This window comes from Gimesia maris, assembly GCF_008298035.1.
GTDB classification, from domain to species: Bacteria; Planctomycetota; Planctomycetia; order Planctomycetales; family Planctomycetaceae; genus Gimesia; species Gimesia maris.
Genome location: NZ_CP042910.1, coordinates 7,699,456 through 7,757,126, shown reverse-complemented (window position 1 = coordinate 7,757,126; position 57,671 = coordinate 7,699,456). Strand labels below are relative to the sequence as shown.

General features: G+C 52.1%; 50 protein-coding genes (2 of these 50 only partly in view). 27 read left to right on the top strand and 23 right to left on the bottom strand.

Annotated elements, in window-relative coordinates:
• Together GmarT_RS29035 and GmarT_RS29030 are read right to left on the bottom strand one after the other, a co-directional pair.
• Positions 1–181 carry the 5' portion of a TolC family protein gene (locus GmarT_RS29035; RefSeq protein WP_052301227.1) on the bottom strand. Its footprint begins 2,123 nt before the window's first position, so only the first 181 of its 2,304 coding nucleotides appear in the window; the start codon lies at positions 179–181; the stop codon falls past the left edge of the window.
• Positions 182–373: 192 nt separating this feature from the next.
• Positions 374–691 carry a DUF962 domain-containing protein gene (locus GmarT_RS29030; protein ID WP_002644994.1) on the bottom strand — a complete coding sequence of 106 codons (318 nt, stop codon included), beginning with the start codon at positions 689–691 and terminating at the stop codon, positions 374–376.
• Positions 692–909: 218 nt separating this feature from the next.
• Here GmarT_RS29030 and GmarT_RS29025 point away from each other — a divergent pair, with 218 nt between their 5' ends.
• Positions 910–2,082, top strand: coding sequence for an isocitrate/isopropylmalate dehydrogenase family protein (locus tag GmarT_RS29025; RefSeq protein WP_002644995.1), 1,173 nt, complete (start codon positions 910–912; stop codon positions 2,080–2,082).
• 210 nt (positions 2,083–2,292) lie between these two features.
• On the top strand, positions 2,293–3,657 hold the full coding sequence (locus tag GmarT_RS29020) for a hypothetical protein (protein WP_002644996.1): 1,365 nt from the start codon (positions 2,293–2,295) through the stop codon (positions 3,655–3,657).
• Here GmarT_RS29020 and GmarT_RS29675 read toward each other — a convergent pair.
• The gene (locus GmarT_RS29675) at positions 3,651–3,806 is read right to left on the bottom strand and encodes a hypothetical protein (RefSeq protein ID WP_155367971.1); all 156 of its coding nucleotides are present in this window, start codon (positions 3,804–3,806) and stop codon (positions 3,651–3,653) included. The two genes, GmarT_RS29020 and GmarT_RS29675, sit on opposite strands and share 7 nt — an antisense overlap.
• A 108-nt stretch (positions 3,807–3,914) precedes the next feature.
• Between GmarT_RS29675 and GmarT_RS29015 the strand changes: the two genes are divergently transcribed.
• Positions 3,915–5,126 (top strand): cofactor-independent phosphoglycerate mutase, encoded by a 1,212-nt coding sequence (locus GmarT_RS29015; protein ID WP_002644998.1) that lies wholly within the window; start codon positions 3,915–3,917, stop codon positions 5,124–5,126.
• A 69-nt stretch (positions 5,127–5,195) separates the two neighbouring features.
• Here GmarT_RS29015 and GmarT_RS29010 read toward each other — a convergent pair whose 3' ends face one another.
• Positions 5,196–5,621 carry a ferritin-like domain-containing protein gene (locus GmarT_RS29010; protein WP_002644999.1) on the bottom strand — a complete coding sequence of 142 codons (426 nt, stop codon included), beginning with the start codon at positions 5,619–5,621 and terminating at the stop codon, positions 5,196–5,198.
• Between the two features lie 437 nt (positions 5,622–6,058).
• Here GmarT_RS29010 and GmarT_RS29005 point away from each other — a divergent pair, with 437 nt between their 5' ends.
• Positions 6,059–6,418, top strand: coding sequence for a co-chaperone GroES (locus GmarT_RS29005; RefSeq protein ID WP_002645001.1), 360 nt, complete (start codon positions 6,059–6,061; stop codon positions 6,416–6,418).
• A gap of 28 nt (positions 6,419–6,446) precedes the next feature.
• On the opposite strand, the gene GmarT_RS29000 is transcribed toward GmarT_RS29005, so the two are convergent.
• Both GmarT_RS29000 and eboE read right to left on the bottom strand, forming a co-directional pair.
• A complete protein-coding gene (locus GmarT_RS29000) occupies positions 6,447–7,547 on the bottom strand; it encodes an XdhC family protein (protein ID WP_002645002.1) in 1,101 nt (366 codons plus the stop codon).
• Positions 7,548–7,563: 16 nt separating this feature from the next.
• Positions 7,564–8,730 (bottom strand): metabolite traffic protein EboE, encoded by a 1,167-nt coding sequence (gene eboE, locus GmarT_RS28995; RefSeq protein ID WP_002645003.1) that lies wholly within the window; start codon positions 8,728–8,730, stop codon positions 7,564–7,566.
• A gap of 330 nt (positions 8,731–9,060) precedes the next feature.
• Here eboE and GmarT_RS28990 point away from each other — a divergent pair, with 330 nt between their 5' ends.
• The 5 genes from GmarT_RS28990 (at position 9,061) to GmarT_RS28970 (ending at position 13,697) form a co-directional block, all read left to right on the top strand.
• Complete coding sequence (locus GmarT_RS28990; RefSeq protein ID WP_230682395.1) at positions 9,061–9,678, top strand: RNA polymerase sigma factor; 618 nt, start codon at positions 9,061–9,063, stop codon at positions 9,676–9,678.
• Positions 9,679–9,709: 31 nt separating this feature from the next.
• Positions 9,710–10,237, top strand: coding sequence for an anti-sigma factor family protein (locus GmarT_RS28985; RefSeq protein ID WP_149303553.1), 528 nt, complete (start codon positions 9,710–9,712; stop codon positions 10,235–10,237).
• Entirely contained in the window at positions 10,209–11,513 is a 1,305-nt protein-coding gene (locus tag GmarT_RS28980) for a hypothetical protein (protein WP_149303551.1), read from the top strand. Before GmarT_RS28985 ends, GmarT_RS28980 begins: the two co-directional genes overlap by 29 nt.
• A 220-nt stretch (positions 11,514–11,733) precedes the next feature.
• Entirely contained in the window at positions 11,734–12,468 is a 735-nt protein-coding gene (locus GmarT_RS28975) for a hypothetical protein (protein ID WP_002645008.1), read from the top strand.
• Positions 12,469–12,767: 299 nt separating this feature from the next.
• Positions 12,768–13,697 carry a leucine-rich repeat domain-containing protein gene (locus GmarT_RS28970; protein ID WP_002645009.1) on the top strand — a complete coding sequence of 310 codons (930 nt, stop codon included), beginning with the start codon at positions 12,768–12,770 and terminating at the stop codon, positions 13,695–13,697.
• Between the two features lie 15 nt (positions 13,698–13,712).
• Here the strand turns inward: GmarT_RS28970 and GmarT_RS28965 are convergent, their stop codons facing one another.
• Genes GmarT_RS28965 through GmarT_RS28955 form a run of 3 tightly spaced genes read right to left on the bottom strand, consistent with a single transcriptional unit; the run spans position 13,713 to position 16,759 of the window.
• Complete coding sequence (locus GmarT_RS28965; RefSeq protein ID WP_002645010.1) at positions 13,713–14,486, bottom strand: NAD-dependent epimerase/dehydratase family protein; 774 nt, start codon at positions 14,484–14,486, stop codon at positions 13,713–13,715.
• A gap of 40 nt (positions 14,487–14,526) precedes the next feature.
• Positions 14,527–15,864, bottom strand: coding sequence for a dipeptidase (locus GmarT_RS28960; protein ID WP_002645011.1), 1,338 nt, complete (start codon positions 15,862–15,864; stop codon positions 14,527–14,529).
• A 58-nt stretch (positions 15,865–15,922) separates the two neighbouring features.
• Complete coding sequence (locus GmarT_RS28955; RefSeq protein WP_002645012.1) at positions 15,923–16,759, bottom strand: Rieske 2Fe-2S domain-containing protein; 837 nt, start codon at positions 16,757–16,759, stop codon at positions 15,923–15,925.
• Between the two features lie 122 nt (positions 16,760–16,881).
• Here GmarT_RS28955 and GmarT_RS28950 point away from each other — a divergent pair, with 122 nt between their 5' ends.
• The 4 genes from GmarT_RS28950 (at position 16,882) to GmarT_RS28935 (ending at position 23,311) form a co-directional block, all read left to right on the top strand.
• The gene (locus GmarT_RS28950) at positions 16,882–17,424 is read left to right on the top strand and encodes a 5' nucleotidase, NT5C type (protein WP_002645013.1); all 543 of its coding nucleotides are present in this window, start codon (positions 16,882–16,884) and stop codon (positions 17,422–17,424) included.
• A 311-nt stretch (positions 17,425–17,735) separates the two neighbouring features.
• Entirely contained in the window at positions 17,736–20,192 is a 2,457-nt protein-coding gene (locus GmarT_RS28945) for a DUF1549 domain-containing protein (RefSeq protein WP_002645014.1), read from the top strand.
• A 56-nt stretch (positions 20,193–20,248) separates the two neighbouring features.
• The gene (locus tag GmarT_RS28940; protein ID WP_002645015.1) at positions 20,249–21,586 is read left to right on the top strand and encodes a DUF1501 domain-containing protein; all 1,338 of its coding nucleotides are present in this window, start codon (positions 20,249–20,251) and stop codon (positions 21,584–21,586) included.
• A gap of 33 nt (positions 21,587–21,619) precedes the next feature.
• On the top strand, positions 21,620–23,311 hold the full coding sequence (locus tag GmarT_RS28935) for a pre-peptidase C-terminal domain-containing protein (RefSeq protein WP_002645016.1): 1,692 nt from the start codon (positions 21,620–21,622) through the stop codon (positions 23,309–23,311).
• A 469-nt stretch (positions 23,312–23,780) separates the two neighbouring features.
• On the opposite strand, the gene GmarT_RS28930 is transcribed toward GmarT_RS28935, so the two are convergent.
• From GmarT_RS28930 to GmarT_RS28900, 7 genes are all read right to left on the bottom strand, one after another.
• Positions 23,781–24,218: a DUF1573 domain-containing protein gene (locus GmarT_RS28930; RefSeq protein ID WP_002645017.1), complete on the bottom strand. Its 438-nt coding sequence runs from the start codon at positions 24,216–24,218 to the stop codon at positions 23,781–23,783.
• Positions 24,215–25,270 (bottom strand): hypothetical protein, encoded by a 1,056-nt coding sequence (locus GmarT_RS28925; RefSeq protein ID WP_044236824.1) that lies wholly within the window; start codon positions 25,268–25,270, stop codon positions 24,215–24,217. Before GmarT_RS28925 ends, GmarT_RS28930 begins: the two co-directional genes overlap by 4 nt.
• Complete coding sequence (locus GmarT_RS28920; protein ID WP_002645019.1) at positions 25,260–26,333, bottom strand: hypothetical protein; 1,074 nt, start codon at positions 26,331–26,333, stop codon at positions 25,260–25,262. The genes GmarT_RS28925 and GmarT_RS28920 overlap by 11 nt, the downstream gene beginning before the upstream one ends.
• A gap of 14 nt (positions 26,334–26,347) precedes the next feature.
• Positions 26,348–27,391 (bottom strand): hypothetical protein, encoded by a 1,044-nt coding sequence (locus GmarT_RS28915; RefSeq protein ID WP_002645020.1) that lies wholly within the window; start codon positions 27,389–27,391, stop codon positions 26,348–26,350.
• 594 nt (positions 27,392–27,985) lie between these two features.
• A complete protein-coding gene (locus GmarT_RS28910; RefSeq protein ID WP_002645021.1) occupies positions 27,986–29,533 on the bottom strand; it encodes a hypothetical protein in 1,548 nt (515 codons plus the stop codon).
• Between the two features lie 172 nt (positions 29,534–29,705).
• Entirely contained in the window at positions 29,706–30,149 is a 444-nt protein-coding gene (locus GmarT_RS28905) for a carboxypeptidase-like regulatory domain-containing protein (RefSeq protein WP_149303549.1), read from the bottom strand.
• Positions 30,150–30,268: 119 nt separating this feature from the next.
• The gene (locus tag GmarT_RS28900) at positions 30,269–31,249 is read right to left on the bottom strand and encodes a DUF1559 domain-containing protein (RefSeq protein ID WP_002645023.1); all 981 of its coding nucleotides are present in this window, start codon (positions 31,247–31,249) and stop codon (positions 30,269–30,271) included.
• A gap of 564 nt (positions 31,250–31,813) precedes the next feature.
• On the opposite strand from GmarT_RS28900, the gene GmarT_RS28895 reads away from it, so the two are divergent.
• Complete coding sequence (locus GmarT_RS28895) at positions 31,814–32,773, top strand: AraC family transcriptional regulator (protein ID WP_044236829.1); 960 nt, start codon at positions 31,814–31,816, stop codon at positions 32,771–32,773.
• Positions 32,774–32,793: 20 nt separating this feature from the next.
• Here GmarT_RS28895 and GmarT_RS28890 read toward each other — a convergent pair whose 3' ends face one another.
• Complete coding sequence (locus GmarT_RS28890; protein WP_002645025.1) at positions 32,794–33,807, bottom strand: alpha/beta hydrolase; 1,014 nt, start codon at positions 33,805–33,807, stop codon at positions 32,794–32,796.
• 248 nt (positions 33,808–34,055) lie between these two features.
• On the opposite strand from GmarT_RS28890, the gene GmarT_RS28885 reads away from it, so the two are divergent.
• From GmarT_RS28885 to GmarT_RS28870, 4 genes are all read left to right on the top strand, one after another.
• Positions 34,056–34,781 (top strand): metallopeptidase, encoded by a 726-nt coding sequence (locus GmarT_RS28885; protein ID WP_198139398.1) that lies wholly within the window; start codon positions 34,056–34,058, stop codon positions 34,779–34,781.
• 155 nt (positions 34,782–34,936) lie between these two features.
• Complete coding sequence (locus tag GmarT_RS28880; RefSeq protein ID WP_002645027.1) at positions 34,937–36,598, top strand: HEAT repeat domain-containing protein; 1,662 nt, start codon at positions 34,937–34,939, stop codon at positions 36,596–36,598.
• A gap of 98 nt (positions 36,599–36,696) precedes the next feature.
• Complete coding sequence (locus GmarT_RS28875; protein ID WP_002645028.1) at positions 36,697–37,080, top strand: hypothetical protein; 384 nt, start codon at positions 36,697–36,699, stop codon at positions 37,078–37,080.
• Positions 37,081–37,126: 46 nt separating this feature from the next.
• Positions 37,127–37,378 carry a carbon storage regulator gene (locus GmarT_RS28870; RefSeq protein ID WP_230682583.1) on the top strand — a complete coding sequence of 84 codons (252 nt, stop codon included), beginning with the start codon at positions 37,127–37,129 and terminating at the stop codon, positions 37,376–37,378.
• 690 nt (positions 37,379–38,068) lie between these two features.
• Here the strand turns inward: GmarT_RS28870 and GmarT_RS28865 are convergent.
• Positions 38,069–38,539 carry a hypothetical protein gene (locus tag GmarT_RS28865; protein WP_002645031.1) on the bottom strand — a complete coding sequence of 157 codons (471 nt, stop codon included), beginning with the start codon at positions 38,537–38,539 and terminating at the stop codon, positions 38,069–38,071.
• Positions 38,540–39,165: 626 nt separating this feature from the next.
• Here GmarT_RS28865 and GmarT_RS28860 point away from each other — a divergent pair.
• On the top strand, positions 39,166–40,002 hold the full coding sequence (locus GmarT_RS28860) for an SGNH/GDSL hydrolase family protein (protein ID WP_149303547.1): 837 nt from the start codon (positions 39,166–39,168) through the stop codon (positions 40,000–40,002).
• A gap of 48 nt (positions 40,003–40,050) precedes the next feature.
• Positions 40,051–41,601: a neutral/alkaline non-lysosomal ceramidase N-terminal domain-containing protein gene (locus GmarT_RS28855; RefSeq protein ID WP_002645033.1), complete on the top strand. Its 1,551-nt coding sequence runs from the start codon at positions 40,051–40,053 to the stop codon at positions 41,599–41,601.
• Positions 41,602–41,914: 313 nt separating this feature from the next.
• Here GmarT_RS28855 and GmarT_RS28850 read toward each other — a convergent pair whose 3' ends face one another.
• The 3 genes from GmarT_RS28850 to GmarT_RS28840 all read right to left on the bottom strand — a co-directional run bounded on the left by GmarT_RS28850 (position 41,915) and on the right by GmarT_RS28840 (position 44,009).
• Positions 41,915–42,682 carry an HpcH/HpaI aldolase family protein gene (locus tag GmarT_RS28850; protein WP_002645034.1) on the bottom strand — a complete coding sequence of 256 codons (768 nt, stop codon included), beginning with the start codon at positions 42,680–42,682 and terminating at the stop codon, positions 41,915–41,917.
• A 143-nt stretch (positions 42,683–42,825) separates the two neighbouring features.
• Positions 42,826–43,440 (bottom strand): hypothetical protein, encoded by a 615-nt coding sequence (locus GmarT_RS28845; RefSeq protein WP_002645035.1) that lies wholly within the window; start codon positions 43,438–43,440, stop codon positions 42,826–42,828.
• 155 nt (positions 43,441–43,595) lie between these two features.
• A complete protein-coding gene (locus GmarT_RS28840) occupies positions 43,596–44,009 on the bottom strand; it encodes a hypothetical protein (RefSeq protein ID WP_002645036.1) in 414 nt (137 codons plus the stop codon).
• 334 nt (positions 44,010–44,343) lie between these two features.
• On the opposite strand from GmarT_RS28840, the gene GmarT_RS28835 reads away from it, so the two are divergent.
• From GmarT_RS28835 to GmarT_RS28820, 4 genes are all read left to right on the top strand, one after another.
• A complete protein-coding gene (locus tag GmarT_RS28835; protein ID WP_044236895.1) occupies positions 44,344–46,146 on the top strand; it encodes a PQQ-binding-like beta-propeller repeat protein in 1,803 nt (600 codons plus the stop codon).
• 256 nt (positions 46,147–46,402) lie between these two features.
• On the top strand, positions 46,403–46,768 hold the full coding sequence (locus GmarT_RS28830) for a hypothetical protein (RefSeq protein ID WP_002645038.1): 366 nt from the start codon (positions 46,403–46,405) through the stop codon (positions 46,766–46,768).
• A gap of 560 nt (positions 46,769–47,328) precedes the next feature.
• Entirely contained in the window at positions 47,329–48,588 is a 1,260-nt protein-coding gene (locus GmarT_RS28825; RefSeq protein WP_002645040.1) for a glycosyltransferase family 2 protein, read from the top strand.
• Between the two features lie 162 nt (positions 48,589–48,750).
• Positions 48,751–50,373 carry a glycoside hydrolase family protein gene (locus tag GmarT_RS28820; RefSeq protein ID WP_002645041.1) on the top strand — a complete coding sequence of 541 codons (1,623 nt, stop codon included), beginning with the start codon at positions 48,751–48,753 and terminating at the stop codon, positions 50,371–50,373.
• 30 nt (positions 50,374–50,403) lie between these two features.
• Here GmarT_RS28820 and GmarT_RS28815 read toward each other — a convergent pair whose 3' ends face one another.
• Together GmarT_RS28815 and GmarT_RS28810 are read right to left on the bottom strand one after the other, a co-directional pair.
• Positions 50,404–51,675: an Nramp family divalent metal transporter gene (locus GmarT_RS28815; RefSeq protein ID WP_002645042.1), complete on the bottom strand. Its 1,272-nt coding sequence runs from the start codon at positions 51,673–51,675 to the stop codon at positions 50,404–50,406.
• A gap of 89 nt (positions 51,676–51,764) precedes the next feature.
• The gene (locus tag GmarT_RS28810; protein WP_002645043.1) at positions 51,765–52,370 is read right to left on the bottom strand and encodes a nitroreductase family protein; all 606 of its coding nucleotides are present in this window, start codon (positions 52,368–52,370) and stop codon (positions 51,765–51,767) included.
• 295 nt (positions 52,371–52,665) lie between these two features.
• On the opposite strand from GmarT_RS28810, the gene GmarT_RS28805 reads away from it, so the two are divergent.
• The 3 genes from GmarT_RS28805 to GmarT_RS28795 all read left to right on the top strand — a co-directional run.
• A complete protein-coding gene (locus GmarT_RS28805) occupies positions 52,666–56,490 on the top strand; it encodes an AsmA family protein (protein ID WP_002645045.1) in 3,825 nt (1,274 codons plus the stop codon).
• 33 nt (positions 56,491–56,523) lie between these two features.
• Positions 56,524–57,030 (top strand): hypothetical protein, encoded by a 507-nt coding sequence (locus GmarT_RS28800; protein WP_002645046.1) that lies wholly within the window; start codon positions 56,524–56,526, stop codon positions 57,028–57,030.
• Positions 57,031–57,110: 80 nt separating this feature from the next.
• Positions 57,111–57,671: the 5' portion of a hypothetical protein gene (locus GmarT_RS28795; protein ID WP_002645047.1), read on the top strand. Its footprint extends 207 nt past the window's final position; 561 of the gene's 768 nt are visible here — the first part of the coding sequence; its start codon is at positions 57,111–57,113; the stop codon falls past the right edge of the window.

Genomic DNA, 57,671 nt, shown 5'->3' with positions numbered 1-57,671 from the left:
CCGGTGTCTCTTCATAGACCGCCGGGTATTCAATTTTAGTGGCGACATCCTCATAATACTGGAGCTCTTTGTCCCCGAGATAATGAAGATCGGTATCGGTACCCAGACCGTGACAGCCAACAAGCTGACTGGTAATCAGGCATCCACAGAAAAACTGGTGTAACTTCTGGCGAAGGTTCATGTTTTTATCCTTCAAGACATGAACGACGATTATGGGCATAAAGTGTATGTTCATAATCACTTAAGTTCATAATCGATAGTACTTTCAGGGAGAAATTACCAACTGCTGTAAGACAACCTTGTCGCAAAATAGTCGCAAGAGCGCAGGGCAGGGAGTCTAGTTGGTAGAATCACTACATTCGGTATCGGCGATTTAATCGTTACAACTTGACTTTTTTGACGAATGGTCAAAATTCTGTTGAATTTGAGTCTCAGGTCCGAATTCCGTGTAGGGTTTCCCAAGTAGTTTCTTGATCAAAATGAGTTCGCCCGCATCATTCCGCTCGATGGCGTGACCCAGAAACTGTAAGGCATATCCAGCAAAAAATGCCATTCCCGCATAAATCCAGTTTCCCGCGATGCCAAATCCGATCAGTCCCCCAAAAGTGAGCGGGACACCAATCAGGTGCAGGATCTGGTTGGCTCTGTTCTGGTGTCGGAGCAGGTAATTCCTGAAAATACGCTGGATCATGAGAATCCCTGATTGATGTGAAAAGTAGGCGCGGGCTATCGCGTATAGTTGAAAAGCGATTTCCGTTTTGATACGGTCACTGCTTGTCTGTGAGCTAAGTAATCAGTATCAACCAGTATGGCCTTTGGTTTCAAGAGTCAGCAGGCTCGTAGCGTGGTATTCATAACACTTGAGAACCTGGTCGCATTCCCTTTTTGTCAGAAGTATTAGAGGAAACGATGTATAAAGTCACACTAATTCCGGGTGATGGAGTTGGACCGGAAATCGCCGAGGCAACCAGAAAATGTGTTGATGCCACTGGCGTGAAAATCGACTGGGATGTTCAGGAATGTGGAATCGAAGTCATTGAAGCTGAAGGTGGCGTTCCAGATCGTGTGATGGATTCGATCCGGGCCAACAAAATCGCCTTGAAAGCACCGATCACCACACCCATCGGAAAAGGCTTCCGCAGTGTGAACGTGTTCCTGCGACAGGAACTGGGCCTGTATGCCTGCATCCGCCCCTGTAAAACCTACAAAGGTGTGCGGACCTACTTTGCCGACTCCAATGTCGATCTGGTCGTGGTACGAGAAAACACAGAAGACCTGTATGCCGGCGTTGAGTTTCAGGCGGGTCAGGAAAAAACAGCGGAATTGATCAAAAAGATCAACGAATTCGCGACGGGTAAAAAGATCAATACTCCCCTTGATGAGACCGGCGTCAGTATCAAGCCAATGTCTTACCAGGGTACTCGCGATATCTGTAACTACGCTTTCAAATATGCAGTCGACAACAAACGCCAGTCTGTGACTTCGATCTGCAAAGCAAACATCATGAAGTTCACTGATGGTCTGTGGTATGATGAAACACGGGCTGTCGCGAAAGCCTACGGCGCTAAATTTGAATGGGATGAACTGTCAGAAGGCGTCGAAGCCGATCCGAAGCTGGCAGGCATTGCGACCGACTGTGGTGGCAGCATCGAGTATAATGAGCGTCTGATTGACAACATGTGCATGCAGCTGGTGCAAAAACCGGAATTGTACGACGTGCTCGTGACCTCCAACCTGTACGGTGACATTCTGAGTGACCTGTGTGCCGGCCTGGTGGGTGGCCTGGGGGTTGCCCCTGGTTCGAACATCGGAACCGAAGCCGCGATCTTCGAAGCGACCCACGGTTCTGCTCCTAAATACAAAGGGCAGAATAAAGTGAATCCGGTTGCCCTGATCCTGTCCGGTAAGATGATGCTGGATTACCTCGGCGAACACGAAGCGGCTGCGAAGCTGGACAAGGCAGTTGCTGACGTGATTGAAGAAGGTAAAGACGTGACCTACGACCTGAAAGATGATCGTAACGATCCAACCGCCGTCGGAACTCAGGAGATGGCAGAAGCCATCTGTGCGAAAATGCGATAATTCCTGAGACACGAGAAGATTGATGATCTCACTGCGATGCGAAGCCTGTGCTTTGCATCGCAGTTTTTTTATTCCCGGTCCCTGAGGATGACTGGAAAAATCTAAGAGAAATAGTAGAGCTTCCGAAAAAAACTGGTGAAGAGATCAATATGATTTGATACGATGGAAACTGAGTCTCGCCTCAATTAGCCCACCACTGGAGTCAACCTCATGACGGATACCTTTTCTCACCAGTCCCTGTCCTCTCTTTCCCGGCGTGAAATGTTAAAGCTGAGTGCTGCCGCTTTTGCTGGTACTGCCGGCCTGAACTGGCAGCAACAGGCGTTGCATGCCGCCGAGGAAAACAAACGTCCGCAAGTCGCTGCCATCTACACACAGTGTTTTTATCTGTCGCATGCCTTTCATATTCTGCATCCGTTTTTAGGGCCGTACCTGTTTAACGGTAAGCTTCAGCAACCACAGTGCGATGTCGTCTCTTTCTACGGCGATCAGTTTACGGACCGGGATCTCTCCCGGGGGATTGCCAAAAAATATGAGATCCCCTTTTATAAGACAATCGGAGACGCGTTGACTCTCGGCGGTGATGAACTGGCGGTAGACGCAGTGCTTTCGATTGGTGAGCACGGCGATTATCCTGATACCAAATTCGGACAGACCAGGTACCCGCGCAAACGGTTCTTTGATGAAATCGTGGCGGTTATGGAGAAATCAAAACGCTTTGTCCCGGTCTTCAGTGACAAACATTTTTCTTATCGCTGGGACTGGGCCCGGGAAATGTATGACACTTCGCGGAAGTACGAATTCCCGATGATGGTCGGCAGTTCGGTTCCGCTGGCACAACGCACGATTCCGCTGGAAATTCCCTCTGGCACGGAACTGGAAGACGCGGTCTCGATTCATGGAGGACCGATTGAGAAATACGATATCCACGGACTTGAAGTCCTGCAGTCGATGGTCGAATTCCGTAAAGGAGGCGAAACGGGGATTTCAACGGTTCAGTTTCTGAAAGGCGATGATCTGATCAAAGCCGGCCGCCAGGGACGCTGGTCCATGCAGCTGGCAGAAGCAGCCATGCAGGCGGAACTGGGCAAGAAAAAGCGGGGTCTGTTCGATCCGATCGGCGCGGAAGGGGCAGCAGAACCGCATGGGATCCTGCTGGAATACAAGGATGGATTTCGCGCCACGATGCTGAAAATCGGTGCGAACGGCGTCCGCTGGAACTTTGCCTGCCAGGTCAAAGGTGAAGCGCAGCCGAAAGCGACCACGTTCTTCCCGGGGCCCTGGGGTAACCGAAACCTGTTCCGGGCATTTTCACATGCGATTCAACATCTGTTTGTGCACAAGGAAGAACCCTACCCCTGTGAGCGCACCCTGCTGATGACCGGCGCACTGGATGCCGCCATGCACTCCTATTTTGAAAAGGGACAGGCCTTGATGAAAACGCCTGAACTGGAATTTTCCTACACGCCGAAAAATTTCAATCAGTTTCGTGAAATGGGCGATTCATGGAAGGTCATCACTGCTGAAATGACGCCACCACAGGAATTTGTCGGAGAGGATCCTGCTCCTCAATAAGGGTCTTCATGTTCCTGGACGGTTTCCAGTTCCACTGCAGCGTCTCCAGGTCCGTCTGGACCGAGGATAACAGATCGCGAGACGCTGTGGTTAAATGTGATGCGTTCTCGATGTGCTGCACAGGCTGCGATCAAGGGTTGTCTCGACATTTCCTGACTCTGATTACTTGCAGGAAAGACGAAAATTCAGGATATTGAGGACAAAACAGTTCTCTTTTCCAGTTCTCCCAGATCCTGCCTGACAGTAAGTACCCTGATATGAAATATGTGCTCGTGATTCCCGATGGTTGTGCGGACGAACCGCAGGATGCACTGGGGGGTAAAACTCCTCTGCAGTCAGCCAATGTCCCCCACATGGATGCCGTGGTCGCAGAAGGAATTCTGGGACGTACAGATACGGTTCCCGCTTCCATGCCTTCCGGCAGTGATGTGGGGACGATGAGTCTGTTTGGATACGACCCGCTGGTGTATCACACGGGTCGCGCACCGCTGGAAGCGGCGGCACAGGGGATTGAACTGGGACCCCATGACTGGGCGATCCGTTGTAATTTCGTAACGATTGCTGATGGGAACATGGCCAGCTTTACCGCATCACAGCTCCCCAATGATGTCGGTGCAGAGCTGGTGGCCCTCCTGCAGGAAGCGACGGCGGAGGAACCCCAGTGGGAATTTCACCAGGGGGTCAGCTATCGGAACCTGCTCATTTACCGCGCGAAAGATGCCGATGATCGGCCATTCGATACAGGCACTTCGACAACGCCTCCCCATGATTTAACCGACCAGCCGATCGAACACGATCTGCCGTCCGGCAGAGGCAGTGAACTGCTGCTGGATCTGATGGAGCGGAGTAAAAAACTGTTTACGAAATCGGCAGAGAACCAGAAGCGAACTGACGGTCAGCCGCCGGCAACTCAGATCTGGCTCTGGGGTCAGGGAAGTCGACCGGCGTTGAAACCGTTTCTGGAGCAGTTTAACAAAACGGGGGCTGTGATCACCGCCGTCGATCTGCTGCGGGGGCTGGGACGCCTGCTGGGCTGGGATGTGATTGAAGTCGAAGGAGCTACCGGGTATATCGATACCGATTATGCTGCCAAAGGACGGGCTGCGATTGAGACATTGAAGAATACGGATTTTGTCGTCGTGCATGTCGAGGCGACCGACGAAGCATCCCATGAAGGGGAAGTGGAAGAAAAGGTCAAAGCCCTGGAGAATATCGACGAGCACATCGTGGGCCCGGTACATGGCTACCTGAAATCTCAGGGTGATTACCGGATCCTGGTCTGCCCCGATCATCCCACGTTTCTACGCACCAAAACTCACAGCCATGGATATGTGCCTTTCGCCATTTGTGGCAAGAATGTCCGCCCGGACCAGGCCGGCAGTTATGATGAAATCACGGCTGGCGCCAGTAATCTGCTGCTGCCGAAAGGCCATCAACTGATGCCCTTCTTCTTTGGGACATCCAGTTAAGACCCTAAACAGGTCAGTCAGAAAAAGAATCTGACTGACCTGTCTTGAGAGCCGTTAGACGGCTTATGCTTATAGTGGCCAGTCCCGGAGGATGCGTTCGACTTCTTCGGCGTGCCCGCTTTCATCGCGGACCATATCTTCCAGTTGAACGGCCAAACCTTTGTCGCCAAGTTCTTCGGCTTCTTTGGCGCGTTGGGTATACCCGGCGGTCGCTTCTTTTTCGGCTACCAGGATTGCTTCCAGCATCTCATGATTGGTGTGTGCTGCGGTCACTTTACCGGCAACCGTGACAGGTTCTCCGCCGAGGGCGACGATTTTATTCGCCAGAAATTGAGCATGTCCCAGTTCATCGGGGACTTCCGCCAGAAAGAACTGCGTCAGCTGCGGTCGATAGGGGCCGGTCGCTTTGGCAGCGTACGTGGTATATTGAATGATGGCAGCGAGTTCACTCGCCAGGTCCTCATTGAGGTTTGCGATCATTGTCTGCTTGTCCATGTCAGTCTCCTGTTGTCATTAAAAAACCTGGATCCAAATGGATCCGTTTGCCAGTTGATTACAAAATCTCTGCACTCTCTTTATAGATGTACAAGTTATTTTATCAACTATAGAAGAACCTGGCGCGTCTGAAAATGCACTGAAAAACGTCTGAATTATTCAAAGAATTCATATTGAGGGGAATTCCCGAACAGCATTTCCAGGCACTGCAGCGGCAAGGCCACCGGCAGTTTCTGCGTCAAATCGTACGTAAACGGAAAATCAGTCGGCATTTTCGGGGTTCTTTTCAGGGGAGTCATGGACTATGATTGTATTCCATAGAACAAACAGGTTATTTTAGCCTTTCCACAGACTGGACTGATGGCAGCCTGTCATATTGTCGGAACGGTAACGCGTTCATTGAACTGATTAGAACTGAATAAGCGGGGAGATTTTTAGTGTCAGACTGGGTTGAACCTCTGGGAATGCGAATTCTCATTCGTAAAGACGAAAGTCGCCAGACGACCAAGGGGGGGATTGTCCTTCCCGATAAGGCCGAGATTCCAAACATTACCGGACGCGTGGTGGAAATCAGCGTGCAGATTGCCCGGGATGATGATTTTCCGGTCAAGAAATACGACAAAGTGCTGTTCAACCCCAGCGATGCCATCCCCGTGGATTTTGAGCCCGACAATGTGCTGTTCGTGGTCCCGATTGAAGATGTGGTCGCCGTGTTCCGTCGCGGGGATGCCAAGACCAACGAAGTCCGCTCTGCCGAGGACCGGGAATACGAAGATCCCGAAGACTGGGAAGAGTAATCTTACCCCCCTGCTCTGCTGACGAAAGTTAACCGGCGGGATGCGGCGTTTTAATGTCGTCCATCAGGCTTGGTCTCTGGTAGCCTTCCGGCAGGGCATCCAGGTTACGGTAGGCAATCAGCTCGGCAACGATACTCATTGCGATCTCAGGTACCGTCTGTGAACCGATATCAAAGCCGAGTGGCGCGTGCACCTTCGCGAGTGCTTCCCGCGGCGTTCCCAGTCGCAGCAGGTCTTCAAAAATCAGCTTCACTTTGCGCTTACTGCCAATCATGCCGATGTAGCGTGCGTCTGTGACGGCGAGGTGCCCCAGGGCCTCTTCGTCGTGATTGTGCCCGCGGGTAACGATGATGATAAATGTGTCCGGAGTGACAGACAGTCTGGTGAGGGCCGTGTCAAACGAGCCGACAATCAGCTGCTTTGCCGTCGGGAAGCGATCGGCGTTGCAGTATTCTTCGCGATCATCGACGGCGATAATATCGAAATCGACATCGCTGGCCAGTTCGGCGACCTTCTGACCGATGTGACCACAGCCGACAATCACAAGCTGGCAGGTCTGATGAAAAGTCAGATAGGCAATGCCCTGGCTGACGTAAGGCCGTGGTCGGTTTTTTATGGGTTTTAATCCGTCAAACAGCTGTGCCGGGGGCTGTTGCGAGCCGCGGAATGCGATGATATTTGATTCAGCGTCAATCAGAAATCGATCGGGTTGACTCTCCGCTGCTGCAGATTCGGGGGGAATGATAATCGCTTCCGTGCAACCCTGGTCCGTTTCCAGCAGTTGTAACATGCTGCGATAATAGGGCAGGTCCTGTTCGGATCTGACGGGATCAACGAGCACCTTCATGCGGCCGCCACAGATCAGTCCGTCATCCCAGCCGTAGTCGTTATCGAGCTGAAACGTCATGATCTCCGGGGATTCCGCGTCAATCAGTCTTAACGCACGGTGTTTGACTTCCGCTTCCACACAGCCGCCTCCGAGTGTGCCAGCCTGCGAACCATCGCTGTAGATGAGCATGGCGGCGCCTGGTTTCTGGGGAGTTGAGCCGCGGGTTTCGACCAGGCAGGTATAACAGACAGGGCGCTGCTGCTGGACTGCTTTTTCCAGTTCGAGTAATAGTTCACGCATGGTTGAATCACATCACTTAAAGTGTATTCAAAAGAGTGTGGGCGGCCTGCAGTTCGCGCGTTAATCCTTCGACCAGCGTGGGCTTCTGATCTCCGGGCAGGACTTCCCAGGTATAGGTTTCGACTTCCAGATGCGGTGCATAATCCAGTTCTTTGACCGTGGCCAGCGCCTGACGCAACTCGCGGTATGTTGTTCCCAGCGGACCCAGTGATTGCGCATCGACGGGAACGTGAAAGTGGACCCGCAGCTTTTCGGTTTCTTTCAGACGGGGGTCCGGATCGAGCAGAAAGTCGCGACTGAGATCGACGATGCGATACAGGTCGCCATTCTGCAGGCTGCCGATTGTCTGATGCAGATAGCGGGGTTCGGCATACTGTGCCAGTAATTCCCGACCGGCTTCATTCTCGCCGGGGCGATCGAGTTCGATGGCGTTGGAAATATGAATTTTATTGATGCGGATTTCCGCATGCGTGATCTGTCTGATCGAACCGGGGATGTCTTCAAATTCCACCGCCTGATGACAGACATCGTAGCAGGCCCCCAGGTATTCCCGCACGGTTCCCAGCACCTGCTTTTCGGCGGCACGTTCGTAGAGTCGCTCGAAGAAGACAATCAGTTCGTGTGTAAATTCGATGACGCAGAACGGTTCGGGCTCGATCGCCAGGCGGATGGTGCGGCCGGTTTCTTCTTTCAGCTGTTTGAGAAAGGTCGCCAGTTCGATCAGTTGTTCAATACAGACTTTGCTGAAATCGGGCGCGTGTTCAAATTTTTTAAACCCGAGGGGCACCGTCGAGATGCTGCCTTCCACGCCTTCCGGCAGTAAGGCAGCCAGGACGCGGGCGCAGCCTTGGGTGTATTCCAGTCGTTCCGGCTGAGACCAGTCGGGGAGATAGACATTTTCTTTGACGCGCTCGCTGTGAAAGTTTCCATAAGGAAAAGCATTCAGCGTATAGCAGGTCAGGTCGCGTTTTTGAATTTCCTCGGCGAAGCGTTCGATTCCGTCAGCGGTTGAGAGAATTTCTTCGATCACTGGTTCCGCCAGCCACAAACCGGCGGCCAGGGGGGCACCTAACTGCTGTTGAATCGGCAGCGTGAATTCGTCGAGTTTGCGCAGGATTTCTGCGACCGTTAACCCGGGATGCACGTTGGTGCAATAACTCAAAGGCAGTGTGTTTAAAGTCATGAAAACTTCCTCAGAGGGCCCTTTTGTCAGCAGGAAGCAGGAAATTGAATCAGAAGGAGTATCAAGTCGACTGCTTCTATCATACCCGTGACAAATCTGCGGACTACCTGTTCAACGAAATTAACAGGAGCGAATGCGGTTCAGGAATGGATTTTCTATTGGCGGCTACTTGTGTTAACTTGTAAGTTTAGCGACGATAACGGTTACAATCCTGCTTGGAAACAGACAAAAAGCGGGTTTCTCCCAAACTCTGTGAGAAACTTTTTACGATGCCGCGTGTTTAGTACATGTGGGTCAATTACCCCGAGAGATGGGAGTCAGCAGTCAGTCGTGGTTACAACGGAAATCGTGAACTCACCCTACTTACGCGACCCTGACGTGCAGTTGATGTTGCGCGCCCGGGATGGGGATGAAGGTGCGTTCACCGAGTTGGTAGCCAACTACCAGGACCGGATTGTTGGTATTTTCTGTCATCTGCTGGGAAATCAGGAAGCAGCGGAAGACCTGGCCCAGGAAGTATTTTTGCGGATTTATCGGTCCCGCGCCAAGTATGAACCCAAGGCGAAGTTTTCCACATGGCTGTTTCGGATTGCCAATAATCTGGCCAGCAACTCGCGACGGAATAAAGGCCGACGCAAAGAAGTGACCCTCAGTCCTCAGGATTCCGGGCCCCTGGGAATCCGTCCCGAAGAGCAGTTACTGGTGGAAAAATCGGGAATGATGCCGACGCGTCAGGCAGGATTAAAAGAGACGCAGGCTGTAGTGCGTCAGGCTTTAGAGACCCTCAACGAACGGCAGCAGATGGCGGTTCTGTTACATAAATTTGAAGGCATGAGTTACGCCGACATCGGCGCTGCGATGAAGCTCTCGGAGGCGGCAGTCAAATCATTGTTATCGCGGGCGCGCGAAAATCTGCGTGTTCAACTGGAAAAACATATTAATGGGTAATTCAAACAGGTCTGCGTATTAGAGTCCTACGATGAAAAAAGAATTGAATAATCAGGAACTCGAAAAGCTGGTCGCTTATCTCGATGGTGAAGTGACCGAGCAGGAAGCGATCGAAGTCGAACAGTCGCTGTCGACAGACGAAGCAACACGCACACACGTTGACGGGCTGGAGCGGACCTGGGAACTTCTGGATAAACTGCCGATCGCAAAAGCCTCTCAGGAATTCACCGACAAAACGCTTTCCACGATCAAGACCGTGCAACTGGAAGCGCTGGCGGAAGCAGAACAGAATCGCTCTGGATTCCTGAGCAACAAATCAAAGCAGCAGTTGCGTCGAGCCGCGATCGCTGCAGCCTGGACAGCAGGACTGGCCTGCTCCGTGATGGTCGGTTACCTGCTCACCAACCAATGGGTTCCCGATGAAGCCGACCCGCTGCTGGAAGAGTTTTCGTTTATCGAAAATCTGGATACTTATTCAGAAGTACAAAGTCTGGAGTTTCTGGAAGAATTAAAAAAGTCAGGAACGTTCGATGAAATCGCACAACAGCAAAAACGCTGAGGGGAATTATTCACAGGTGTCAGGACGCAAGTCAGAGCTGTGGTCACTGCTGCTGCGCGCTGCTGGTCTGGCTTGCGGGCTGGTGGTCTGTGTGGTGGTACTGCTGGGAGCTGCCGATTCGGAAAATGAATCGGAACAGGAGAATCGCAAAAAGATCGAAGCGATGACTCCCGCCGAACGGGCGCAGTTAAAACGCAACTACGAAAAATTCCAGAAGCTGTCCCCTGAAGAACAGCAGCGTCTGCGCAAACTGCATGAAGCCACCCGCAGTCAGCCGGAACTCAATCGCGTGATGCACGCTTATGACGAGTGGGTCAAAACTCTCTCTCCCTGGGAACAGGAAGATTTGCGAAAAGCCGAAACGACGCAGGAGCGAATGGAGTTGATCCGTAAATACCGTTCGCGACAGGCATCCCCCGACCGCCGCAGAAGTGGCAGGAATTTATATGAGCTCGCCAAAATTATGGATCTGGATTTAAGAAGACCTCCATTGGCTTTCATCTTCTGGGGGCAGCATTCTGATCCTGAGAAATTCCAGGAAGTGATCGGCATCATCGAACGCAGTTTGCCGGTACCCGTAGAATATCCGCAATCAAAACAGAAACTTTCAGAATTTGCACGCTCATTGGCAGTATTACAGACTGCCGTCCGCTTTAAAAAACAGGATGAAGACAAAAATGGATCAGCCTGGCCTCCCCCGGAAACCGTTGATCAGATCTTTGAGCTGCTGGATGACAAAAAGAATCCGTTGCGGGAGAATGAAGATGCCCGTGGTTTCAGGGGCAAGCTACGCTCAGCTGATTCCGACCGGAAACGCATGATGGTCACATTCTTCTTAGCCAAGGGGCTGGTCCATCAGCTGATGATGTCTGTGAAGCAGGAGCTGGATGCCATTCAGCCGCCTGAAGATAAGTTACAGCAGTTTTTCGAGTCATTGGATAGCAAATCGAAAGATCACCTGATGCGTTATCCGCCTGATGAGATGCAGGAAAAGCTTAAATACAGATACCTGCAGACTCAGTTACCCGAAAAGGTCCGGCAGTCGATTCATCAGCGTTCTCGTGAGGTGCAGCAGCTGATTGGTGATTTCATCCCTGAAAGTGATCTGAAAAATCAGTTTGACGGCCCTCGCCGGGGAGGCGTAAAGGAACGTATGCAGGACATGAAAGAGCGTCGCTTTAATGGCCCCGGTGGCCGTCCGGGTAACCGGCCTCTGCGGGGGCGAAATGGTGAGCCCGGTCCGCGGCCTCCTGCCCAGGTTACCCCTGATGCTTGAAAAAAGATGGGCAATCCTGTCTGATAGGCTATGTCCAGTTTTATTATCGCGTCTCCAAGCCCATTTGGACCGGGTAAAATAGATCGGGAGATGCTACGGTTAAATTGTGATGCGCCCCAGGAACTGAAGTTTCATCGAAACGCAGTCCTTTTTCGCAGTGCATCTCTGGCAATACACAAAGTCCTGCGCCAGCGCTTATTTCAAGAACGGGAGCCAATCCATGTTACGTATTCTGACCATCGCCAGCCTGATTACGGGTCTGATGCTGATTTCTTCTGCCAGTCATCCTGCTCTGTCGGCGAAAGAACCTGCGCCGCTGAAAACGTATGAGCCGGACCAGGTTCCCCAGAAGATGCAGGGGTTGCCTCTGCTGTTTCATGAGAACTTTGAATCGGGCAAAGCCGACCACTGGGAGCCGACCGATGACAAAGCCTGGAAGATGATTCACCAGGGAGACAATCATGTCTTCAGCCTGACGAAAAAAAGAAGCAAATTCGAGCCCCCCGTGCGTTCGCCTTACAATCGCGCGTTGCTGAAAAACTTTGATGTCAGTGATTTTATTTTCGATGTCAAACTGCAGTCCACGATTCCCGATTATGGACATCGCGACTTGTGCCTGTTTTTCGGATACCAGGATGATGCCCATTTTTATTATGTGCACTTCGGCAAAAAAATGGACGATCATGCCAACCAGATTTTTATCGTCAACGACAAGCCCCGGACGAAGATCTCTACAAAAACCACAGCCGGTACGGACTGGGACGATGAATGGCATCATGCCCGCGTGGTACGGGATAAGAAATCCGGTTCGATCAAGATTTATTTTGATGATATGGATGAGCCCGTGATGACCGCCACGGACAAAACTTTCCTGACCGGACGTGTGGGTATTGGCTCATTCGATGATACCGGCAATTTTGATGAACTTCTGCTGTTTGGCAAGCAGGTCAAGTAGCAGGCGCAGGCAGACCGTCTCCAAAGCCGCCCGCATTTCACGGGAATCAAGGCGGTTCTACACCCGTTGTGATGCCTGTACACGTTCGATGTCGCCAGGTCGTGCTTTTCCGCGCACTATCAGACCAGTATTCCCGAAGAAAAATCGTCCGTTCACATGCGAAGTTTTGGGATTATGTGTATATTAGAATTGGCGAGTGTTAGAAACAAAATCGGGAAAAACTGCACTGATGAATAGTGGTTCAAAGTGAAAGTAGCCTGATTTGAGTCAGAAATACCAATTCGAAACAGGCGAACAATATGAGTAAAGCTGCCACCGGTTCAGAGGAAGAAGTTCCCCAGGAATCAACGCTGGAAACGGATATCAAGTCACTGAAAGAAATCAGTGCAAATTTGAAGATGGATTACAACGGCAACATTTCGCAGGTTTCGTTTTCCGGTTCCAAGCTGGTGGATGCAGGACTGGTTTATCTGGGACGCCTGTCCAAGTTGCGAAAACTGGACCTGTCCGGTTCCAAAGTGACTGATGACGGGATGGTGCATCTCAAGTCTTTAAAGAGTCTGCGTGAGATCACGCTGCATGGGATTCCCGTATCTGACTCCGGCCTGGCAGAATTCAAGAAGCTGTCAAATCTTGAAATCCTGAATCTGTCGCGGACTAAAGTGACAGACGCCGGCTTGAAGCATCTGAAAAGTCTGGACAGCCTGAAAGAACTGTTTCTGACAGGGCTCGAAATTACAGCAGACGGTCTGGCTCATCTATCCGGTTTAAAGAGTCTGGAAACGCTGGGGCTGTCTGAAACACAGATCACAGATGATGCACTGGCTCATCTGAAGACGCTGAAAAAACTGCGTGTCCTGCTCCTGCGCGATACTCAGATTACCGATGAAGGTCTCAAGCAGATTAAAGGCTTGACCCGCCTGCAGCGACTGTGGCTGCGAAATACGCAAATCACGGACGACGGGTTGAAGTATCTGATCAAAATGAAAGATATGGAGTGGCTGGAACTGAACGATACGCAGATCACCAATGCCGGTATTTCCGAGATCAAAGTCCTCGAAAATATCGTGGATATGAATCTGCGGAATACGGATGTCAGTGACAAGTGCATCACGTCTCTCAAGAAGATGAAAAATCTGGGCACGCTGTATATCGATGGTACTGAAATCACTGAAGAGGGAATTGCCAAGCTCGAGAAGAGCCTGCCCTACTGTCGCGTAGAACAATAACCAGAAGGTTCTGGTTCAGGCATAATGGTCTTCGGTCGGAATAGGCTGATCTTCGGTTCCCATGGCGTAGCCCAGTTCTTCCGGAATGAGGGTCGGTCGATAGCCCAGCAGTTTTTCTGCTTTGCTGAGATCCCAGCGGCGTTTTGAGCTTTCGCCGACAATGGTAATGACTTCGCAGCCCGAGATCTCGGCGGTCAGTGCTTTCTGGTACGCCTGCAGCAGGTCAGGAAAAGGCACCCATTGAGGGCGCAGCGGGTGCGTTTTCCAGAGAGGGTGTTCCAGGTCGATCGGCTTGGGGATCCGCAGGCAGATAATCGACATGTCATACGCGCGTGCATAATGCTGGCACATGACTTCACAGAGCTGTTTTGTGAGTGCATACGAACCCACGGGCAGAGGTGGTGCATCCGATTCCACCCATTGCGGTGCTGTGTATCCCAGTACCGTCATCACCGTACTGGTAAAGATAAAGCGTTTCACGCCGGCAGCACGGGCTGCTTCCAGCAGGTTAAACGTGCCTTTCACGTTCACGTCAAAACGTTTTCCGTTTAACTCATCTCCTTCCATCGGGCCTTCGTCAGCCTGTTTTGCCAGATGAATGACAGCATCGATGTTTTCCAGCGCCGCGCGGGTTTGTTTGGCGTCTGTGAGATCAAGAGTGATAAACCGTGGATCATCGGCAAGAGGATGAATGTCTGCCAGCACCAGTTCCAGGTCTTCCGTCGATTGCCAGTGCGCGGCGAAATAGCGACCGACATAACCGGCGGCACCTGTTATTAAAACTCGCATCGTGGTTGATCCGTTGCAGGGTGAAGCAGCAAAACAGGGTTCAAGTCAGAGACTCCTGACAGACACGTAAGACGTTACCGCCAATAATTTTCTGTATATCGGCATCAGAGTAGCCACGCTGGACGAGGCCAACCGTAAACAGAGGCCAGTTGGTCCAGGAGACGCTGGTTCGCATTTCGGGAGTCTCCACAAACGGATCGTCGGGCCACAGGCTGCGCCAGGCAGTCCGCGACCGCGGGGCGCGGGGCACTTTTTTACGCTCCAGCGAATTATTGCGCGAGGTATAAGACACGTCAGTTCCAATGGCGACATAGTCGATCCCGAAGTTCTTGACCACATAATCAACATGATCCAGCAGCGCACTGATATCCCCTTTACCGCCCAGGTAGCGGGGAATACAGCAGATGCCGATCAGACCATTCGTCTCGACAATGGCCTTGATGACTTCATCGGGTTTACTGCGGATATGTTTGTGGAGGGAGGCGCAGGTCGAATGACTGGCGACGACCGGTTTTTTCGAGACCTGTGCCGTTTCCAGGCTGGTCTGCCAGCCCGAGTGTGCGACATCGGGAATGATGCCCAGTCGATTCATTTCCGCCACGACGGTCCGACCGAAGTCACTCAGACCCGCGTTGGCCGGTTCCGCACAGCCGTCGCCCAGCATGTTGCGACGGTTGTAAGTCATGTGCATCATGCGAATGCCCAACTGGAAAAAGATCCGCATGTATTTCATTTCGTCGGTGGTGGTTTCCCACTGTTGCGTTAAAGGGACGCCGTTTCCTGTCAGGTACAGACAGTGGCGGCCTTCCAGTTTGGCCTGCACGATCTCTTCCGGTGTGACTGCTTTAAAAACAAAGTCGGAGAGCATGTCGGTGGTAAAAGTGAAGCGGGCCAGTCGCTTCATCAGCCGCATGGGGTCCTGCCCTTCTTCGCCCGCGTTTTGAAAAATACAGGTTACGCCGGAAGCATCGAAGGCTTCTTTGAATTCACGTTGCTCGGCGGGATCGGTTACACAGCGGGTCATCGACATGTCTTCCCGCAGGTCCTGGATCTCCGCGGTCGACGCATGGTTGTTAATGGCTTCCGCCAGGCGCTCCCCATCGACGGCAGCGCGGGGTGCAAAGCCGTACGAATCGAAGACGAGCGACTCTGCATGCAGTTCCAGGCCATGTTCCAGCTGTTTCTGACTGGGCTTGAGAATATCAAGTGCGACCTGGCGGGCGTGCAGAATGACTTCGTTCTGAATCGGCTTCGGTTTTGTTGAGGGTTTTGCTGATTCCTGATCGGCGGCGGTGACAGAGTCGGCAGCTGCCAGGCCCAGGCTGGTCGCTGCCAGTGAAGTACCCAGAAAAGAGCGGCGATTGATGGGGGTGCTCATGATGTCTTCCGTTTTCTGTGTTGGAACAAATTGCGGGGGGAGTTTTCAGGCAGGTAGTTTACTTATCATCACAGCCACAACCGCCACTGGAACAGCCGGAGGCAGCAGGCGCTTCATCAACCGGATGAAACACGATCCGCCACGCGTAGTTGGCATTGAGTTCCTGTGCCAGGATTTCCAGCGCCGGCATGCGGCTTCCCAGATAATACAGCACGACGGTCTGCTGATCAAACAGTTGTTCGCAGTCGATGATTTCGGTCGGCATGCCCCGTTCCTGAATCAGGGTCTGGCACTCCTGAAAGACGCGCGCTGTCACATCTTCCTGGCTGGATAATGTCGACTGGTCAGCGGGGGTGAATTCGCGGATAATGGTACCGGCGGCAGTCGGTGGTTTTTCCATCTGGCCTGCAGCCGAAAGTATCTCGCCGACTTCTTCTCCGCGACTGGTTTCAATCAGGACGGCAGTCCGGTGCGGATAGTCGTCTTCCGGCTCTGCAGAAAAGTGATCGACCCAGCCCATGGCACCGTAGCGAACCAGAAACAGATTCTGCGGTGGTCCCGGTTCACCAAAGGCATCACCATTTACCATTAACACGCCTGTCTCTACTTTGAGTTCAAAGCGGGTCAGGCTAAAGTCAGGAAAGTCGTGACACTCACCAGTCGCGACATCGAAGTTCCAGTCATGCAGGGGACAGGTCACTTCCGTGCCACAACCTTCGCCTTCAATCAGGGACGCGCCCTGATGCGGGCAGGAATTGTCGATGGCGTAAAAGGTGCCCGGCTGATCTCCCTCTGCAACATGGAACACGGCGATCTCGGTTCCTTGGACGGTATAGGCTTTACGCGAGCCGGGAGAAATTTCATATGCATTTCCCAGCGGAATCCAGTTGGTCATTCAGTTCACCAGTAATAAAAACGGTCAGTAAGACGATGGTTGTCAGTTTCAGTTTATTATATGCTCAAAGGGTAATCATACCGTTTTATCATCAAAGTTTCTTCCCGGAGTGAAAAATCAGCATGGCTGTACGACATATTTTACTGGACATGGATGGCGTGATTTCCGATTTCATGGGTGCCATTCTGGAGTTACATGATCAGGGGCATCTGCTGGAACAGTGGCCTCCCGGTGAACGCAACTACGCGGGCGTACTGGGAATGACAAAAGATGAATTCTGGAAACCCGTCGATTCTGTTGGCGGACGCTTCTGGTCGGAGTTTCCTCCCTACCCCTGGCTGGAGGAACTGCTGGCTCTGCTGAAACAGACGGCTCCCATTACGATCAGCACATCCCCCAGTCGCAGTGCCGCCTGTGCTTCTGCGAAAGTCGAATGGCTCAGACAGCATTTTCAGGAACCCCTGTTCATGGACTTTATGATCGGTACGCAGAAATATCTGCTGGCAAAACCAGATGTCGTGTTGATTGACGATCAGCATAAGAACGTCGACCTGTTCCGGGAGCATGGCGGGCAGGCGATTCTGTTCCCTCAGCCCTGGAATGAAAATTATGCCATCACCGACCGCATCGGTTACGTAAAATCAGAGCTGGAAAAGATGGTGTAAGCCGGATAATCGTCGATCTCAAGCCATGGATGCGTGTACAAGCGGTCCGTTTTCTGTGATATGGGGTAGTTTTTGCCACTCAGAGAAGGTATCCTAAGACGTGTTTCATAAATAAAGTTGTTAAATGATAGTTGACGATTAGGAAATATAAGAGACAATATATACTTGCAGGCACGAGGAAGCGCAACGATGAGTGCTCACGAGTTGCTTTTAAATGTGCCTGCAGCCCTGCCTATACTTTCCTCGTAGCACTGATTACCGCCAAAACCGCATTGCGTCTCCTACCTTTTGAATTGGGATAGAACAACGAGATGAAATCTCTTCTCTATCATTGTCTGGCTTGTCTGCTGCTGTGTTCCGCCGTTTCTGTGCGGGCCGCTGAGAATTCGCAGCAAAGTCTGAAGGTCTATCCTGAAAAAGTACAACTGACGGGTCAACGCGCACGACAGCAGTTACTGGTGACAGGCGTCAATAATAAACAAAGCATCGACCTGACACGCGAAGTGCAGTTTCAGTCAGATCAACCCGCTGTGATTCAGGTGAATGCCGCCGGCGTGATCGAACCCGTCTCGAACGGAACGGCGACAGTAACGGTCACCGATGGCGCTGTAAAAATCAAAGTGCCCGTCGAAGTCAAAGATTTCGATAAGCAGCCGTTGCTTGATTTTGAACGCGATGTGCATCCGCTGTTTTCCCGATTCAGTTGCAACAGTGGTGCGTGTCATGGAAAACAACGCGGTCAGGGTGGATTTCAATTGTCGATGTTCGCCTTCGATCCTGAATTTGATTACGGTGCATTAACGAAGGAATCACGGGGTCGCCGTGCTTCACCCCTGGCTCCCGATCAGAGCCTGGTGCTGCTCAAAGGAGCCGGCAAGATTCCGCACGGCGGTGGTAAAAAGCTGCCGGAAGACAGCAAATACTACAACATCATCGAACAGTGGATTGCGGAAGGTGCCACACGTTCTGTTGCTGAGGCACCGAAGCTTGTGAAGATCTCGGCGGAACCGACCGAGCGGATCATGCAGCCTGAAACAAAACAGCAGATGGTGGTGACCGCGTATTATAATGATGGGTCCACCCGCGATGTGACGGACCTCGCCGAATACATGTCGAGCGAAAGTGTGTATGTTTCCGTCGATGAGCACGGACTGGTGACCGCGGGTTCGCTGATGGGTGAAGCCTCGATCATGGCCCGCTACATGGGAAAATTCGCTTCCCTGAGCGTCACCATTCCTTCTGATAATACAGTCCCGGACAGCTTCTACGCCAGGCTGCCTCGCAATAATTTCATTGATGGTCTGGTCTGGGACAAATTGAAGAAATACGGACTGAAACCTTCTGAACCCATTGACGATGCCACTTATCTGCGTCGCGTTTCCATCGATGTCATCGGTCGAACCCCGACAGCGGAAGAAGCCCGGGCATTTCTGCAGGATCCTTCTCCCAACAAACGGGAACGGCTGGTCGATTATCTGCTGGAACAGCCCGAGTTCGGCGATCACTGGGCCAACAAGTGGGCTGATCTCCTGCGACCCAATCCGTATCATGTGGGGATCAAGACCGTCTTGAGTTATGATGCCTGGATTCGCCAGTCGTTTCACCAGAACAAACCCCTCGATCAGTTCACGCATGAATTGCTGACCGCCCAAGGTGGCACGTGGCACAACGGTGCGGTGACCATGTTCCGTGATCGTCGCAAACCCGAAGAGCTCACTACAATTGTCAGTCAGCTCTTTCTGGGAATTCGACTGAGCTGTGCCCAGTGTCATCACCACCCCAACGAAGTCTGGGGTCAGGAAGATTTCTACAGTTTCGCGGCCTACTTCGCCAAAATCGGCCGTAAAGGCCGCGGGATCTCGGCCCCGATTTCCGGTTCAGAAGAGCTGATTTTCACAGCGAATTCCGGCAGCGTGCGTCATCCGCTGACCAACGAAGTCCTGCCACCCCGCCCCCTGTTTGGAGAAGTGCCTGAGATTAAAGAAAATCAGGATCCACGCGAAATACTGGCAGACTGGATTATTTCACCCCAAAATCATTTCTTCGCCGAAGTGAATGCCAACCGCGTCTGGGCCGATCTGATGGGACGCGGTATTGTCGAACCGATTGACGACTTCCGAGAAAGCAATCCTCCGTCCAACAAGCCGCTGATCAAAGCGCTGGGCAAACATTTCCGGGAACAGAAATTCGATTTAAAGAAATACATCAAGACGATTGTGACATCTCATGTTTACGCACTGAGTGCCTTACCCAACGAAACCAACGTGAGTGATACGCGAAATTATTCGCGACATTATCGTCAGCGTCTGCGTGCAGAAGTTCTGCTGGACAGCGTCAGCGAAATGATCGGCGTGCCCGACTCATTTTCAGCCATGCCCGAGGATTCAACGGCTAAACAGATCTGGACGCATCGCGTGAGTTCGGTCTTCCTCGACTCCTTCGGCCGTCCCGATCCCAACCAGGATCCGCCCTGCGAACGCACGGCTGATACTACTGTCGTGCAGGTCCTGCATATGATGAATTCACGTGACCTGTATGCCCGGATTCAATCCGGTAAAGGTAACAGTGCCGCATGGGCCAAGAGTAAAATGACGCCCGATCAGATCGTAGAAGAGATTTATCTGACCGCTTATGCGAGATATCCGAGTCTGGAAGAAAAACGACTGGGGCGCTCCCTGTTTGAAAAGGAAGGGGCTGACCGACAGCAGGTTATTGAAGACCTGATGTGGGCACTGCTCAATACACCGGAATACCTTTTCAAAAACTAAAGCTCCCCTGCTCCACCAGGAATCATTATTTGACATCACTACCAACAGGATCAGAAATGATGAATGTTTCAAAGAATTGCAATGGAATCACACGACGAAATTGCCTGCAGCTAGGCCTCGGTGCCATGACCGGTCTGGGAATGGTAGACTTACTTCGCCTGCAGTCCCAGGCTAAAGGCACCGCTGCTCCGGGTCCGAAAGCCACCGCGAAGAGCGTAATCCTGATCTGGATGGACGGTGGTCCTTCGCACTATGAATCCTTCGATCCCAAACCGGAAGCACCGATTGAAGTTCGCGGCGAATTCAACCCGATTTCCACGAAGGTGCCCGGCGTCCAGTTTTCGCAGCATATGACGCGTCTGGCGTCGATCTTCGATAAATGCTCGGTCATCCGATCCATCCGCCATAACCAGGGGAACCACGGGGCTGGTAACCATTACATGATGACCGGTGCTCCACCGCGAATTCCAGTCGGCTGTGGCGCGTTTGTAAGCTTCCATCCCAGCATGGGCTCCGTGGTTGCACATCAGAAACCAACAACCAACAATCTGCCCGCCTATTTCTCCATGCCCCGCATGTCACGTTCCGGCGGACCGAACTTCCTGGGAGCCAAGTACGCCCCGTTTGTGATGTCGGACAATCCGAATTCATCCAACTTCCGCGTGCGGGACCTGTCTCTTCCCAGTGGTCTCACCGACACCCGCTATCAAACTCGCCGCGATCTGCGTCAGCAGGTCGATCAGCTGAAGCGCATCCGGGACGAAGTCGCCGGCGATCCGGTGCTCAGCCTGGATGAATACTATGAGCAGGGCTATAGCCTGGTCGCTTCCACCGAAGCACAGAAGGCCTTTGAAATTGATCGCGAGTCTGACGAGTTACGCGATAAATACGGTCGAAACTCATTCGGTCAACGTGCCCTGCTGGCTCGTCGTCTGACCGAAGCCGGCGTGCCATTCGTCACCTTGTACGAAGGGGGCTGGGACAATCACGGCAGTCTGTTCAAGACGTTCCGTGGTCGCATGCCTTCCTTTGAAAACACCATCGCGACTCTGATCGAAGACCTGGACGAACGCGGTCTGCTGGATACGACCATGGTACTGGCACTGGGTGAATTCGGTCGTACACCGAAAATCAATCCCGGCGGCGGTCGTGATCACTGGTCCAACGCGATGTCCGTCCTGATGGCCGGCGGCGGAACACCCGGCGGACTCGCTCTCGGAGCGACCGACAAAGCCGGTTACTCCGCTGTTGAACGCGTGCTTTCGCCGGAAAACTTTGTCTCGACCATCTATACAAAGATGGGCATCGACCCTGACAAAATGCTCTACACACCGGAAGGTCGTCCGTCGCATCTGGTCAGCGACCCGACACCGATTCCGGAACTGTTTGCATAAACTGCCACCTTCTGACTGAGAATGAGATTACCGATGTTGTCTACCGCTCGGATTCTGCCCGCTGTTGTTTCGATGGCATTGGTTCATGGTCTGTTTTCAGAAGTGAAGGCCGCGCCTCCCAGCGTGAATTATCTGAACCCCGCAGGCGGTCAGGTGGGACAGAAGGTCGAAGTCAGCGTTAATAAAACACTGGGCACTGCACCGGTTTCCGTCTGGACTTCGGCTCCCGGGTTGACGATTACGATCCCGGAGAAACCCGCTAATGGTAAGGAAAAACAATTCACCGTCCAGATCGATGCCGCTGCCAAGCCCGGTTTGTACTGGCTGCGTTTTCACAATGCGGAAGGGGCTTCTGAAATCCGACCGTTCCTGGTGGGTACTCTTCCCGAACAGGCCGAAACGGAGCCCAATGACGACCTGGAACATGCCCACAAATGCGAACTGCCAGGCGTGACCATCAATGGCGTGCTGGCCAAAAGTGGTGATGTTGACATCTACCAGGTAAAATTAAAAAGGGGTCAGACCCTGATTGCATCGCAGACTGCGAACGAACAGCTGGGTTCACCCATGGATGGCCTGCTGCAGATTCTCAATCATCGAGGCACCGTGCTGGAGCAGATGGAAGATACCCTCTGGTTTGATCCGCGGATTGTCTTTACCGCGCCGGAAGACGGAACCTATTACGTGCGCACGTTCGCATTTCCTGCGGATCCCAACAGCACGATTCGTTTTGCGGGCGCTGCTTCTTACATTTACCGTTTGACGCTGACGACAGGACCGTTCGTCGACCATAGTCTGCCACTCGCCTGGCATCCTGCTGCCGCGGCACCGGTGGCATTGGAAGGCTGGAATCTGCCTGATGATTTAAAAACGCTGTTACCCGCGATGACTGACTCGAAAACGCAGGCGCTGCTCAGCCACCCGCAACTGGGAAACTTGTTGACGATCCCGTTGAGTAAGACTCCGGTTATTCTTGAAACCAAAGAGAGTCAGGCTGAGAAGGGCCAACTGTTGACGTTACCGGCGACGGTTACCGGCAAAATCGCTGAGCGGAAAGAGATCGATTCCTACCGTTTCGCAGCGAAAAAAGGGGACAAGCTGACGTTCAAAGTCGACACATATATGCTGGGTTATCCCCTGGATGCTTACATCAAGCTGTTTGATGCGAAAGGCAAACTGCTGAAAGAAGTGGATGATGCCCGCCGGAATTATTATGACGCCCAACTCGATTATGGGATTCCTGCGGACGGAGAATATCGCCTGGAAGTGACCGATCGATTTCAATATGGCGGCTTTCGTTATGTGTACCTGTTGTCGATCCAGCCTACCGAAGCCGACTTCTCGTTGCAGACCACCGAAGAGCAATACACGCTGACCGCCGGCGACAAGCCGCTGGAAATCGAAGTCAAAGTTGATCGCCAGAGTCCGCGGTTCAACGATGACATTGAAATTAGCGTGGCTGGGTTACCCGCAGGGGTGACGTGTGAGCCTGTGGTTTCCAAGCTGAAAGAGAAGACCGAGAAATCGGTCAAGCTGAAGCTGGAAGCCAAGGCGGACGTGGTATTTCAAGGCCCGCTGGAAATCAAAGGCGTGAGCCTGAAAGACAAGACGCAGGTCCACGCGCCGACCGCTGTCATCAAAGGCATCAGCCCCAAACGCAAAACCGCCCGTCCCAAAGCGGATCTCGAACTGCCTTACCTGTGGTTGACAATTAAGAAGAAGTAGGCTTCGTCGTGATGGTTTTTTCTACCACGAAAAAACACGAAACCACACGAAAGTAACAAATGGGTGGACCCGAATATATTTCGGGTCGAGCGCAGCGAGCGGGAGGTTGCGGCTATCGTGTTGTATTCAGAGACAGGCTTCCAATACTTGCCCGGGCACGGCCGGACGAGCCGGACCGTGGCACACGGAAAGGTTCCCTGTATTTGTTGTGACTCCCGATTGTATCAGCCGTCCGTGTGCCACCGCTCGGCTTGACCGACGGTGCTGGCATAACCAGGTACTACACTCGTGAGACACCAAACGTTAAGGGCGGGACCCATGTGTCCGCCCGCCTGTTGAGGTTCATTTGTTATTCGCAGTGAACGGGACCAGGAAAAAACTTCGTGGTGTAAACAGCAAACACTGTTCACCCTGCGGGTCGACACATGGGTCGACCCCTACGAAGTGAATTTCGAAAGTCGGAACCACATCACTTCACTGGTTGGTCTTTTGCGTCCTGTTTCACTGTCCCGCGGACATGTAGTCGAACGATGGTCTGTTCGGGGTTGTCGGTATACAGTTCGATTTCTGTTTTGAATTGGCCTGCTGTTGTTGCTTTGAATAATACGAAGAAGCTTTCACTCTGACCGGGCGGGATTGTCACAGGCAGCCCTTCCGTAGAGGCGCAGCCACAAAGCGTGCAGGGAACCATCGCACCGATCAGCTGGAGTGGTTGACTGGTCGTGTTCTGGACAGAGATCTTCTGTCGTGCTGTCTCGCCGGCTGGGATCTCTTTGAATTCACAGAGCGGTGCCACAATCTGCGGGGCCCCGAACAGGGAGGTGCCATAAAAAATTACCCCAATTATCAGGACCACAGTAAAGTAAGCTGCCAGGAATGATTTCAGTCTGAAAGAGAGCCGCTTCATGACAGGTTCTCCTGAGTATGAGCAGTGCGGAAGCGTTGAATGATAACGTAAAGGACGATCAGCGCCAGCAGAATGCCGTTACCGATCAGGAACCACTGCATCAAATTATTTGTCGCGGGGCGTGGAGCCGTGAGTGGGGTGTCGGGTAAGCCGTAGTTTGATAACAGAAAATCAGAGTCGTCCACGGTACCGAATGAAAAGTTTAGGAGCTTAACTGAATATTTCGAAGCGGGGGAAAGTATCTTTTCATCTTCGTAATGAATCTCCTTATGTTCCGCGTATTTGAGAATCGGAACACCATTCTTTTGTAATGGCGTGAAGTTGTTGATGCCAGAGTAAATCACGAAATTATTGTTTGTGAAATTGCAGCGGCAGTTGTATTCAAGTACAGCCCAATTCAAGTAGGGCGCGAATACGAGATGACCTTTTGTCAGAATCCATGTGTCGTCGTTCATTGTAAAATCAAGCGAGACGACCTCTTCTGCTTCGTCTTCAGTGGGTGCATGTCGTTCGATTTTCTCGATTTTGAACGATGGCATTTCGAGCATCGTTTCCACAGAAACCTCGAACATGGAACTGGCTGCAAACAGGTAAATATCCAGATCTCTCGACGTGACAGCTCGAGCACGAACGATCTGTTTCTTATCGTGGCTGATACTGCTCAGCAGGTACGGCGCACCCGAATTTGTTTTATCGAGGTTGAATACATAGTTCGGTGTAATACAAAAAAATTTGCTGCAGTATTGTCCCTGCAAAGGAGTTGCTTTCGCGTAATTCATGATGCCGACTACCGAGTCATCCTTAGCAAGTAGGTGTGCCTGAAACTTATATTCATTGTAGAAACAGTCAAAATGGCACTCGACGTTTTGGTAGCCGCTTTTGAACTTTTTCACAGCACTTGCGTATTGGTTTCGGAATTCGCTTTCTGATATGATGCTCCGATTTTTCGCATTGCCGTTGGTTTGAGCCAAGGCCGTCTTTGAAAAGATCGCCACGGTCAATCCCACCAATGTGTAAAGCATGAGGGTAGAATTTACTTTGTTAACGGACATCTGCAGACTGACCCTCCAGGAATCTACGGGAACGAAAACGCTGCAATCCAACCCACAAGACGATCAGCGCCAGCAGAATGCCGTTACCGATCAGGAACCACTGCATCAAATTGTTCGTCGCAGGGCGTGGAGCCGTGAGTGGGGTGTCGGGTAAGCCGTAGTTTGATAAACGGAATACGGAATCATCCACGGTGCCAAATGAAAAATCTGTCAGCCGGACAGAATAGTTCCAGTCGCTTTGTTTTTGATTCTTAATAGTATGCACGACACTATGTTCGCCTGTGATGAGCATGGGGATGCCATTGTTTTGCAGTGGAGTGAATGTGTTCCTGCCGGTATAGAGGGTGTGATCAGAGTCTGCGGGATTGGTGCGGTATTCATATTCCAGTACTGCCCAGTTCAGATCTGGTGCGAACAGAATATGACCTTCTTTAAACAGAGCGGCGTCATCGTTCAGAATAAAATCGAGTGCGATCAACTCAGAACTGCCCTTTTCTACCGGTAAAAATTGTTCCAGCTGCACAATCTTGAAACGGGGCGTATCAAGCGGGAGTCGGAATGGATTAAAGAAGAGTAAATTGCCACCTGCCAGAAACATATCCAATTTGTCTGTCGGCTGCATTCCTTCGATTTGAGTGGAATCGTGCGAAATGAGCTTTAAAAGATATGGCTTGTCTGATTCTACTCTACTGAGTGAGAATGCATATTGAGGCGTCGTACATAACACGAGATCCCGCTCAGTGCCTTCGTAAGGTGTATTGGTTGCATACTGTTCGATGATGACATTCGAGTCTTCTTTGACCATCAAGTGGGAAGTTAAAAAGTAGTCTTTTGAGACACCGTTGATGTAGTTGTGATATTCGTAGTGGCATTCTGCATGGCATTGGACATTCTGAACACTCTGTTTCTGTCTGGTAATCGCGGCCTTGTATTCTGAAAGAAAGCGGTCTGTGGGCATCGCGGTGTTATTGGTCTGGCCTGAAGCCGTACCGGGCACGTTTATCACAGGCAGAACTGCGATCAAAAAAAACATGAGTGCTGAAAACGCGATACTAAATGGCATCTGCAGGTTTCCCCTCACTGTTTCGAACGGGAACGAAAACGCTGCAATCCAACCCACAAGACAATCAGTGCCAGCAGAATCGCATTGCCGATCAGGAACCACTGCATCAAATTGTTCGTCGCAGGGCGTGGAGCCGTGAGTGGGGTGTCGGGTAAGCCGTAGTTTGATAACAGAAAAACAGAATCATCCACGGTGCCAAATGAAATGCTGCTTAGTTTTGCAGAAAACGTTTCGCTGATCGGTAACATGTCTGCATGATAATGAGTCTGTTCGTGTTCGCATTTTTCAGGTACAGGGATCTCGTGTTTCTGTGTAGAAGCATAAGTATTCCTGCCTGTGTAAGTTGAATAATCGGTGTCCGAATAATCACAGCGGTACTGAAATTCCAGCACGGCCCAGTTCCTGTCAGGGGCAAACACGATATGACCGCTGGAAATGGCCCAGGGATCTTCAGTCACCTTAAAGTCCAGCGCGACCAACTGCTCTGCCTCTTCCTTTTGTGGGGGAACTCGTTCAAGCTTTGTGACACTAAAAGATGGCTTCTGAATTATCTCTTCAAATAAGCAACCGTCCAGGGAACCTGCGGCATACAGATACGTATCCTTGTAATGACCCATGATGATTCTCAATCGCGTTCTGAGATGTTCGGTTGAGATGTGGGTAACCGAAGTTAACAGGTAGGGATTGCCTGGTCTGGTTTTATCAAGCTCGAACGCATAGTCTGGCGTGGCGCAGACAATCTCATTGGAATAAATTCCCCCAAGGGGAGTCTCTGCCGCGTAATTCTGTTCGGCTACAATCGATTTTCCCTTCGCAAGCACATGTGCCGAAAAGTCATATCGTTTTTTAGTGGAAGGATCGTTCGGGTCATCAAACAGGGACTGGCATTCAGCCCGGCATTCGATGTTCCGGTACGCGTCTTTGAATTTTTTCATCGCGTGCGCATATTGAGTGCGAAATTCGCTTTCTGACAGTGGTGGTTTTTCGGGGACTTCTGAATGCTGTTCGCGCGCAGACAGAATCAGAGACGGCATGAAAGCCAGAGACCAGAATGTCAAAACAATAAGAATTCTGTCTGGAACTGGCACGCTTCGGCACTCCGCATCAATGTAAATTTACGTCTGTCTGATCTGACTGGTAGAAATCAGGTATCTGAATCTTTGTCTAATTATTTTGAGAAAGGGCAATAAAAATCCATCACGATTTTTCTACCACGAAAAACACGAAACCACGCGAAAGAAAAAAATGGGTAGGCCCGAATAAAATTCGGGCCGAGCGCAGCGAGCGGGAGGTTGCGGCTACCGCGTTCTGTTCAGAAACAGGCTTCCAATACTTGCTCGGCACGGCCGGACGAGCCGGACCGTGGCACACGGTACCATTTCCTGTATTTGGTGTGACTCCCAAATGTTATCAGCCGTCCGTGTGCCACCGCTCGGCTTGACCGACGGTGCTGGCATAACAAGGTACAATACTCTCGAAACATCTAACAGTAGGCGCGGGGCCCATGTGCCCACCCGTCTGTTGAGGTTCGTTTGTTATTTAGAGCGAAAGGGACCCGATAAAACTTCATAGGGCAACCAGCAAACGCCTCCACTCTGCGGGTCGCCACATCGGGCGACCCCTGCGAAGGGAATTTCGAAAGCGGCAACCAGTCACTTCAACTGTTTGATCATTTCCTGGGCTTTGGCTTCAAAGAGAGCCTGCCATTCGGGGGCCAGCATGCAGTCGCTGTCTTCCTGGGCACCGCCGACGTTTTTCAGTTGCTCGGCAGTCGGGGCATAATAGTTGTAGCCGTTGGTGTAGCCGGCGACGAACGTGTTTTCGAACGGGGACTTTTTCTTGATGTTCAGACCGATGTTGACGGTCAGCTCCGCGGGGAAGGTGATCATGCGGAAGTCGCCGACTTTGATGGCGAAGATTTCCGCATCGAGGGTTTTGCCGGCGGCCTGGTTACGGGACTGATGTTTATTAAGCAGCGCCAGGTTGGCTTTGTTGCGGGTCATCTTTTCCATCTTGTAGACGTTGTTGATGTAGCGTTCCATGTTCGCGCGGTTCTCTGCGTCGAGCTTGGCCAGACCGTCGCGGCCCAGTTTCTTTTCCAGCAGATAACGGTGTGAATAGTACGAAGGGTGTTCGTCGTAGAGTTTGTATTTGACGATCAGAGGCAGAAACGTTTTGAGATTCAAGCTGGTTCCCTGCAGTGAATTCAGCAGCTGTTCCTGTTCTTTTTTGAGTGACTCAATCCGCGTGGCATTGTTGGATCGGGGAAGCGTCAATGTTTCATTCAAGACGGTCAGGTCACTGTTGTCGGTGCATTTGATCTTGCGGATTGCTTTGAGCGCGCTGAGCCCCAACTGGTTGCCCAGGGTTTCGGCGTCGCGGGGATTGTCGACGTCTTTGTATTGCGCGGGGTTGATATCGCCGCCACAACCCTGCACGAACAAAGCGATCGTGCCATCACTGAGGTTGTCTTCGATCACCTGTGAAGCGAAGCCACTCATGTCGGCGGTGTTGCCTTTGCTGGGAACGCCTTGAATCGGATGCACGGCGAAGTTGTACACGACGGCGAGTGTGTCGCCATTTTTCTTTTCGAGTTTCAGAATGCCGATCTCGGGATCGATGGGACCGATTTTCGCGACTTCTTCATCGGGGGGGAGTGAGTACGCGTGGCGGACGTCGGCTTCTTTACCGTTTTTGAGGAACAGCCGCCGGTTTTCCATCACGCGGTCTTCGTGACCGGTGCCGACACCGACGTTGACGGGAACCAGGTTTTTCGCAGCGTCCTTGATGGCTTGGATGGTGCGTTCTTCAACGTCGGCACAGACGATGCCGTGACAGTGACTGGCGTTGATCATGATGTTTTTGGGTTTGATTTTCAGATCGCGTTCGATCTGGGTCCGTACGTTGCCCAGGTATTCGTTGGTGATGGAACCGATCTCGCCAATCGCGACAGCATCAACGGTTACGATGGCAGCAGTATTGTCGCCGTCCTTGATGACCAGTGCTTTCACATACAGGGGATCATTGACGGGCACATTGCGATTGGTGATGTCCACCTTGGCGGCGCCCGCCATCAAATCGCCGGCAGCTGCGAGTGCCGGGGTGAGCAGGCTGGTCAGAGTCAACAGCAGCAGTGTAACGGTCAGTCTGTTGAACGAGCGGGATACAAGGGGGCGAGCGATTTTGTGAATGCGGTGCATGGTGTCCTGTTTTCTGAAACGGGTAGTAGTCAATCTAAATCAGATCAGTCAGAGACGGGAAAAGCGACTCCAGTTCTCTCCAGTTTAACTGGAGCGTTCACTGAGCGGGACCCGTTCTTTGAGAATATTGGGGAGAAAGAGAAATCTCTGATCTCCAGGCTGCGGGAGTTGGTTATTTCAAATCGAAGTCGTGGCTGCTTTCACCTTCAGAAACATCTGCTTTGAGATCGGTTGTGGAAGAACCAAGATATTTTTTCGGAACCTGTGACAGTCCTTTATTGCTCTGTGCCTGGGCGGGAGTGAATTCACTGGGCATAGAGATAAATACACTGTAGGAACCCGCGGGAATCGGTCCGTCCAGAGTGAAAGAGCCCTCTTCCGTCAGATCGCCGCCGGCACTGGCGCCCAGTTGCTCGGAAATAAAATTCACGCGGCAATTGCTCAGTGGCTGACCTTTGAGGGTGACGGTTCCGCTGACGGTTCCCATTGGTTTGGAGGCCACCGTTGTGCCACCACAGCCGGTCAACAGTGTTACTGTCAGCACCGCGAGACAGCAGAGGGCACTGTTACGGAGTTGGAGAAAAGTTCTGAAGGAAGCAGGTATTAAAGTCAGCATGCGGAAGTCTCCCGGTTTTTTGTGATCAGACATCACATTGAATATGAGCGTCAGGTTCTGGAGTACACACAGCCAGCAGTTGACCGGCTGTGTGTTTCCATTCGTAAATTCATCGGGAATTAAAATTCGCCGAGTACTTTTCCGTCCTGAATGGCGCCCAGCGCCAGCAGGGTGTTGAAGTCGATATTATCCGAGAGGAAGCGGACGGCTCCATCAGCCAGCAGTGCATGTACGCCCCCGACGTGGAATGATGTGAGCGGACCGTTGTTGAATCCTGCGCCCGTGTATGCGGGTTTGGTTTTGGGATTGGGTGAATATCGAATGGTGACAACACCTCCTCCGCCATAGCCCGATCCGCCACTGGTGGAGACACCGCGATGCCCCGACCAGCCGCCTGAAAGATTTTTACGGTAGTCGACATTGGCGATCAGGCCGGAATCTTCACCGACCATGATGGTGTTGGAAGTTCCGTCGGTACAGTCACGCATCAGAACCGATTTGCCGATCTGCAGCATTCCGTTTTGTGCCATCACACCATAATACGTGTTGTCGACGGCATTGGTGTTGAAGGGTGCGGCTGCCGTGTAAGCGCCTGCGATGCCTACGTAGTCCATCGTCATACCCAGGTCTCCATTAGACTGACCGGGAGAAATACCGTTGGCGGTTCCGGCAAAAAACGGATCTGTAACACTGGAGGGACATTTAAAGGGAGTGACCAGTGCGTTATTCAAGGCTTCATTCGAGCCGGCGCCGGTTCCGTATCCACCATCACCGGTCCAGCCGTTGTAAGTGTTGTAGCCACGTCCGTTCGCCGGAGTCTGTGTCAGGCTGTTGTAGAGGTTGGCCTGATCCATGTAAGGCAGAATCGATACGCGCCAGTTGGCCTGATAAATGGGGACCTGGGCACCGATGGGAAACGTACGGAAAGCGTCATGGTAATTATGAAACGCCAGTCCAACTTGTTTCAGATTGTTTTTGCAGGCACTGCGACGGGCAGCTTCACGCGCCTGTTGGACTGCCGGCAGTAGTAAGGCAATGAGGATGGCTATGATGGCAATCACCACCAGTAATTCGATCAGGGTAAATGCTTTTCGTTTCACGAGACCACGTCCTTTTCTAAAATTTATAAACCAAATCAGCTGGTTAAAAAATGAACATTCAGGTTATCGTAGAGCGCAGAATTACAAGCAGCCGACGGGCAAACTCGTGTAGTAACAGGTTTGATGAACACCGGGCCTGTCAGGGGCCCATGCAGGAGGGATGAAATTGACTTTGAGTCAACATCACAATCAAGGCGGCAGGACGCCTGCAGGAAACGTGAAAAACTTCAGTAGTCATTCCACTTTACACTGAGATCAGTCATTGAACATGTCTTATCAGACAGAAAGATTTCACTATCGGACATGTTTGAACAATCAAAAAAGATTGGTCTATCTTATTTGAGGACAGTCGTTTATGGTTTTGTTAGCTTTATTGTGATAATTAACCTGTTGAGGGGTGTTCCATGTAGGTTATAATCAGGTCCCCTGCTCTTGCTGTGAAATCGGAATACACGGCTGGAACAAGTCCTGCCAGGTAATGAAACGCGTTCGCATCCCAAGATCGATCAAATCAAGCCGGGCTCTCGTATGCACTCTAAAACTTCCATCAGTGATAAGCCTCGAATGCAGCCTTTCCTCCAGCGTGACACCAGCCTGGATTATGAGAAGGCGGACCTTTCCTATTACTTACCTTCCGCACGTCCGCAGCGGCTGGAATCACTCAGGCAGAGCTGGAGTTATCTGGCTTACTACCATCAGACCCCTGGTCCATTCGCACGATTTACCTCGGGACATTTTCCCGCGGGTACGACCACCCAGAAGCATAATCACGCGGTGATGGCCATGCATGGGAGTCTGCAGGGGCCGTTAACGTTGAAGACACCCGACGGAGATTATCATCTGGACGCGGGCGATTTCTGTATGATCGGTCCGGGTGTGGATCATCATTGGTCGAATGAAGGCCCGCATACCGCATCAACGGTCGCATTCCTGATCGATCTGGAGCGGCTGGGAGACTGGCCGGAAGAATCAGGAATCGCCGAAGCGTGCCGGGAATTAGAGACACTGGTGACCGGCGTGCATCGTATCAGCTCGGCGGGTAATCCTGATCTGCAGCATGCGTTCTGGCGGATGGCAGACCAGCTGGTTGCCGAACACGCGCATCGCAAGATTCAGCTGACCAGTCGTCTGCTGGTTTTTCTTTCGCTGGTCCTGGAGCATCTGGCTCCCGCGGTAGAGTTGGATTCTGAAGATGACGTCGCATTACAGATTCGGCGGTTGCTGTTGAATCGGGTGAATGATCGCCTGACGATTCCAGAAGTGGCCCGTGAACTGCACGTGAGCCCTACACTGGCAAAAACCGTATTCCGCAAAACGTATGGCTGCGGGATCATGGCGTATTTCAACGAATTGAAAATCTGGCAGTCCAAGCGGATGCTGGGTAACCCGTCGATGACCATCGACCAGATCAGTCGTACGCTCGGTTTTTCTTCGCCGGCTTATTTCACGCGCACGTTTCGAAAGCTGACGGGTGTCACCCCGAGCGACTTTCGCAGCAAACGCGGTCAGACTGGCATATGTTGAAACAGTAACTGCAGAATGGCTTACTGTGCTGCCAGGTCAGGTGGAGCGAGCTGGCTGGTGAACTCGTGATACGCGTCTCTCATCTTTCCGCGGGCTTCGTACAAGAGGCCGTTATGGGTACCGAGTTCAATTTTTAGGAAGCGTTTGGGAATGCCGGACGCGGAATTTTCGGGTGCGGCAGCGAATAACTTTTCGCCCAGTTCAAACGGGACGATGCGATCTGCCGTCCCGTGAACCATCAGGATGGGACAGGTGATGTTTCCGATGAGCCGCTGATTGGGGTACCGGTCCCACAATAACAGGCTGACGGGAATCCAGGGAAAGTGACTGGAGGCGGCATCGACCAGGGAGCTGAAGGTGGAGCGGAGAATCAGCCCTGCCGGCGGTGTATTCTGCTCGCAGAGTTCGCTGGCCAGCAGAGTGGCAACGCCGCCGCCCAGCGATTCTCCAAACAGAATGATGTGCGAAGGATCAATTTTGCGATCGCGGACGGCGTACTTCCAGATCGCGCGGGCGTCTTTGAGCAAGCCGGTCTGGCTGGGGCTGCCCGGGTTTTCGGCGTAACCCCGGTAGTCGAAAGCGAAGACATGCAGATTCAGACTGGCCAGCAGGCGACAGTCTTCAATGCGGTGCAGACGGTTTCCGCCGTTACCGTGCAGGAGAATCACGACAGGACGTCCCTTGTCCAGTTCCGCATCGCAGGCGGCTTTGTCAGTACAGGCGACCTGGCCTGCCAGAAAATGCCAGCCTTTCAGATCGAGACCGTCTTCCGTTGTGGTGGAAATTTCATGTATCACGCCGAAGGGAGCATTGGCCTGATCGATTGATAAAGAGGAGACCCGCGTGGGTTGATAGATGAGCCAGCGTTGAGCAAGCATCAACAGAATCAGCAGGAATACATAAAATGCGGACACCCGCCAGAGATAATAAACGAGCATCTGTTTCCCCGTTTGTGGTTTATCAAACATCTTACGCGGTAAGGGGACCAGCCAGGGCAGGCAGCGTTTCCAGGCTGATTGTGATTCTGTATTCATGAGTCATTACCTGGAAGTGAAGAAAGGAAATGATTTTGTATTTTATTCTAGAGCGTATCACATTTAACCATAGTGTCTCACAATCTAGTATACTCTGTCCAAATGGCCCTGGAGACGCTACAGTAAAACTGGACACAGTCTAGCTGTTCTGAAGGTAAATACCAGTGGGATCTGTCGCCCGGTTTGATATGATGTCAGCCGCTGATTGTGTTTCTTTAGAATGGTTCGTGTTCTCCCAGAGGTCTCTCATGTTGCCACGTATGCTCATTGTCTGTTTTCTGCTCTGTACTTCGCTGATCCCGCTGCGCAGTTCTTTCTCGATGGAAGAAAAAAAAACGTTTCCCGATCCGGTGGAAAAGCAGATTGAAGGCTGGACGGTGGATGTGGACCCGCAGTTATTTTCTGAGGAACATGCCGAGCTGGGGCGCAAATCGCTGGATGCACTCGCCAATCATCTGCAGCGGGTGAAATACATTGTACCGCCGGAACGGGTGGCGGCGTTGCAGAAGTTTCCTATCTGGCTGGATCTGCAGCATGCGGAGCTGGATAAAATGCAGTACCATCCCAGTCGCGGCTGGCTGGAGGCGCACGGCTACGATCCACGCCTGGCGCAGCACGTACATATTCCCGTCGCCCGGCAGTTGCTCAATCGCAACATGTGGGCGCAGCATCCGTATGTGGTTCTGCATGAGCTGGCGCACGCCTATCACGATCAGGTCTTGAGTTTCGACCAGGCAGAGATTGTCGCGACCTTTGATGCGGCGAAGCAGGCAGGCATCTACGAGAGTGTGCTCTGTCACACGGGAATCAAAGTCCGACATTACGGTTTGAACAACCACAAAGAATATTTCGCCGAATCGACCGAAGCGTATTTTGGCGTCAACGATTTCTACCCCTTCGTTCGGGCCGAACTGAAGCAGCACGATCCCGCGATGTTCACGCTGCTGGTCAAAATCTGGGGACCGATTCCTTAGCATGGCGTTGTGATCGGGGAGTCATGTCACGTGTGAGAAAAGACGAACTCATTTATCGTTTCTGTTGTCCATTTAGAAAGACCTGATCTGCTTATCGTTTCTCCAGTAGTTTACCTGCTAGATACCGTCTCATTTTAATCATGCTGGAATCTTTAATGAAACTGTCTACGGCTGCCTGGGAAATTGTGAATCAGCTCGCTGCGAGTGAGCGCAGGCAGTCGTGGTTTCGCCAGATTCTGGGGTGCAGGGATGTCTCTGGATTACTGCGGAAGCTGGGGGAATTGAACGAACCGGCGGTACTGCCGTATGTGGCTCATTTTCTGACCAGCGTTGATCGGGACGCGAGGGCCGCTGCGCGGGAGACCGTTGCTGCACTGCTGGAGCAGATTTCCGCCAGGGATCTGCTGGCGTTGGAAGAACAGTCCTTGTGGTGGAATGCCAGCGATCGAATTCAAAAGCGGTCGCGGATTCAACCCGTCGACGTATCTGCAATCGCCGGGAGTCCGGATCAACGGGAGTACGCTGCGGTTTTGAGTCTGCTTTCGTTTCACAAAAATGGTTATGTGCGGCAGGAAGCAGTACGACTGCTGACAGACATCGACACCAATGAAGCTCTACCCTGTCTGGTGATCAGACAGAATGACTGGGTGAAACCGATTGCCGAAGCTGCGCAGAAGGAAGTCAGGCGGCGGTTGCAGGCAGGGCCTGTCCGTGTCAGCCCTTCGTTGCTGGAGCTGATCTTTCAGATGGAGACCTGGAGCAGATACGATCACAGGCCTATGATTGGAGACCTGGTCAAGCGGTTGCTGGAAGAAGAACAGGATCAGTTTTTAGAACGACAGGTTGTGGCTCTTACGGTCGATGCGAAACTGGGACGCAACATAGTACGCTATGCTCTCTACTATCTGAAATACACGAATCAACGGCTTTTAGTATATGGCATGTTTTCGAAAGATCCCGTCATTCGCTATCAATGCTGTCGTGGTCTAAGAGAATTGCCTGTGGAACAGTGTCAGGAACTCTCACTACAGGATCGTCAGATGCACCTGGAGTGCAGGTTGAACGATACGTTTCTGCCGGTGCGCAGTGAAGCCTATCGGCAACTGGCGGAGTTAGATCCTGCGAATGCCGTCACGACGTGGGAGGCGGCTCTGCTGGATCGGAGTCGCAGTATCCAGGAAATGGCCTGTTATTATCTGAACCGGATTGATCCCGGTCATGCGGTGCGATTTTATCGAAACGCGGTTGTGAAACACCCGGAGTCACTGCCGGCCATTGAAGGGCTGGCGGCGGTGGGAGAAGCAAGCGATCTGGAATTTCTGCGCACCCTGTTAGTGCATCCATTTCCCAGTCGACGTTGTGCGGGCATTCGCGCGGTGGTTCGTTTGCTGCAACGTGATGCGATTCCGGAAGTGATGCCTTTTCTAGGCGACAGCAGTCCGCGGGTAGTTCGTACGGCGGGCAGGTCATTGCGTCCCTGGATCACACAGATACCCAGTGCCGATCTGCTGGCAGTCGTCCTCGAAGCAGAGACAGTTCATGCGCGGCGACATGCCTGTGAGCTGCTTGCGGCTCAAGGTAAATGGTCGAGTTTTCCCTGGCTGCTGGAAGCTGTCGTGCATTCCGAGCCGGAAACAGCAGCGGTAGCGGCTTCGATGATTCAGAGATGGTGCAGCGCCGGGCAAAGCTACCGTGTCTTCACACGACCCTCGGCGGAAGAAAGGGCGAAGATTGGAGAAAAGCTGGCCCGACATCAGTCTCAAGTTCCTGAGCAACTGGTTCAGCAGATCGAACGCGAACTGTCACTCTATTCTTGAGAATCGCAGTGATTGCGCTTTGATGTCTGGTACTTCGAATTACAATAAAAAAGTGTGCTCTTTTTCGCAGTGAGACCGTTTTAAATAAGGTGGTGGCCATGCGTCGCATTTTCTGTTTGAGGCTGATGTTGCTGGTCGCGGTGTCAATGCTGCCAGGCTGCTCCTTTAATGTCAGCGTAAATGCGGAAAGTGAAACGGACATGGGATCGCATCATGTCTTGGTCAAGCCGGGAAGTGCGATGACGTCCAGTACTTCCGCCACGTTTGGGGATGATGCCACCTATATCTTCGAGTGTGGTGCTGTGAGGGTCAAAATCCAAAACGAAGCCCTGACTGTGAATGACCTGAGCTATGGCATGCTGGAAGAGGGGCAGCCGATTGAAATCGATCACGGCAAGGTCTTCGTCGCGGGACAGGAGCGGACGGGGAAACCGGTTGAAGCACCAGAGCAGGGTGAACCGGTAAAACAGGATGTGAAATAACAGTCTGCGCTCGAGTGGATGAAAACGAAAGGAATCGGAATTGCTGGTGCTCTCGCGAAAGACGGGCGAAAGCCTGCTGATCGATGATTTCCAGATCACTGTGGGCTGGATTCGGTTCAATAAGGTGCAACTGGTGGTCAGTGGAGTCGGAGAAATGCTGCCGGTGCAGAATATTCTCTACATGAACGAAACGATCAAGGTATCCCCCGACATCGAAATCGTAGTGGTTCAGATTCGAGATGAGAAAGTTCGTCTGGGAATCACCGCACCGCCGGGAACAGACTTCGCGCGGCTTTGAACGGTGAGAAGTTACAACCAGGGGTTGTTGAAGACAACCGGAGGTTGTGAGCGAAACCTGCTTCATCGTTGTTGAATTTAAATTTCTTATTGATATCAGCTGGTTTTGATCTGGTAGTAATACTTTATCAGATTCGGTTGAGTGAGCTGCGACCTCCTGCTCGCTGCGCTCGTACCGGATTGCATCCGGTATCACCCTTTTTTTTTGAATTGATCATATGTTATTGCATTGAATGTGTTTCGAGCATTCTTTTTTAACCCCGAAAAACACGAACGGACACGAAAACATCTGAACGGTGGGAGTCACAACCAGGGGTGGCTGCGGATGTAATCCGGGGTTGTCGGAGACAACAGGAGGTTGTGTGTGAAACTATCTTCATCCAGTTTGAATCTGGTATTTTTATTGATAGCCGGTGTTTGATTTCGATCAGGTGGGAAACGGGATCAGTTTTGAATGAGTGAGCTGCGACCTCCTGCTCGCTGCGCTCGTACCGAATTTCATTCGGTACCACCCCTTATTTTTGATTTTCGTGCGGTTTCGTGTTTTTCGTGGTAGTAATTGAATTGCCCGAACCGCGGCTAACGTGCTGCGGCTGATTTCGAATGTTTTACAGTTAATCAGTGACACATGATTAAACCCGCGTTCCATCTTCAGTGGTGCGGGGTTTTCAGCTGGTTCTGTGGGTGTCTTTCAGTAATATTCGTCGGGTGACTGTTCGCGTTCTCTGATGACGCGCTGGCGGGTTGCTTCGAGTTCTTCGCTGGACATGTTGCGGATGACTTCCGGGGTGAGCTTGCGGAGCCAGGCTTTTTTGCGGGAAGTCGCTTTGGTGTCGAGACCCAGCAGGCGGTCGATACGTTCGCGGGCGCGGAGTCGGTCCCGTTCGGTGGCTTTCGGGCTGTCGATCACGGAGCGATAGAAGTAGAGGGAATCGGCGCGGTGCTGTTCCAGGCTCTGCTCGACTTCTTTCAGCATTTCGCGGCGGGCACGGGTGAGGTAACGTTCGACAGAACGACGGCTGATCTGGAATTCGTCGGCGATGGCGGTTTTGATTTCCGAGAGATAGGAGCCACGACCAATCATTTTTTTAATCAGTCGCACGATCTGTTCTGATCTCTGTCTGGAAGTACGCACGCGCGGTGAGGGAGGAGAGTCGGTCATGTTTCATAATGCTTTCTCTGAATATGAGAGTCTGGTGATCGGGATGAAGGATTGCATCCCAAGTGCATCTGATCTTCGCGAAGGGCACGACGCTGTCAACAGGGTTCACAAGCAAACGGGGTGGCGAACTGTGTTGATATGGGCCCGATCTGGTGCGATGCCAGGGCGGTTTTGGGACGAAGTTCTGCGATGTGCGGCGACCCGCAGGCATACATCAGGAACGGGTGTTGTTTCAGGCAGTGAAGATCTGGAAAAATCAGGCGGTTTTGCAGTGAAGATCAAGAACAACTGCCGCGTGTTTCAGTGCACTGTAAACTGGGCACGCGCGCGACAGAAAACAACGCTTATCGCCAGCGCCGCGAAGCGGTCAAGTTCAATTTTTGCAGAAACGTCGTTTGAGCAGTGCTCGTCCGACAGCTGGTTTTCGGGCGGGATATCTATTAGACTCGTTGCACTTCGCCCGCGCGATATTGCAGTAAACGTGGATACAGACTGCTCAAATCAAACGGTTTGTAAATTGCACTTGCTGCGTGAGTACCCCATAATGAAGACGAGGCTGACCAGTTCAGCTGCTTACCGATTACGACCCCACCTGCTTCTATCAACTTACCTACAGGACTTCTCTGATGATGTTACGACGGCTTCCTCTATTTGTTTTAATGACTGTGATCTCGATTCTGGCTGTTCCCGTAGCCGTGAATGCGGAGCATGAGGGGAAGGTACAGATCCTGCTACTCGGTGACAGTACGACGGAGGGAAGTATTCCTCGAAAGCTGAAGCCCAAAGGTCCGCATCTGGAACAGGTGCTGGAACAACTGCTGGCTGCGGAAGGTGATCTGCCGGCCTGTCATGTGATCAATTCGAGTTTGAGTGGCGAATATATCAAGCGCTTGTTTGATTCAAAACGCTACGATCGCGCTGCCGCCAAGCTGCCTGGTTTGGATTATATCTTCATTCGTTATGGTTTGAATGATCGGGCACGACGTGAGAATTTCACGGAGAATTTTCCCAGGGACTTTCATCAGTTGCTGGCGCGGTTGCGAGAAGATCATCCCAATGCGTTACTGATTCCGATGACCGTGATTCCATTTGCGAATGAAGCGGACAGTGAAACGATCAACGACCTGGTATTTGACGTCGCGAAAAAAGAGAACCTGGAGGTCTTCGACATCTATCCCCGCTATGCAGAGGAGCTGAAGAAGGGGCAGAACATGCTGACCTATCGACGTTATCCGCTGTCGAAGGTTCCGGAAAAATATCATGCACTGGTGAAGCCGTTCGTGATCGGTGGCAGTGTGGTAGTGATGGCAAACGAGCTGGACCCGATTCTCGGTGATCTGCCCGGCTGGTATAGTGACCGTCATCCCAACCTGGCGGGTTACAATGTGATCGCCGACGAGACGGCCGCGTACATGGCGAAGCTGTTGCGGGCAAAGCAATCGAAAACAGAAAAGAAGCAGTAACGCGCTGTCACAATTTGCTACCATCAACTGACTGGAGAGAGTGTACCGATGCGTTATTTATCATTGATGATGTCGTCCGTTTTGAGTCTGACTTTGTTGCTGTGTGTGCTGCCTGCTGATGGATTTGGTGCCCTCTCTGCGGGTGTGGCTGCCATTGATGTCACGCCTGAGAAGCTGCCGGCTCTGCAGAATGGTCAATTCCTGGAAATCAATCAGGACAAAGTGCTGGACCGGTTGTATGCCCGCTGTTTTGTGCTGCAGTCGGAAGAGACGACCGTGGCGATTGTCGTCGTTGATTCCTGTATGATTCCGCGCGACATCTGTGACCGGGCGAAGATTCTCGCACGTAGTAAAACGGGCATTCCCGTTGAGCGGATTCTGATTTCTTCGACGCACACACATACCGCGCCGAGCGTGATGGATTATTGTCTGGGTACGAACAGTGATCCGACTTACGAACGCTTTCTGCCTCCCAGACTGGCGGAAGGAATTGCTAAAGCGTATGCGAATCTGGAACCGGCGTGGGTTGGATTCACGTCGGTCGATGCGCCCGAACATACGCACTGCCGACGCTGGTTGAGACAGCCGGACAAGCCGGGTGAAGATCCTTTCGGGGAGAAAACGGTGCGGGCGATGATGCATCCCGGTCATCAGAATCCCGATTACATCGGTCCTGCGGGACCCGTGGATTCGGGACTGTCGCTGCTCAGTATTCAGTCAGCCGACGGCAAACGACCCTTGGGTCTGCTGGCGAATTATTCGATGCATTACTTCGGGGCGCGGGGCGGATTTTCTGCGGATTACTACGGGAAATTCTGTCAGCTGATGGAAGAGAAGATCGGAAAAACCGGTGATCCTGAAAAACCATTTGTAGCGGCGATGTCTCAGGGAACGTCGGGTGATCTGCAATGGATGGATTACTCGAAGCCCCGCCGCAGTGACTACAGTATCGACCAGTATACGAGTGAGCTGGCGGAGATTGCTCTGAACGCGTATCAGAAAATCATTTATGGAATGGGCACGCCTCAACTGGAAATGGCGCAGACGATCCTTGAGCTGAATCGACGTCTTCCAACTCCTGAGCGGTTGGCCTGGGCAGAGGCGATCAATGCGAAACGGGGAGAGCGGCGTCCGGCGAATCGTCCGGAAGTCTACGCCGAGCAGGCGCTGTGGATTGAGGCGCATCCAGTGGAAGAACTGATTCTGCAGGTGATCTGCATCGGCGATCTGGCGATCACGGCGATTCCCAATGAAGTTTACGGGATCACCGGGATCAAGCTGAAAGCACAGAGTCCGTTTGAATATACATTCAACATGAGTCTGGCAAACGGCGCCGCCGGTTATATTCCTCCGCCGGAACAGCATTTCCTGGGAGGTTACACAACCTGGCCGGCCCGGACTGCGGGTCTGGAGGTTTATGCAGAACCCCAGATTGAAGGAGCGCTGCTGGAAATGCTGGAGCAGATTTCAGGACAGCAGCGTAAGACTCTGACGACTGACTTTTACAGTGTGCAGCAGCGGGCCGCATTTCAGCGCGCCAAAGCAGACGATAACAACCGGGTGAACCGGGGACGGAAGATTGTTAAGTCAAAGGATTGATTTTGTGGGGTAAGGAGAAACAAGCTGGGTGGCCCTGGATGTAATCCGGGGTTGTCGGAGACAACAGGAGGTTGTGAGTGGAACGATCTTCGTTCAGGTTGAATCTGGATTTTTTATTGATAGTCGGTGGTTGGTTTCGATCAGGTGGGAAACTGGATCAGTTTTGAATGAGTGAGCTGCGACCTCCTGCTCGCTGCGCTCGTACCGAATTTCATTCGGTACCATCCCTTTTTTAAATGGACGATTAGGGATTAAGTTAATGGGTGAGCTCGCACGTGCATCCGGTACCATCCACTGGTTCTGTCTATGTGATTTACCCTTTGCGGAGTTCGCTATAGGCGCTTTGCATGGCGTGTTTCAGCATGAGTCCATCGTTGGCATAGACGACCAGGCGGGCGCCCTGCCTGATGGTGCGGACGGCCTGTTTGGTAGTGCCAAACCAGCAGCCGGCGGCGACGTGTTGCTGATTGGCGATGTCGATGACTTTCTGGATGGCGGCGATCAGATCGGGGTTGTCGTATTCGCCGGGGATTCCCATGTTGGCGGTCAGATCGCCGGGACCGACGAAGACCGCATGCACGCCGGGAATGGAACAGATCTTTTCCAGGTTCTGGATGCCGGGCACCGATTCAATCATGGGGATGAAGAGGGTGTTTTCGTTACGCTTCTCAATGTAGTCGGCGGTTTTCTGATTGACGAATTTGCCGGTCTTGAGGACTTCATCCAGCACGATGCCTTTCAGCGGTCGATACACGGCGGCGGCTGCGAGCTGCTGGGCCTGTTCGTATTCTTCGACATAGGGAACGACTACGCCATCAAAGGTATCACAGACGCGGGCGACATCGGCAGCGTCGCGACTGTGTGTACGGGCCAGGCAGGCGATGCCTTTGGAGTTGAGTGCATACCGCAGCGGGAGGAACTCCGCGAGATCGAGCGTCGTATGTTCGGGGGTGACGATCACAAAGTCGAGCGAGTTTTCGGGAATCGATTCGACCATCGCGGGTACCACGGCATACTGAAACAGCGAACCATAAACGGTTTCACCTTTGATCAGTTTGTCTTTCAGCTTCTTCACCAGCATAGCAGCCTCACTTCATTCAGGGGAACAGGAGTGATTTCACCAAAGTCGTTGATTCCATGATGCCGGGTGGGGGTTGATATGTAAAGAAGAACCGTCTGATTTGCAGAAATGGTGGGGTGTGACCCAAATTTCGGAGTGCCAGCTCAATCTTCATTCAACGCATTCAACAGCTCGTCAAACTCGGGTGGTAATGCGGTGAGTGGCAGGAGGTCGTCGGCTTCCGGATTTTCGGGCAGGGGTTGAAAATCGATGTAGCGCAGATTCAAAGTGACGTCGAATTCGCCCAGTGTCATGTCCAGCAGGATGAAGCCGGCGCCTGTTAATTCTTCGCGGTTCTCTTCGGTCAGGCCGGGAACATAGACAATCAGATCGATGGCCCCGTCCTCGGTCTGCAGCCAGAAATAGAAGTCGCTGGCTCTCAGCTCCCTGTCACCAAACCGCAGTCCGAATTCTGAGACATCAATTCGCTGGCGAAACGGGGTAAACGTCCACTCGGGCAGGTCGGGGGAACTTTCAATCAGGGCCAGCACTGCAGGAAATGTCTCTTTCATCCCATCGGCGCTGATGACCAGGTCACGAATTCCCTCTGAATTCAGCCTGGAAATTTCAAACGCCAGTCCCTCATCCACTTCCTGTAGTCGCTCATTGAGTTCTTCCAGCAGCTCTGCCTGATGATCTTCAAAATCGTTCAGCCGCGAGAGATTGTTTTCAAACCAGAGCCAGAAGGAAAGTACATCAGGCGTTGATTCGGAGTCCATGCACATTGAGTGAATCCAATTATTTCCAGGAGTTGTCTGCGGATCTTCTGACAATCACATGTGGCGTGATCTAAACTGAGTTCGATTGAGTCGTATATTAAACGAAGCCGATATCATTCTAACCAGTGAACTCGAAAGAGTGAAATAATTTTCATTCAGTTTATCACAGGCATTGGTTGCAGGTCGGGTTCCACGAAGATCTGTTTGGCTTTCATGGAGATGATGCGGTCTTTACTGTAGTACTTGAGGAGTACCGGTTTATTGAGCGAAACGGCACAGGTATCACAGAATGCTTCTGAATTGGGAAATGGTCCCGATTGCTGCAGGGCGGCGGTGACCAGTTGCATGAAAGCGACGGTGATGGTTTCGTGGTAGCCGCGTTCGAGTTCTTCCGGGGTATTGGTGGCTTTGTTGTAGGCTTTGATGCCGGCCCGCATTTTGTCAGTCGCTGTTGGCAGATCAAATTGTGAAGCGTAGAGATAAGCAACGCGGAGGTGCGCGCGATGCGTCCACTCATCGAAAGGAAGCGTGTAGGTTTCGAATGCGTTGAGAAATTGTCGGTCGTCCATGATCTGATTACTTCCTGTTCACTCGCTCGCTGTGAGGGCGCCTCTGCTCTTCTGTTGTACCATTGTGGAGAGGGCAATTGCAATTTGATATCTTCGTCTGGTTAAGATCCGATGAATCTGAAAGTTTGCCGGTTGATCGAAATTCAGACAACGGTAGTGAAAACAGCACAGCTGTGAATTGAAACAGGGGAGAATCTTCGCATCACGGTTTGTGCATTTGACACCGCGGTGCGACTGGTTAAAGTTACAGAACACAGTTATTCTGCTCAGCACCGGATGCCCGGCAATGTGGAATGTGAGTCATCCCTTTATTTTTCTCCTATCAGAGTTTGTCATGACTGCTGCCAATCAACCGGAAACCGAATCGAATCCTCCCGTAGAACCTGCTGCCAGTGAAGAAACGTCTGCAGTCAGCGAATTGCAGCCGTTGCGTATCTGGCCGCCGATTCTGTTGTTGATTGGTATGGTGGTGACGCGGATGGCACCTCAGTGGATGGACTCGGATTCGGTGTTGCCTGTCATGCTCGCCGTGTTCGGGCCACTGGTCTGTGGCGGGTTGATCCTGGTCTGGTGGGTGCTGGCCAGTCGGGCGACGTGGAAAGAGAAACTGAGTGGGCTGGTCATTACTTTGCTGGCGGGAGGCGTAACGCTGGCATTGATTGACCCCACAATGAAGGGGCCGGGCGTGATGCTGGTTACCGGACCGATGGGAATGGGGCTGTTCGGGATTGCTGCGCTGCTGGTATCTCGTATGCGTTCTGCGAAGCGGACCGTCTTTATCGTCGCCTGCTCGGTACTCGGCTTTTGCTTTTCCCTGTTGCTCCGGGCGGAAGGAATGTGGGGCGACTATAATATGGTACTGGCGTGGCGGTCGACGCCGACGGTGGAAGAACGGATGCTGTCCAAAGCAGATGCGGTACCTGCAGATGCGAGTGCGCTGACGGCGGCAGAGTTGGAATCAGCGCTGGCGGAACCTGAATGGCCTGGATTTCGAGGTGCGTTACGTGACAGTGTGCTGACCGGGGTGTCGCTGGATGCGGACTGGAACGCGGATGTAGGAACTCCTTTGTGGAAAAAATCGGTCGGTCCCGGCTGGTCTTCATTTGTGGTCGCAGGTCCGTTACTGATCACCCAGGAACAGCGGGGCGAGGAGGAACTGATTGTCTGCTACGATGCCGAGACAGGCGCGGAGCTCTGGACCCAGGAAGTGAAGACTCGTTTTTATGATGCGCTGGGTGGACCCGGACCGCGGGCGACTCCGACGCTGGCAGACGGAGGTTTGTATGTGATGGGTGCCAGCGGCCATGTGCTGCGACTGGACCCCGCGACAGGTGAGATCCTCTGGCAGCAGGATGTTCGCAAGGTGGCGGACCGGGAACCGCCGATCTGGGGCTTCAGTTCTTCTCCCTTGGTGGTTGATGGAACGGCCATCGTGCATGCGGGTGGAAAAGATGACAAAGGACTGCTGGCCTTCGATACGGAAACGGGAGATTTGAAATGGTCGGCTCCCGCCGGTGATCATTCTTACTGCTCCCCTGCCTTGTTGACGATAGCCGGACAACCTGTGATTGCGATGCTGACGAATAAGGAGCTGAACCTGCTGAATCCCGCAGATGGCAAAATTCTGCTGAGTTACGATTGTGCTTCGGAGGGGCAGCGCGTGCTCCAGCCTCAACTGGTGGGCGACGATGAAATTCTGATCGCGACTGGCATGGGCAAAGGGATGCAGAAAATTCATGTTACGAACAAAGACGGGAAATGGACGGCGGAGGAGGTCTGGACTGTTACAGGTTTGAAGCCGGACTTTAATGACTATGTGATCTACGAAGGTCACGCGTATGGTTTTGACGGTGCGATCTTTACCTGCTTCGACCTTAAAGACGGGAAGCGCAAGTGGAAGGGGGGCCGTTACGGCAAAGGCCAGGTATTGCTGGTGAAAGACTCTGGTCATCTGCTGGTGATCGGCGAAGAGGGGGCGGTCGTTCTGCTGAAGGCGGATCCGGCGGGTCATGAGGAGCTGGCGACGTTCCAGGCGCTGGATGGTAAAACCTGGAATCATCCGGTGCTGATCGGCGACCGGTTATTCGTGCGAAATTCCGCCCAGGCGGCTGCCTATAAGCTGCCGATTGTGGAGTAAATCCAATGGTGCAGATGCCGGTCAGACAAGTGGAAGTGGAGCCAGAATCGAGTCTCGTTTTAAAACACTGCAGTTACGAGCATGTATCAGGTAACACAATCAGCTAAAAATAGAATGATCCTTTCGGACAGGAAAAGCGTTTCTGATAGAATACAGGCTGGTATAAGAATTTATGAGAATGACTTACGGTGCTGGTCTATCATCATTTTGAGGAAACGATCCGATTATTAAACTTCCTGTGCATTCAAGTATCGCTGTGTTGGGTTTGCTGGTCCTGCTGCCTCTGGGCTGTCAGCAGGCAAGCGATCCCGGTCCCTTTGATACGGCGTTCGCACTGCAACAGGCAGGTCAAGCAGATCAAGCCAGCGCTTTGCTGGCGGCGGAAGACATCGAAAAATGTCTCCGCGAATCCTCGCTCGTGACGCTCAAAATGAGTGAGGCAGAATTCGCAACGCGGTCCACTTCAGAACGCACCCAGGGACAGGAAGAAATGTTACTGGTCGTACCATTCGTCAAACGGGCCGCTTATCAGCAGATTGAAACAATGCAGGCTGCTGAAGAGGCCGGGCGGTCAGCCGGTCAGCCAAATCGAAACAGGTTCAGGAGCAAATACAACGGCTGATCAATACACTGCAGGACAAGAATAAAGTGTTGCTCTATCAGCAGTTGGGCAGCGGCATTCAAAAGAAGCTGGATCAGGTTTCTGCGAATAACAAAACAGACAAATCAGAATCTAAGTCCGACGACTAACGTCGCTCTTACCAGATGAATGAACCGAGCAGGACGATAATGACTGCGTCAACGGTTCCCGAAATCGTCCAGGTGGTCCAGAACGCTTTGATTTCAGATAGTGGCGCTGCTTTCCCGCATTCGATTGGCGTTCATTGAGAGCCCCTTGGCGGGCTATTAATTACATCCCTCGACTGCCAGAGGCTGCCGTCGATAGCTGGAATGCCTGCGAACCGCTGGTATTAGAATTCCTGATTGGGGAAAACTACGGCTTTCTGTCCAAAACTATGTCAAAATGGCAAGTATAGGAAACTTTGCGAGATTGTTGTTGATCTTCTATATGACCCAGTTTAACATTACGTTTGAACAGTGAGTAACCGTTTGATTGAGACAGGATGTTTACGACCCGACGGGCTGTATTCCTAACGATCCTGCATCAATTGAGGTGGTACCATGTATCAGCTGGCAACAGTTAGTTCTCTGTGTCTGATCGTTTTCGGGGCTCTCTATCTGTACTGGGGCTCTCGGGCAGCTCGCCTGTACCGCAGCATTCGGGATCAGCGGGCTGACGAGGATTACACGCCTGTGGCGACCGTCATCCTGCCATTGCGGGGCAATGATCCATTTCTGGTGCACTGCCTGGATGGACTGCTGAATCAGGATTATCCGGATTATCGGGTGAAGATTGTAGTCGACCATGTCAGTGATCCAGCGCTGGGCTTTGTCAGGCAGTATCTGCGTAAGCACCCTCATCCGAATTGTGAAGTCAGTATTCGACATCAGCAGGCATTCAATTGTGGGCTGAAAAATGCGACTCTGATCCAGGCCATTCAAAGTGTTTCTGCAGACGTGGAAGTCGTGGCCTGGCTGGACGCGGATGTGCTTCCCCATCGTCGCTGGCTGCGAGACCTGGTAGCGCCTTTACGTGATGCAGAGGTCGGGATCGCTTCAGGGATTCGCTGGTATGCACCCCAGTCGACAAATGCGGGGACACTGGTTCGGCATGCCTGGAATGCGGCGGCCGTGTTGCAGATGCTTTCGCTGGACATTGCCTGGGGTGGCTCAATCGCATTGAGTCGATCAGTGTTTCAGGATCCACGGTTTTCAAATACGCTGTCTAAAATGATGTGGGATGATACGGGCCTGAAATCGATTGCCGATCAGTTGAATCAGAAACTGGTCTTCTCGCCGACAGCGACGATGATTAATGCCGAATCCATCGCTTTGGATTCGAGTCTGCGGTTCATAACCCGCCAGATGGTTAATGCACGTTTTTATCATTCTCACTTCTGGTTTATAGCCACACTTGGATTTGTTTCGGCGCTCGCCCAGACAGTACTGGTCGGGCTGGGGCTGCTGTTCCTGTATCAGGGACAGCAGCTGGCAGCCGGACTGGTCATGGGAGTACTGGCCTTTGCCGGTGGTTCGGTAGCATTTTCCATTTATCGAGTGGGTTCGCATATCGAACAGCTGGTGCGGTCCCGGGGTGGTGAGTTCCGTCGTCATCCACTCAAGACAGTGGGTTACCTCTGGCTGATGCCTTATCTGTTTTGTGGTTGTCTGATCGCTGCGATTCGCACTCGTACGATTAACTGGCGGGGCGTGATTTATTATGTGCCAGCGCCATTCGAGGTTTATATCAATCATTACGAACCGTTCCAGAAACCGGCGCCGATGAGTGTCAGAGCGGAACTGGAAAATGTTTCGATTTGAAGGTAGCTCCACTGTAGAGATTGCGGGTTGAACGTCCGTGGGAAGTCAGTAAGATAGATTGAAGGTTGATTTACGTTTCGCGAAGAATCGCCGCCTGTCAGAGTTGAAATCCTGTTTTCAACAGTCTGTCATCTCCTCGACCGCATTTCATAAAGTTCAACTATGTTTTCTGAATCGACCTGGAGCCGTAAAAGTATTGGTGATGTGGACGTGGTATACCATGACGGGTTGTATCACCTGTTTCATCTGGTGCTACCCAATCATGACTTTATCGCGCATGCAATCAGTGACAATGCATTGAACTGGCGGCGGGTTGATAATGCGCTGTTCATCGGCGATCCCGGCGGCTGGGACGACCTGATGTTGTGGACAATGCATGTGACGCCTGACCCGCATGAACCGGGGCGCTGGCGGATGTTTTATACGGGAATTTCGCGGCGTGATCAGGGAAAAGTGCAGCGCATCGGTCTGGCATTCAGTGATGATCTTTATCATTGGGTGAAGGCAGATGTCGACTGGGAGGATCGGCGTGGGATGCACGATCCGCAGCATATTCTAGAGATCCGCGCGAAGCTCCAGTCGGTCGTTTCCACGAATATCAAAGCCAGGCAGAATCCTGACAGCTGTTTTCCTTTAGAGCCGGAGGAGGAGTATTATGAATCCTCTCCTGAAAACGAGCGGAACTGGGTGAGCTTTCGGGATCCGTTTTATTTCCATGAAGGAGATCATAGCTGGTTACTGATGGCTGCTCGTGTGAATGAAGGGCCGCTGGTACGACGAGGCTGTGTGGGACTGATGGAAGAAGTTGCCCCCAATCATTTCCGCGCCTTGCCGCCGCTGCATGCACCGATGATTTATGACGACATTGAAGTTCCCAATCTGTTTCGGATTGACGGCGATTATTATCTGATCGGCAGCCTGCGGGAAGATGCGAAGATCCGTTACTGGCATACAGAGTGTCTGGAAAAGCCCTGGCGTAACTATTACGACAATGTCCTGCTGGCACAGGGCAATTATGCAGGTCGCATCTGCCGTGATGACCAGGGGATTCTGCTCTGGAATTTTTATACCAGCTCGGCTCACGACCGCACTACGAATAATCTGCTGCCTCCTCCCAAGCGTCTGGAGCGTCTTCCCAACGGCCAGTTGCGCACTACCACGTACGAGGGGATTCACGAACGCGTGCTTGATCGACTCGATTCACACCGTCTGCACGTGTTAAAAGGGACTCACGAAGAATCCTTTTTCCGTGTCAATGACGGATCATTGAAGGTCGTGAGTGAAGCCGGTTATCAGGGTTTTGTCTTCAATGAAGAAGTGAGCTGTTTTCGTCTGCGGTGTCATTTTTCGATGCAGGGAGACGGAAAGTGCGGCATTCTGATTCGCATCGACGCGGAATCGTATGATGGATACTACCTGTCGCTGGATCTGTTGAAAGGGATAGCGCAGTTTCGTTCCTGGAAGACGGGTGAAGAGAAGTCCGGCGAAAACATGATGCAGTTTGAGTCGCTGCAGGATGGTTTCTGGCGGGTGAGCGATCCGGATGACGTCCAGATTCAAATGGTGTCGTTCGGCAGTTATCACGAGTTGAGCGTGAATGGGGGTATCGTGCTCTCGCTGGCGAACTCCACGTTTACCAGTGGAATGCTGGGTTTCTATGTAGAGACTGCCACGTTGCAGATCAACCAGCTGGAAGTACACCGCCTCAAGCCGCCAACCCAGACGGACGAGCATCTGACCACCGGCTGGCGAAAAAACAGCCCGGAGGAAGAAGCTGGAACGTGAGCGTGCAGCAATGTCAGCGAATCTCTCTGATCAACTGAGCAAATTGACGGCAGTGCGGATCGCCAGCAGAACGGATGTGATCAAACCAATGAACCCAAGGATTTTCATCCAGGCGGGGATGGCGTTCTCACCTTTCATGTCGGCACGTGTCGCCAGCCAGAGCATGGCGATGGCCAGCATCGGAATACCCAGTACCGTCAGTGACTGAGCAAAGATGATCAATCCTACCGGCTTTTGTCCCATGGTTTTTGTATAGATGGCCACTGCCATCCCGACCATGAGAGCGAACACCGTAAACAGTTTGGGCCATTTCTGATCGATATAGCCACCCAGTCCGAAACCATCGGCCAGGATCGAACCGCCAATCATGGCGTTGACCAGGAACGAACTGAAGGCACCGGCAAAAATCCCCAGTGAGAAAATCACCATGGCCGATTTACCAAAACCGGGTTCAAGGCTGGTGGCGACATCAGAGACGGAGGTCAAAGTTTCAACGTCTGGATTCTGGTATAGCACTTTGGCAGCGGTGATCAGTACCATTAACGTAATCAGTCCCAGCATACTGATGCCAAGTGTGGAATCGATGAGCCCCTGTTTGAGGTTTGCCCGGGTCCAGCCTTTCTGACGTACCAGATAGGACTGATAAAAAGCACCCGCGACGGAGAATGTGGTGGCATACATCGCGACGATAGGCGTCATGACTTCTTGCATTCCGGCGCCGTTGGCAGCCTGTTCGGGCAGAGACGGGATGAGTCCTGCGATTGCTTTCAGCCAGTCCGGCTTGACCTGAAACAGATTGATGGCAAAAGCGATGATCATGATCGCGACCAGCAGCTTCATCAGTTTTTCAATCACACCATACAGGTGTTTGAAACCGTAGAGTGCCAGAATGATGAAGGCATTCATGCCGATGATGATGGCAAGAGAATAATCGTTGCCTTCTTTCATGAACGGTTCGACTGCCGCCAGCACGCCGAGGTTGTTACTGAATTGAAAACAGGCGGCGATTAAGAACAGGATGACCCCGGTCGCAGCAGCCACCGGTCGACCCGCGCGTTCTGCCAGTTCGTCGCAGATCGTGCCCTTGAGTTGAATTCCGAGTCGGGCTGAGAGTGCCGTCATGGCGATCATCATGATGACGGCAATGACCAGGACCCAGCTCATCTGGTAGGCGTAGGTATGGCCGATTTTAGAAGCCGACAGAATACTGCCCGGCCCGAGTACTACTGACGCCGTAATAATGGCGGGACCCAGGCTGGCGAGAAGACGTTTGAAGAAACTGGTGGGCGGCTGGTCGTTCATGGATGAGATACCGTATTTCTAAATATAAGTTAGTAATAGGCTGCATCTTACCAAACTGGGTGTGGAAATTGAGGGTTCGACGAGGTTTTTTATTCAAAACGATCGTAAATCAGCACCTCATCCAGTGACAACTGTCCTCCCCGTTCATTGGCGGGGCGAACCGGTTTTCCGACCACGACGAACATGGAGATGAGGAAATCCTCAGGCAGATTGATCAGATCGGCGACTTTTTCGAAGTCAAAACCATCCATAGGACAGGTATCGTAACCCATGTCTTTGGCAACCAGCATCATGGTTTGAGCAGCCATGCCACAGGAGCGCTGTGCTTCATCGCGCTCCAGTTGTTCTTCGTTTTTATAAAATGACAAGATCATGGGGACCAGCGCCTGCTGAACCGGTTCCGGGGCATTCTGCCAGTACCGCATCGGATCTTTCTGCCAGGACTTCATGTCAGCGCAGATGACAACCAGCAGGGAGGCATCGGTGACCTGTGCCTGATTCCAGGAGGCTTCGCGAATTTTCTGCCGCAATTCAGGATCTTTGACTACGACAAATCGCCAGTGTTGAATATTAAAGGCTGTGGGAGAAAGCAGCGTATAAGTGAGGAGTTTGTTGATTTCCTCGTCGGTCATCTGATGATCGGGATGGTATGATTTGACAGAACGTCTTGCTTCAATTGCTTTTAAGGTTTCCATTCTCATTCACTTATATCAATAAACACACAGAAAATATCAAACAGCGTCTGCTTCTATCATAGGCAGTCATCCCCGTGAATAACACTGTTTCAGGGAAATCCAAATCAGGAAATCGTTTGTTTTCAGCGAATATCCTGACTGGGAAGCGGGAATCTTTCCGGTTCGAACATTGTCGCTGCCAGAAATTCCCCATATAGTTACCACAGCGGGCAGCCGAACAGCAGACACGGATGATTATCACGAATGCCCTGCATCGGGTTCATCCTGCACAACGGACTCAAACACAGGATCAGTCATGTCCCAGTCAGAAACAACCAAGGCCAAATCGACAGACAGCAGCTCAGCGAAAGATCAGAAGAACGAGCGCGGTTCAATGGGTCGTATTTTTCTGGTGCTGGTCATCGGATTCTGTGTGCTGCTCTGGTTTGCTCCACAGATCGTTTCGCGAACCTCGCTGAAAGATTCGATTCTGCCCCGCATTCTGAAAAACTATCCGGGTGAGATTCGCACGGGCGAAGTCACGCTCAGCTGGGGACAGCCGGTGACGTTTCAGAATGTGGCGCTGGAAGATTTTGAAGGCCGGGATGTGGTCCGCATCGATCAGATTCAAACGAAAAAAACGTTGTGGGAACTGGCGAAGGACCGCAAGCGTATCGGCGATGTGAATGTGGACGGCGTGACGACTTTGACGTATGTCAACGATCAGGGGCTCGCGAATCAGGATCTGCTGACGGCCATCATCAATAAAGGAACGAAAGAAAATCCGCAGGGAGATCCCGACGCGCAGGAAGAACCCAAAACCGGATCGCAACAGTCGCTGACGCTGCATCTCTCTGATCTCAACCTCAATGTAGTAAATGCCGCGGACGAGTCCACACCCTATCTGACAGGCATGAATATCACCGTCATACGCCCCGAACTGCGCACCGATCCGGTGATGGTCGAAGGCAGTTGGAAGGAACCAGTGGGGGAAAATGCAGAGATCAGGAATCCCGCGGAAATTGAATTTCTGGTCAGTGCAGTTAAATCGGGTGAACCAGACGCTTCACGAGCGGGCTCACTGAAATTCAAAACCCGTTTTTTCGATTTGAAACAGTTAATGCCTCTGGTCAGTGCCTTGTCCCCCGGTGCGTACCTGGATGGGATTTCCAATTCCGAGATGGAAGTTAAATGGTCGGGAACAAAAGAAGCACCGCGGTTTGCCGTCAAAGGAAACTGGGAAGCGGCGCCACTCGTATTTGGTGCGCCGGAGTTACTGGGCACCGATGAAATCTCGACCGATTACGCGAAAGGCAATATTGACCTGATGGCCGCGGATGGGGTGTTGTATTTCAAAGAAGCCCGTGCCGAGTCGCAGTTGGGCAAAGTCGCATTGCAGGGGAAATTGAACTGGGATGACCTGAAGGATGAAAACAAACAGGAAAAGCTGAAGGGGTTGTTGAATTCCCAGCTCAAACTGTCCGGCGATCTGGACCTGGCAGAAACGGCAAAACAGCTCCCGGAAACGATGCATCTGAAACCGGGCATGCAGATAACTTCGGGCACGGTTAACTTTGGAGTTTCCAATTTCGATCCGCAGCAGCCAGAACAGAATCAGAACTCGACATGGGCCATCGACTTGAAAACGTCAGATCTGACAGGTCGTAATAACGGACAGGAAATTCGCTGGCAGCAGCCGGTCTCGTTGATGATGCAGATTGTCAGAGGGCCAGATTCGTTTGATATCCGTTCCCTGAAGTGTGAATCCGATTTCCTGAAAGTGACCGGTAGTGGCAATGCCAGCGATCTAAAGCTTCGACTGGAAGCAGACCTGGACCAGCTGTCACAACGATTGGAGCAGTTTGTCGATCTGCAGGCGGTGGCTTTGAAAGGCAAGATGAATGGCGAAGTTGACTTCAAAGTGACAGGAGAGTCATGGGAGACAAAATCATTTTTGAATTTCGATCACCTGCAACTGGCAATGCCCGATCGGCGGGGCTGGCAGGAACCAGAATTGAAACTGACCGTAGACGGTGCAGGGAAAACGGATGAACAACAGATTCATGTAGAACGGTTCATTGTGACATTGATTTCCGGTGCCGATGCGTTCCAGGCAAAACTGGAATCGCCTACCACCATTGATCGTCAGCCGAAAGAGGAAGCACGTCAGCAGCTGCTGCCTTTCAAGATTCAACTGCAGGGCAATCTTGCTTCCTGGGGAGACCGGGTGCGACCACTGTCGAAGGAGGATCTGCAGCTGTCAGGAGACGTCAAGTTTGCTTCTTCCATTTCCATTGGCGATCAATATTTTATCCACGATAATACCACGCTGGATCTGACAAACGTCCGTATTCAGACACCCGACATGTGGATCAGTGAGCCTCGGGCCGAATTAAAAACGGCGGGAAGCTGGGACGGGAAACAGAAAACGCTCAAGGCGTCAAAGCTGACCTATCGCGGTACCGCAGTCGCGGTCAACGGAGAAAAACTGGAAGTTCAACTTCCCAACGAAGAAGTTCACACGCCTTCGTTTGTGGGATCACTGTCAATGAATGGTGACCTGCATGCGCTTTCGCTCTGGTTTCAGAATCCGGCAGAGCCACCCGAACAGAAATACTACGGGACAATTCAAGGACAGGCTAACGTGGTCGTGACTGAAACCTCGCGACTGGCAAACTGGCGTGCGACGATTGCAGAATTTGCCATTGAAGCCCCCATACGTGAGCCGGTGTCACCCGGGAAGAAAGTGGTTCCCAGCAAACGTAATCCCGGATGGGCCATCAGCTGGCAGGAGCCCGAAGTGCGCGTGGAAGGAGATACACTACAGGATCTGAACGAGGATTCGCTCACCTTGAACCAGATGTCGATTCAATCGGAGATGCTGGACCTGACCGCGAAAGGGGAAATCAAAGAGCTGTCGACCCGTAAACAGGTCAGACTGGCGGGGGAAGTGACCTACGACTGGGAAAACCTGACTCCCCTGCTCCGCAGTAAACTGGGGCCGGATGTCGAGATCGTCGGTCACGAGACCCGACCGTTCACTTTAAACGGACCTCTGGGCAGTACGGCAAACGATCAGGCGCGCGAAATGGTTCTGAACCCGCTGCCGCGTCCGTTGTATCCCAATACGCGACCACTGTTCGTCCCCACCGATCAGTATAATGATTTGACTGGAGAAGCCGGGTTTGGCTGGGAAAAAGCGAATATCCGTGGCTTGACCAGTGGTAAGACCAATATCGAGGCGACCATCAAGGATGGGCAGATTCATATTACGCCCCTTGATCTGCAGGTGAGTGGAGGCCGTCTGAGAATTGCACCGATTGTGCGACTGGATGTGAAACCGGCAGTACTGGTTTTTGAAAAAGGGGATGTGATCGATAATTTTCAGTTCACGCCCGAGATGACACGCAACTCACTGAAATACGTCGCACCGATGCTGGCAAACAGCACGAATATTCAGGGGCAGTTTTCACTGAGCCAGGATTACGCCATCATTCCCATTGATCAACCGGAACTCGGCGAAGCAAAGGGGACGCTGCTCGTCAAATCGACAAAGGTCAAGCCGGGGCCGTTGTTTGATGCGTTAGCGGAAAAAATCGATCAGGTGCTATCGATCGTGAATATCAATCGGTCGAGTCGATTAATCAGCTCGGATTCGGTATTCCTACAGGTGCAGAATCAGGCGTTGCATTATCATATGATTGATGGTCGGGTCTTTCATTCTCCGTTTGAAGTGCAGATGAAGGGGGTCACGATCCGAACCACGGGTTCAGTTGGTCTGGATGAATCGCTGGATCTGGTGGCGGAAGTCGGGTTCGGCAATCTGATTTCGGAAGACAGTGACAAGCCGTTTGTAAAAGCGCTCATCAGTAAGCCACTGCGACTGCCGATTGGCGGGACCTTGAAGAAACCCAAAGTCGACATGAGCCAGGTTGGCAACTACGCCAAGCAGATGGGAGTCAATGCACTGGATGCTGTTTTAGGCAGTGGCGTGGGGGCACAGATTCAAAGCCTGTTCCCCGAACGAACGCCCGAAGAGATGGAGCGGATTCAGAAAGAACGTGAGGAGCGTCGCAAAGAACGTGAAGAACGTCGCGAACAGAAACGGCTGGAAAAACTCAAACGTAAACAGGGACTGTGATCGAAATGCGTTGACTCGTACTCGGGTGGTCTGATGCAAACAGTTTCTCCACGGTTGAAACGATTCAGTGTTGACCGGCTATTGCTGTCGATCAATCTTCTACTGATTGTCGCATTCAACCTGAGCCTTTATTTTCTGTTTGTGAGGAATGATCCAGGGTGGTTTAGAGCCGTCTGGTGCCTGACAGTATTACTGATGTTCTGGATATTGCTCTGGTCCTTGCGATTTCGAGACACTAGCCAGAAAAACGATGCAACGACACAAGTCGGCGGAACACTGTTGACTCTGGTGACGGTCTACAGTCTGTTGAATGGACTTTCCTACCTGTGGCTACCGGATCTGGAAGTCTACGTCACTGTGATTCTGCAAGGCGGGATCACCCTGATCGTCGGCATTACGATGACGCTTTCACTTGTTGATCAATCCCAGGCAGATTCTCAGATTAACTGGCCCGTTGTGATTTGCAGCTACCTGACACTTGTGGTGACATTAATGTTGAATCTGACAGGCGTGTGGCTTATGTTGACAGGCGGCGTTTAAGTAACAGCATCCATAGTGCGTCGTTTGTCTGGGTATGCGTCACAACTGACAGACCAGCGCATCATCTTCAGGAATAGCAGATGTCAGTCAGCCCCTTTAGTTTTGAACCGATTGCCTTGTATGTTCTGTACAATCCATTTCAACCCAAGCTGGAACGATTACGCCACGATGAATTTCTTCATAATCCGTATGACAGCGACCCGCATACCAGACTTGAAGTATTGATTTCGTCACCCGCAGATTACATTACCGGTTTATGGACGGAAGCGTTTGAGTCGGAACTGAAATCGTTTCACGATGATACCGGATTTGATCTGTTGGCGAATGGAGGAGGTGCTACGGGCTCAGGTCCCTCTCCCGAATTCAGTGCTGCAACGATCGATCTGTCTGGAAACAGTGCGCCAGCAGCCGCCGCGACAAGGTTGATTGCCCGGGGGGATCTTCTGATTTCAACGGCGAGTGGAATTACTCCCGTCAAATCGAAACCGTTCGAATTACTGGAAGGGGGCGAAATTGACGTAGCTGGTTTTGTGTTTCGGATCTCTGAAGTCGACTATCGTGATGACATCAACGGGCCGGCGGAAGTCACCTTCAAACGCACTACGGTCGAATCTAAAATGAAAGATGTGGCTCGCATCTAC

Coding starts and splice junctions, on each gene's coding strand:
- GmarT_RS29030 (WP_002644994.1), bottom strand. CDS start 691: ATGATCCAGCGTATTTTCAGGAATTACCTGCTCCGACACCAGAACAGA.
- GmarT_RS29025 (WP_002644995.1), top strand. CDS start 910: ATGTATAAAGTCACACTAATTCCGGGTGATGGAGTTGGACCGGAAATC.
- GmarT_RS29020 (WP_002644996.1), top strand. CDS start 2,293: ATGACGGATACCTTTTCTCACCAGTCCCTGTCCTCTCTTTCCCGGCGT.
- GmarT_RS29675 (WP_155367971.1), bottom strand. CDS start 3,806: ATGTCGAGACAACCCTTGATCGCAGCCTGTGCAGCACATCGAGAACGC.
- GmarT_RS29015 (WP_002644998.1), top strand. CDS start 3,915: ATGAAATATGTGCTCGTGATTCCCGATGGTTGTGCGGACGAACCGCAG.
- GmarT_RS29010 (WP_002644999.1), bottom strand. CDS start 5,621: ATGGACAAGCAGACAATGATCGCAAACCTCAATGAGGACCTGGCGAGT.
- GmarT_RS29000 (WP_002645002.1), bottom strand. CDS start 7,547: ATGCGTGAACTATTACTCGAACTGGAAAAAGCAGTCCAGCAGCAGCGC.
- eboE (WP_002645003.1), bottom strand. CDS start 8,730: ATGACTTTAAACACACTGCCTTTGAGTTATTGCACCAACGTGCATCCC.
- GmarT_RS28985 (WP_149303553.1), top strand. CDS start 9,710: ATGAAAAAAGAATTGAATAATCAGGAACTCGAAAAGCTGGTCGCTTAT.
- GmarT_RS28980 (WP_149303551.1), top strand. CDS start 10,209: ATGAAATCGCACAACAGCAAAAACGCTGAGGGGAATTATTCACAGGTG.
- GmarT_RS28975 (WP_002645008.1), top strand. CDS start 11,734: ATGTTACGTATTCTGACCATCGCCAGCCTGATTACGGGTCTGATGCTG.
- GmarT_RS28970 (WP_002645009.1), top strand. CDS start 12,768: ATGAGTAAAGCTGCCACCGGTTCAGAGGAAGAAGTTCCCCAGGAATCA.
- GmarT_RS28965 (WP_002645010.1), bottom strand. CDS start 14,486: ATGCGAGTTTTAATAACAGGTGCCGCCGGTTATGTCGGTCGCTATTTC.
- GmarT_RS28960 (WP_002645011.1), bottom strand. CDS start 15,864: ATGAGCACCCCCATCAATCGCCGCTCTTTTCTGGGTACTTCACTGGCA.
- GmarT_RS28955 (WP_002645012.1), bottom strand. CDS start 16,759: ATGACCAACTGGATTCCGCTGGGAAATGCATATGAAATTTCTCCCGGC.
- GmarT_RS28950 (WP_002645013.1), top strand. CDS start 16,882: ATGGCTGTACGACATATTTTACTGGACATGGATGGCGTGATTTCCGAT.
- GmarT_RS28945 (WP_002645014.1), top strand. CDS start 17,736: ATGAAATCTCTTCTCTATCATTGTCTGGCTTGTCTGCTGCTGTGTTCC.
- GmarT_RS28940 (WP_002645015.1), top strand. CDS start 20,249: ATGATGAATGTTTCAAAGAATTGCAATGGAATCACACGACGAAATTGC.
- GmarT_RS28935 (WP_002645016.1), top strand. CDS start 21,620: ATGTTGTCTACCGCTCGGATTCTGCCCGCTGTTGTTTCGATGGCATTG.
- GmarT_RS28930 (WP_002645017.1), bottom strand. CDS start 24,218: ATGAAGCGGCTCTCTTTCAGACTGAAATCATTCCTGGCAGCTTACTTT.
- GmarT_RS28925 (WP_044236824.1), bottom strand. CDS start 25,270: ATGTCCGTTAACAAAGTAAATTCTACCCTCATGCTTTACACATTGGTG.
- GmarT_RS28920 (WP_002645019.1), bottom strand. CDS start 26,333: ATGCCATTTAGTATCGCGTTTTCAGCACTCATGTTTTTTTTGATCGCA.
- GmarT_RS28910 (WP_002645021.1), bottom strand. CDS start 29,533: ATGCACCGCATTCACAAAATCGCTCGCCCCCTTGTATCCCGCTCGTTC.
- GmarT_RS28905 (WP_149303549.1), bottom strand. CDS start 30,149: ATGCTGACTTTAATACCTGCTTCCTTCAGAACTTTTCTCCAACTCCGT.
- GmarT_RS28895 (WP_044236829.1), top strand. CDS start 31,814: ATGCAGCCTTTCCTCCAGCGTGACACCAGCCTGGATTATGAGAAGGCG.
- GmarT_RS28890 (WP_002645025.1), bottom strand. CDS start 33,807: ATGAATACAGAATCACAATCAGCCTGGAAACGCTGCCTGCCCTGGCTG.
- GmarT_RS28885 (WP_198139398.1), top strand. CDS start 34,056: ATGTTGCCACGTATGCTCATTGTCTGTTTTCTGCTCTGTACTTCGCTG.
- GmarT_RS28880 (WP_002645027.1), top strand. CDS start 34,937: ATGAAACTGTCTACGGCTGCCTGGGAAATTGTGAATCAGCTCGCTGCG.
- GmarT_RS28875 (WP_002645028.1), top strand. CDS start 36,697: ATGCGTCGCATTTTCTGTTTGAGGCTGATGTTGCTGGTCGCGGTGTCA.
- GmarT_RS28865 (WP_002645031.1), bottom strand. CDS start 38,539: ATGACCGACTCTCCTCCCTCACCGCGCGTGCGTACTTCCAGACAGAGA.
- GmarT_RS28860 (WP_149303547.1), top strand. CDS start 39,166: ATGATGTTACGACGGCTTCCTCTATTTGTTTTAATGACTGTGATCTCG.
- GmarT_RS28855 (WP_002645033.1), top strand. CDS start 40,051: ATGCGTTATTTATCATTGATGATGTCGTCCGTTTTGAGTCTGACTTTG.
- GmarT_RS28850 (WP_002645034.1), bottom strand. CDS start 42,682: ATGCTGGTGAAGAAGCTGAAAGACAAACTGATCAAAGGTGAAACCGTT.
- GmarT_RS28845 (WP_002645035.1), bottom strand. CDS start 43,440: ATGGACTCCGAATCAACGCCTGATGTACTTTCCTTCTGGCTCTGGTTT.
- GmarT_RS28840 (WP_002645036.1), bottom strand. CDS start 44,009: ATGGACGACCGACAATTTCTCAACGCATTCGAAACCTACACGCTTCCT.
- GmarT_RS28835 (WP_044236895.1), top strand. CDS start 44,344: ATGACTGCTGCCAATCAACCGGAAACCGAATCGAATCCTCCCGTAGAA.
- GmarT_RS28825 (WP_002645040.1), top strand. CDS start 47,329: ATGTATCAGCTGGCAACAGTTAGTTCTCTGTGTCTGATCGTTTTCGGG.
- GmarT_RS28820 (WP_002645041.1), top strand. CDS start 48,751: ATGTTTTCTGAATCGACCTGGAGCCGTAAAAGTATTGGTGATGTGGAC.
- GmarT_RS28815 (WP_002645042.1), bottom strand. CDS start 51,675: ATGAACGACCAGCCGCCCACCAGTTTCTTCAAACGTCTTCTCGCCAGC.
- GmarT_RS28810 (WP_002645043.1), bottom strand. CDS start 52,370: ATGGAAACCTTAAAAGCAATTGAAGCAAGACGTTCTGTCAAATCATAC.
- GmarT_RS28805 (WP_002645045.1), top strand. CDS start 52,666: ATGTCCCAGTCAGAAACAACCAAGGCCAAATCGACAGACAGCAGCTCA.
- GmarT_RS28800 (WP_002645046.1), top strand. CDS start 56,524: ATGCAAACAGTTTCTCCACGGTTGAAACGATTCAGTGTTGACCGGCTA.